Below are 57,671 nucleotides of genomic sequence, written 5' to 3'. Positions count from 1 at the left end.
AGGCAGCCGTGCGGTCGGACCGGCGGAGCGAGACGAGTGTGCGGCGAAGACCCGAGAGGGTTTCCCTGCTGGTCGCCTCGATGGCCCGCAGTGCCTCGCGGGCCTGCGCGGGCTGGGTCTCGATGACCCGGCTGCCCACCCCGGCCTGGATCGCGACGACACCGATGCTGTGGGCGACCATGTCGTGCAACTCCCGGGCTATGCGCAGACGTTCGGCCGTCACCGCCTCGGCCACCTCCCGGGCGCGCAGCGCGGTCGCGTGCTCGCGGCGCTCACGGCTCAGCAGCCCGGCCATACCGCACGCGGCCAGCGCGAGAAACGCGAGCAGCGCGTTGACCGCCAGGCCGTCCCCGTGCGTGAAGACGGCGACCAGCAGGAGTTGCACGGAGCCGGACACTGCCACGGCCGGGATCCAGGTCCGCCGCGCGCAGGTGGCGACGACGTACCCCAGGACGAGGTCCACCGCCAGGTACGACAGGAACTGCCCCTGGTAGGCCGCCGTGCCGCGCTGCTCCCCGGAGCCCGGCGGGCCCGCCACCACGGCCACGGCCCCCAGGAGGGCCAGCCCCAGGGCCGCCAGCGGCCGGTGGCGTACGACGCCGGCGAGCAGGCTCACCGCCAGCAGCGCCCCGGCTCCGTGAACGGCGCCGGAGGCGCGGGGCGCGGCCCCGACCAGCAGGGCGACCGTGAGGACGTAACAGGCGGCGCCTGCCCAGGCGGTGGCCTAGCTTCTCGTCATCGGCGGCCTTCCCTCCCGGCGGCCGCACCGGGACGCGCGGCGCGCGGAAGGAACGAGGGGGACGTCATCCAAAGGGTCACGCAGCGAGACTAACGGGCTGCGGCCGGCCCCACATTGGCCCAGGGACGTACGCCCACGGGCGCACGCGGCCCGGGAGTTTGCCGTCCACGGCCGCATGCCCGGGGCGGGTCGCCGCGGCAGTGTGGACGCCGTGATCGAAGTCAGCGAACTCACCAAGCGCTTCGGCGGCAGGACGGCCGTCGACCATCTGTCCTTCAGCGTCCGGCCGGGCCGGGTCACCGGATTCCTGGGGCCCAACGGAGCCGGAAAGTCCACCACGTTGCGGATGATCCTGGGGCTGGACGAGCCCACCGCGGGCACCGCCACCGTCGGCGGCGTGCCCTTCCGCCGCCGTTCGCGCGGGCTGCGGCATGCCGGCGCCCTCCTCGACGCGGGCCAGGTCCACGGCGGACGCAGCGCTACGGCCCATCTGTCCGCCCTGGCCCGCGGCAACGGCATCCCGCGACGCCGGGTGGGCGAAGTGCTCGGGGAGGTGGGGCTGTCGGAGGCGGCGGGCCGCCGCGTCGGCGGCTTCTCCCTGGGCATGCGGCAGCGGCTGGGCATCGCCGCCGCACTGCTCGGCGACCCCCCCGTCCTGATGTTCGACGAACCGGTCAACGGCATGGACGGCGTTATGTGACCTGTACGGGTGTCTCACACCCAGAGTGTCTCGGTCGGCGCGCCTCCGTGGACGAGAGGCGCGGATGCCCGCCCGGCCCGCCACCGAACGCGACGAAGACGCGATCCCCGCATGGCGGGACGTGAACTGGCAGGAGGTAAACCCTCCGGGCGGCGACCGGCGCGTTCATCTGCTTCGAAGACGAAGCGGGCGTGACCGGCCATCCGCCCAAGGGCCGCACCTGGGGCCGACGCGGCAACTTCCCATGGGTGGGGCGCCCTTCGCCCACGAGCTCGGACGAGCCCTTCGTTCCCGATGCCACGGCCGGGTGACGGTGTGGAGCGGAGGGCCGTCACCCGTTCGCGGACGCCCTTCGGGCGCCGCCCTCACGCCCCGCCTGGTTCGCGGCGTGCCGGTGCGGCATCGCAGGGTCACGCCGTGCCGCCGGCGGGGCGGTGGAGTTGCGCACCACGAGTTCGGTGCCCACCTCCATGTGCTCCATGAGTAGCCTCTGCCCGTCGATGAGGGACAGCAGCGCGCGGGCCGCCTTCTGGCCCATCTCGTGCAGCGGCTGACGCACGGTGGTCAGGCCGGGGAAGCTCTGCGCCGCCTGCGGGAGGTCGTCGAAGCCGACGACCGAGAAGTCGGCGGGCACGCTGAGGCCGCGCGCCCGGGCGGCGTCGACGGCGCCGAGAGCCATCAGGTCGGCGCCGGCGACGATCGCCGTCGGACTGTGCTCGTCGATCAGACGAGCCGTGGTGCGGAAGCCGCAGGCGTAGGAGAAGTCGCACGTGGCGACCAGCCGCTCGTCGACCTCCAGTCCGGCGAGCCGCATCGCGTCCTCGTAGCCCTGGAAGCGGATGGACGTGCTTTCCAGGTCCTCCTCACCGCGGAGGTAGGCGATGCGGGTGTGCCCGAGGTCGATGAGGTGCTGCGTGCCCTGACGCATGCCGTGGTAGTTGTCGACGCTCAGGCGGGGCAGCGGTACGTCCAGCCGCCGGGGGTCGATGATGACGCAGGGCAGCTTCTGACGGCGCAGCAGTTCGACGGTCTCGTCCTCGAGGACCGGCGCGATCATGAGCACACCGTCGACGAGGCCACGGGCCAGGAACTCGATGCGGTCCTTTTCCCGCACCGCGTCGTGGTAGGTGGCGTTGACGAGCAGTTCCTGCTCGGCACTGGCCAGTTCGTCGGCGACGCCGCGCAGAATCTCCAGGCCGTACTGACTGGTCAGGTCCAGCGCTATGAGGCCGACGAGCCCGCTACGGCCGGCCTTGAGGTTGCGGGCCGAGACGTTCGGCCGGTAGCCGAGTCGCCCGGCCACCTCCATGACACGGCGTCGGGTCTCATCGGAGGCCCCCGGCTTGCCGTTGATGACATTGGACACGGTCATCGCGGAGACGCCGGCCTCCTCGGCCACCTGCGCGATGGTCGCCCGTCCTGCCACCCGAACTCCTTCTGTCCGCCGACTTCGGCGAAGCGGCTCCGTTCGTCCATGCGCGAAGCCGGAAGGGCTTCCCCTCACCCATGAACACACACTGGAAACTGTAACGATAAGGCGGCGGGACCGTCAACGACACCCCTCATCGACGCAGGGTTCAAACCTGGAAAGAGCGGTCTTAACTGGTCACTTGACTTTCCCTTCAGGGCTTGGCGACCACGTCGACCGCGCCGATCGGCAACAGAAAGTTACGTATAGATGTCGCCTAAGTTTTGCGTTACAGTCCCCGCAATCGGCATGAATGATCGCCGCAAAGGCGGGTCGAACGGTCCCTTTCCGCACGTGTCAGCACTTCCCCGGCACGGAAACCGACCAACCCGTTCAAACCCCTTCAGAGATGACAAGTCGGTCCGTACCGACGATGGGTGAGGTGTGCAATGAAGCGCTCTGGGAGACGTCTCGCGGTCGCCACCACGGTCGCCGCCATGGCGATGTCGCTGGCAGCGTGCGGAGGCGGGTCGTCCGGTGCCTCCAAGGACGGCAAGGTGACCCTCCACGTACAGGCGTGGAAGGGCGGCGGCGCGGAGCCCGCCAATGTCGCCGAGATCAACAAGGCGTTCGAGAAGGCCCACCCCGACGTCAAGGTCGACTTCGAGTACATCACCGCGAACGACACCTACGTGCAGAAGCTCCAGCCCGAGCTGCTCGGTGGCAAGGCCGGCGACGTGATCATGGTCGACACGGACAAGATGAAGAAGTGGGGCGCCTCCGGCTACCTCGCCGACCTGTCCGGGGAGTCGTGGGCGAGCCGGATAGCCCCCGATGCCAAGCCCTACGCGCAGGTCGACGGCAAGACCCTCGCGATGCCGATGGAGCTGATCGGCATCGGTCTGTACGCCAACATGGACCTGCTGAAGAAGGCGGGCATCACCGAGGTCCCCGCCGACTGGCCGACGTTCCTCGCAGACCTCGCCAAGGTCAAGAAGGCCGGCATCGACCCCATCGCGCTGCCCGACAAGAGCGGCTGGACCGGCAGTTCCGTCTTCCAGGCGAGCGGTTCGACCACCGTCTACCAGAAGAACAAGCAGTGGGACGCCGACTTCCTCGACGGCAAGGCGTCGTTCGACCCGGACTGGAAGTCGTCGCTGGAGCAGTTGAAGACCCTGGAGGACAAGGGGTACGTCAGCTGGAAGAACGAACTCGGCGTCGACGAGTGGGCACAGGGCCCGCAGGACTTCAGCGCCGGCAAGAGCGCCTTCTGGTACCAGGGCGCGTGGCAGGTCTCCAACATCAAGAAGGCCGGCTTCCCGGTCTCCTTCGCACCCTGGCCGGGCGGCGCCGACGGCACCAAGCCCAACAGCATGCTGTTCGCCGGCACGATGTGGGGCGTCAACTCCCAGTCGCAGCAAGGTGACGCGGCCCGCGAGTACGTCAAGTTCTGGTCGCAGAACGAGAACCTCGCCAAGTACCTCGGGGCCGAGAACGCGGAGTCTCCGTTCACGGACGGCATCACGCCGGAATCCGCCGAGACCACGACCTTCACCACGGCCTTCAGGGAGGGCCGTTACCGAATACTCCCGTCCAACTCCTGGTACGCCGCGGCGGCCGAGACCGAGACCGGCTCCCGGATCCAGGCCTACCTGCTGGGCAAGGAGTCCGCCGCGCAGACCCTCAAGGACATCCAGACCGCGGCGTCCGCCAAGTAACCGGCCACCCCTGGTCAGCCGTGGTGGGAGCGCGATCGGCGGCTCCCCACCGCCCCCACCACGGCTCGTCCGGGCAAGAGGAGGACCCCCGTGTTCCACCGACGGCGTGCCACCATGGCCGCCTTCCTGCTTCCGGCGATCGTCATATACGGCGTGTTCATGCTGTACCCACTGGCCCGCGGCGTGTATCTGAGCATGACCGACAGCCTCGGCGGACCGATCGCCAACTTCGTCGGCACGGAGCAGTACCGTGCCATGGCCGACGACCCGAAGGTCACCGCCGCCCTGTGGCACACCGTGCTGTACGCGGCGGTGGTCGTGGTCACACAGAACGGACTCGGTCTGCTCTTCGCGAGCCTGCTCTTCCGCCGACCCAAGGTGCGCAAGACGCTCAGCGTGGTGCTGCTGACCCCCACGCTCGTCTCCCCGGTGATGGCGGCTTTCATCTGGTCGTACCTGTTCGCCCCGGAGGGCGGCATCAACGCGCTGCTCGGCGTGTTCGGGCTCGACGCGTTGCAGCACGTCTGGCTCGGGGACACCTCCACCGCCCTGTACGCGGTCGCCGCCGTCAACGTCTGGATGTTCGCGGGCTACTCCTGCGCCATCTTCCTCGCCGGCTACATGAGTGTGCCCACCGAACTGCTCGACGCGGCCGCGGTGGACGGCGCGAGCGGCTGGCAGCGGTTCCGCAGCGTGGAGTGGCCGATGCTGGCTCCCGCGCTGACCGTGAACGTCACGCTCAGCCTCATCGGCTCGCTCAAGGTCTTCGAGTTTCCTCTCGTGCTCACCAACGGCGGCCCGGCCGGTGCCACGGACACCCTGACCATGCTCGTCTACCGCAACGTCTTCGGCGGCGGGAAGTTCGCCTTCGGCATCGCGGTCTCGGTCCTGCTCCTGGTCACCGTGGTCGTCCTGTCCAGCGCCACCTCTTCCCTGCTCCGGCTTCGCGAGCGACGAATCTGACGGACGGCAACCATGATCTCCACCCTCTGGCGCCGGACCTCCGGCACTCTCGGCACCGTGCTGCTGTGCCTCGGCACGCTGACGTTCGTCCTGCCGTTCCTCTTCACCGTCGTCACCTCGCTGCGCACCGCGGCGGATGTGGCGAGGTCCCCGCTGGGCCTCCCCCACTCCCTGACCCTGCACAACTTCACCGAGGCCTTCGGGCAGATCCACTACGGGCGCAGCGCGCTGAACACACTGCTCATCACGGCTCTGTCGTGTCTCGGCATCACCGTGGTCGGCTCCCTGGCCAGCTACCCGCTGGCCCGCATCACCCAGAACTGGTCGACCTGGGTGTACCGGCTGTTCATCCTGGGCACCTCGGTGCCGATCTTCGTGGTGGTGGCGCCCCTGTACCTGCTGATGCGGGACCTGGACCTGCTCGACAGCTACGCGGGAGTGGTCGTCATCTACACGGCCATCAACCTCCCGGTCGCCGTGTTCTTCTACACCAGCTTCGTCCGCTCGATCCCCGTGGACCTGGAGGAGGCCGCCGCCCTGGACGGCTGCGGAGCGTTCCGCACCTTCTTCACCATCATCCTGCCGCTGCTGCGCCCGATCACCAGCACGCTGCTGACCTTCGTCGCCCTCCAGGTCTGGAACGACCTCCTGGTTCCGCTGGTCTTCCTGCAGGACCCCGACAAACGCACCGTGATGGTGAACGCCTACTCCTTCATCGACCCACACACCGTGCAGCCGACGACCCTGTTCCCGGCCGCCCTGCTCGGCGTGCTCCCGCTGCTGCTGATCTTCGTCTTCCTGCAGCGGCACGTGGTCGCCGGGATGTCGGCCGGAGCCGTCAAGTCGTAGAGCCCGGCCCGGCCGCCGAGGCCTGAACACGAACACCTTCACCGTCGAGGGCGACCCCATGCCCCGACGCCCGGCATCCCCTCCGTCCCGAACATTCCGGAAGGACCCTCCACCGATGTACGTGGTCTCCTACTTCACCGACACCGACGAGGCGCTCCACCTCGCCTACAGCCACGACGGTGCGGAGTTCTCGGTGGTGAACGGCGGCAGGCCCGTCCTGCGGGGCACGGTCGGCACCGGCAGACTGCGGGATCCGTTCATCGGGACGGGCCCGGACGGGCTGTTCCATCTGCTGGCCACCGACGGCTGGACGAGCCCGTGCATCGTCCACGCCACCTCGGCCGACCTGCTCACCTGGTCGGAACAGAAACTGGTGCCGGTCATGGCCGAGGTGGACGGCGCCCACAACGCCTGGGCCCCGGAGTTCTTCCTGGACCGCGGGACCGGGCTGTACCACCTCATCTGGTCGTCGGTCGTCGAGTCCGGAAGCACGGCCGAGGGCCGCGACTACGAACATGTCGGCCAGGACCACCGCATCTGGCATTGCACCACCGAGGACTTCCGGACCTTCTCGGCGCCCGAGGTCTTCTTCGACCCGGGGCACTCGGTCATCGACGCGACCGTGCGGGAGGCGGACGGCGGCGGATTCCTCATGGCCTTCAAGGACGAGCGCGGCACCAATGACCTCGCCACCGCCCACAAGGACATCCACCTGACCGCCTTCGAGACCCCCGGCGGTCCGTACACCGCCGGCACCGGACCGGTCACCCCCTCGGTGGTGGAGGGGCCGTCGATCTTCCGGCGCGGAGACGAGCTGGTCATGATCTTCGACCACTACCTCGAAGGGCGATACGGGGCGGCTCGCAGCAAGGACGGCGTGGACTGGAAGCCCGTCTCCCTGGCGCTGCCGCCGGGCATGCGCCACGCCTCCGTCCTCGATACGCCGCTGCCGGTCTCGATCCCGCCGCGCTGAAGCCCTCCGCCCCGCGCCCTCCACAGATTCCGGACGTGCCCGCTTCGGCCGACCCGCCCGGTGCAAGAAGCCCCGCGTCGCATCCCGCGGCGCGCAGGACACACCCACCCAGCAAGGAGCGTCGCAATGAAGCGTCGCAGATCGGACCGCCCAGGCCTCAGGGCGTCCCGCGTCCTCACCCTGCTCGCCACGCTGGCGGGCGCCCTCCTCCTCCCGGCACCTGCCGCCATGGCGGCAGGCAGCACCTACTACGTCAACTGCTCGGCCGCGACGAACGGCAACGGCACCCAGGCCAGCCCCTGGAACTCCGTCGCCGGCGTCAACAACGCCACCTTCGGCGCGGGCGACACCATCCTGTTCGCCGCCGGTACCACGTGTACCGGTCAGCTCAGTCCGCAGGGATCGGGAGCCTCCGGCAGTCCCGTCACCATGGGTGCGTACGGCACCGGCAGCAAGCCGGTCATCAACGCGAACGGCGCCACGGGCCCCGTCATCCACCTGCTCAACCAGCAGTACTGGGAGATCGGCGGCCTGGAACTCACCAACGCGGCCTCCTCACCCGCCTACCGCTCCGGCGTCCTCGCCGAGAACAGCTCCGGCGGCGTCCTGCATCACATCCGGGTGCACGACATGAACATCCACCACATCAGCGGCTACTCGGGCGGCTGGTACGCCACCAACGCGGGCGTCGGCGTCCAGACCGACCACACCACCCCCGTCTCCACCTGGGACGACGTGGTGGTCGACAACAACACCTTCGACCACGTCGACCGCATCGCCGTCGCCGTCACCCCGGACGGGGACGGCCAGGGCACCGGCCAGACCACGGGCACGGTCATCCGTGACAACACGATGACCTACGACGGCGCGGACGACATCCTCGTCGTCAAGAACGACGGCGCCGTCATCGACGGCAACAAGGCCGGCTACGGCGGCGCGAAGCACACCTGCCCGCCCTCCGGGCAGTACTGCAACGGCGCCTCCGCCGGCATCTGGATGTCCGGCAGCAACGACACCGTCGTCCAGAACAACGAGGTCTACTGCCACGTCAACGGCGCCGACGGCACCGGTTACGACGTGGACTGGGGCAACCACAACACCACGTTCCAGTACAACTACAGCCACCAGAACCTCGGCGGCTTCATGCTGATCATGCCGCCGTTCTCGATCGCCAACGAGCCCACCTCGACCGTCCCCAGTGACGGCACGGTGATCCGCTACAACATCAGCGAGAACGACGGCACGAACGCGGGCTGCCCCGCCTCGGGCACCCCGACCCACGGCACGGGCGTCTTCCACTTCGTGGGCAACATCCCGAACAGGAGCGGCAGTCCGGTCGCCGTCCCGCTCGTCTACAACAACAGCATCTACGTCAGCAAGAGCGGCCTGAACACGCCGATCCTGTACTCGCGCCGGGGCACCGGCGTCACCGGCACCCTCTCCTTCCGCAACAACGCGGTGTTCAACTACGGCACCGGCGGCTACTTCACCACCAGCGCCGGATCCGCCTACTCCAACAACCTCTTCTACGGCACCCACCCGTCCTCCGAGCCGGCCGACTCGGCGAAGGTCGTCAGCGACCCCGAGTTCCGCAACCCCGGCAACGCGGACACCTCCTCCTCGTTCACCGGCACGGATGCCTACCAGGTCCACCCCTCGTCCCCGGTGATCCGGGCCGGGGCGGTCATCAGCAACAACGGTGGCAAGGACGCCTTCGGCAACACCGTCTCCGCCACGGCCGCGCCCAACATCGGCGCCTACAACGGCACCGGCGGCAACCTCGTCGCCAACGCCGGTTTCGAGACCGGCGCGATGAGCCCGTGGACCAACAGCGGCGCCGCCCCCTCGGTCACCTCCTCGGACCCCCGCACCGGCGGGTACGCCCTGACGACCCAGGCCAGCGGCAGCGGCGCCAACCAGAACCTGACCGGGCTGACCCCCAACACCACCTACCTGCTCACCGGCTGGGCCAAGGTGGCGAACGCCGGGGAGACTCTCGCCATAGGCGTCAAGAACTACGGCGGCACCGAGACCTTCACCAACATCGCCACAACCTCGTACTCCGAGGCCGCCGTTCTGTTCACCACCGGCTCCACCAACACCACGGCCACGTTGTACTGCTGGAAGAACTCCGGCGGCACCGCTGCAGGGAACTGCGACGACATCGCGGTGGAACGCGTGTCCACCCCCGCAAACCTCCTGACGAACGCCGGCTTCGAGACGGGCTCGCTCAGCCCGTGGACCCTCAGCGGCAGCGGATCCTCCGTGGTCACCTCGAACGCCCGCACCGGCACTCACTCCCTGCAGACCGGAGCCTCCAGCAGCGGCGTGGACCAGGCCACCGGCGGTCTGTCGTCCAGCGCCACCTACCTGCTGACCGGCTGGGCCAAGGCCGCAGGCGGCAGCGAGCAGGTCGCCGTCGGCGTGAAGAACTTCGGCGGCACCGAAAGCTTCTCGAAGACCACCGGTACCGCCTACGCCCAGCAGCCGATCTTCCTCACCACGGGAAGCGGCAACACCTCCGCCACCGTCTACTGCTACAAGAACTCCGGCACCTCCGCCGGATACTGCGACGACTACACGCTGATCAAACTCTCCTGACCGCCACCGGCACACCAGGAAAGAACACCCCCTCCCTCAGGCGGGCCGGCTCGCCCGGCCCGCCCGAGGGCTCCTCGGCCACAGGGCCTCCCAGACGCTGTCGAGGACTGCTTGCTGAAGGGGGAGCACCGCGAGGTTCGCACACACCGCAATACCTTCCGACCTGTCGATTTCCCAGGTCGCCGCATCCGGCGCCCTCCTCGCCCCCAGTGTTCACGGTTCCTCGCGTGACACATGCGATGTAGCGGGAGTTTCAAGCATGAACGAGTTCCCTCTGAGCGGTCGGCCGGTCCCTGAGTGGTTCACCGACGCCAAATTCGGCATCTTCATCCACTGGGGCGCGTACTCGGTGCCGGCCTGGGCCGAGCCCATCGGCGCCCTCGGCGACGTCGACCCCGATGTGTGGTTCAAGCACAACCCGTACGCCGAGTGGTACTGGAGCACCATCCAGATCGAGGGCAGCCCCGCCCAGGAACACCATCGCACCATGCACGGCGGACGCCCCTACGACGAGTTCCTCGACGAGTGGAAGGCCGAGCTCTTCGACCCCGCGGACTGGGTGGAGCTGTTCGCCCGGGCGGGTGCGCGCTACGTCGTCCCCACGACCAAGCACCACGACGGCATAGCCCTGTGGGACGCCCCGGGCACCGGTACCCGCAACACCGTCCATCGCGGTCCACGCCGAGACCTGATCGCCGACCTCGCCGACGCCGTCCGGGCCCGCGACCTGCGGTTCGGCGTGTACTACTCCGGCGGCATCGACTGGTACGCCGGACGCCGGGACCCCGTTCTCCACGAGGACCGGATGGACGAGGGGAGGCCCCATGAGGCCGCCTACGCCGCCTACGCGCACCGGCAGGTCCTCGACCTGATCGAGCGGTATCACCCCGCGGTGCTGTGGAACGACATGGGCTGGCCCCGAGCGGGCCGGGCCGAACTGCCGGAGCTGTTCTCGCACTACTACGCCACCGTGCCGGAAGGAGTGGTGAACGACCGCTGGGACAGCGCCCACGCCGACTACCTCACCAGCGAGTACGAGCTGGACCGGGCCAACGAGCGGGCAGCCTGCTGGGAGAACACCCGGGGAATCGGATTCTCCTTCGGCTACAACCAAGTGGAAAGCGCCGAGCACATGCTGGATCCGGCATGCGCCGTCCGCCTGCTGGTCGACGTCGTCTCACGCGGCGGGAACCTGCTGCTCAACGTCGGCCCGAAGGCCGACGGCACCCTCCCGCAGGAGCAATGCGCCGTTCTGGAGGGCATGGCGTCCTGGATGGCCTGCCACTCCGAGGCCGTGCACGCCACCAGGCCACTTGAACCAGGTTCCGCCGACCCGCAGGACGGCGGCCCCTGGGTGCGTTGGACCCGCGACGAGCGCCACGTCTACGCCTTCGTGGCCGACGTTCCTGACGGGGCCGGCGGGCATATGGTGCTGAAGGTGCGTCCGGGCCTGCTGGATCCGCATACGGCAGAACGTCTGGACGGCCAACCCGGCAAGGCCGAATCGGGACCGGAGGGCGTCCACGTCACGTCCGGCGGTCTCGACACGCCGCTGCCCACCGCGATCCGCTTCGCCGCGCGGTGACCGACCGCTGACCCGGTCGTTCGCCGGGCGTGGGCCACTTCTGGCTGGACGCCCGCGAACCCGACCTGAGCCCGGAGGCCGCCGAACGCGCCGTCTACGCGGCCGGCCCGGCAGCCGCGAGGTCGCGAACCTCTACCCCCTGCTGCGTGACCGGCCTCCCCGCGGAGCGCAACGGGGCGATCGCCTTCGACAACCGGATCCGCGTCGACGAACTCACCTCTCGCACCCCCCCGTTGGAAGACGCGTTCATGCAACTTCGGTCAAGCCCCGCTCTCGACCTCGGTCCCCCGGGCCTGTGGCTCATGGGCCTCGGGCTCATGGGCCTCGGGCTCATGGGACTCGGGCTCATGGGACTCGGGCTCATGGGACTCGGGCTCATGGGACTCGGGCTCGTCGGCGTCCGTGTCCGCGAGTGCGGCGGGGCGTCTCACGACGAGGCTCTGGACCTCGTACGACATCTCCTTGACGTGGGGCGCCGGCGGCGGATGGTAACGGCCCGCGCAGACCGACAGGTTGACGATGAGATAGGCGTGCCAGGACCGTCCGACGCCCTGGCGGTCGGCGAACACCTGGCGGCCGTTCACCCACCAGACCACGGACCGCGAGCCGAACCGGACGCGCAGATCGACCTGCCCGCCCGGACGGACGGACGGGTCGCGGTAGTAGGAGTTGCCGCCGCGGACGTGGTTGGTCAGCTCCAGCAGGTCGGGGTTGTCGGGGTGGTACTCGAAGACGTCGATCTCCTGGCCGCCGTCCCGCCAGGTCCAGATGGCCGGCCACGCCCCGGCCTCGCGGGGTAGGCGCACCCGCGCCTCCAGCACGTCTCCCGTGCGGACCGTGAACCCCTCCTCGCTGCCTTCCGTGGTGAGCAGGCCCGTGTCCCACAGGCCGTCCTTGCGCAGAGTGGCGCGGAAGGTTCCCGCGCGGCTGTAGGCGGGGTCCGCCGTCAGGTGATCCAGTTTGTTGTCGCCGGGGTTGACGGGTCCGCCGTCGGGATAGGCCCACGAACGCCCCGCCACCCACTGCCGGGTGGACGCGAAGTCCGCTGTGAAGACGACCTCGGGACCGGGTCCGATCCCCTCTGCCGACGGTGTTCCGTCGTGTACGGGATTGTCCATGAGCGGAGGCTGCTCCGCATATGACCTCGGCATGCGGAGGCCGGGGGAACCGGAGGGAAGGACAACTCTCACGGGTGAACGAACGGCGGGGAAAGGCCCGTTGGACCCCGGCGCGCACGGCCCGTGGCCCCGGTACACGGCTCACGAGCTGGGCGCACGGCCCGTGGACCGGTGCGCCGTCCCGGCCGTCCTCACCCACGGACGGGTCCCCGTCACCCGGCGGGAGCGGGGCGCGGGAGGCTCGGGGCGTGAGAGAGGCGGGCGGGCGAGGGGCCGGGAGGTCACAGGCCGGCGAACAGGTCCTCCAGCGGGGCGGGCGCCCGGCCGGGGGCGAGGGCCTCCACCAGGACCCGTCCGTACCGGATCTTGCGCCCCTTCTTCGTGCCCATGAAGCGTCGCAACTGCTGCTCCCGCGGCCTGCCGTGCTGGGCCGGCTGCCGTACGAAGGTCCGCCAGGCGCGCAGTTCGTCCTCCGCCTCGACGATCCCCTCGACGCGTGCGGCGCCCAGCGCGCGGATGAGTTCGTCCTCCAGGTCCGCCGTGCACACGTGCACCCGCGGCCGCGGCGTCCAGGACGGGTCGAGGGCCCGGTCGAAGAAGGGCTTCTCACGCTCGTCGCACAGGCCGATCAGCCGCAGCCCGAGGCCGGGCGGTCCCAGGATGCGGGCGTGGCGGCCGACGCTCATCGCCCCGCCCATCGGCATCACGCACACCCCTTCGGCCGCCAGATCCCTGCCCCGCACCGCCGCCAGCGCCTCGACGGCCGCGAGGTCGCTGAGCCCTTCCACCAGGACCGCGGTGCGCACTCCCAGCCGTCCGGCCAGCTCCGCCGCCCGCCCGCCGGGACCGCCGCCCGCCCAGGCCGCGACCTCGTCCCGGAACGTACACATGTCGGCCATGCCGCGAGTCTGCTACGTCCACGGGCGGCCGCGCACGCGATATTCGGTAGCGCGGGCGATGTCCGACGGCGCACGCCCGCGGGGCCGCTGCGACGACCGCCCCGGCGGACCGGTCAGGCCGCGGGGCAGAGCGCCGCACGGTCGGTGAGGGCCGCCGCGGTGCGGTCGGCGGGCACGGGCGACGGCGCGTGGGCGGCGGCCGCCTCCTGCGAGCGGCCGCGCGCGAAGACGACCAGCCGCAGGACCGCGAACCGTGCGACCCCGGCGAGCGCGGAGGCGGACAGGTACACGGCCTGTTCGCACAGCGCGCCGGGCGAGTCCACCGAGGCCCGCAGCGTGATCATCGCCATCGAGGTCAGCGCGTACGCGGCCGCCGCGGAACCCGCCGACTGAGTGTGCTGGCGCCAGGTCGCCGGCCCGCCCGCGCCGAAGGTGAAGCGCGCGTGGAGGTCCGTGGCGACGAGGGTCGAACCGGCGGTGACGACGGCGTTGGCCAGGGTCCAGGGAACCTGGGAGGCGAGGGCGGCCACGGCGAAGCTGGAGGCCACTCCCACTCCCCCGCCGCACAGCACGAAGCGGGCAAAGGCCATGAGTCTGCCGGGCGCCGCCCGTCGCCCTTCGCGCACTCCGTGCATGACCCCGCCCCTCCGACCGCCCCCCTTGCGGATCCAGGCCTCCCCCCGCTCGGCGAGGCGCACCGGTCCACAGTTTCCGACGAAGGAAACGCTACGGCCGGTCCGGATCTCCGACAACCGATTTATCACCCGCGACACCCGAAAGCCCGGATACGGATGGCGATTTCGCTGCCCTGACCCGTCGACCGCCGCGACGCCCACCGCATGCAACGTTGCAATGAATGGAGTCGTTCAGGCGGTCCGTCCGCTGAACCCGCGGGCCTACGGCGTTGCCTTCGGCTTCGGCTTCGGCGTCGGTATCCGCGTCGAACTCACCCTGTCCGCGCGGCATTTCAGCCCGCTCGACGGGCATACCCGCGGCCGTGCGACGGTCGCGTCGGCGAGGGGTCCTGCGGACGCCGGACGGCGCGCGGGGGCAGAACACTGGGGGCCGGAACGCGCGTCGGGCCCCGGAGCGCAAGCGACGCAAGCGCTCCGGGGCCCGACAGGGTTCGAGATCAGGCAGGCGTGATGTTCTCCGCCTGCGGGCCCTTCTGGCCCTGCGTGATGTCGAAGGTGACCGCCTGGCCCTCCTGGAGCTCACGGAAGCCGGTGGCGTTGATGTTGGAGTAGTGGGCGAAGACGTCCGGTCCGCCGCCGTCCTGGGCGATGAAGCCGAAGCCCTTTTCGGCGTTGAACCACTTCACGGTTCCGCTGGCCATGCTGGTGCCTCCCAGTTGTTAGTCGGGAACCGCACCGCGCGGCCCCGGAGGTGATCGCCCTGGTCCGGCACTGCACAGCAAAACGCCCACGCGAGGGCGCGGGCAGGTACTGCGAACCACGACAGCTGACGACGACGCTACACGGCGAGAGCGGCCCCCACCAGAGAGCAACGGGCATGATCCGCCGCCTGTGCGACACGGGAGTGCCCGGGAGGACCAGACATGCACGGTTCCGCCCGCTCGCGGGCACATGGGAGGTGGCTCCGTTACGGAGGGATATGTCCGGCCGACGGGACGGACGCGCGCTCCCCGCCCGTCCCGCACATCCCTCCGCCGTCACCCGATCGGCGGCCGCCCGCCCATCACCGGTGCGGGTGACGGGGTTTCCGGCCGGCCTCGGCGGCGGGGATCAGGCGGGTTGCCACAGCTCGACCCGGTTGCCTTCGGGATCCGTGACCCAGCCGAACCGGCCGACCCCCTCCAGCTCCTGTGTCTCCTCCTCCACCGCCGCGCCCTTGCCGCGCAGCTGGGCGAGCATCGCGTCGAGATCGCGGACGCGGAAGTTGAGCATGGTCCCCTGGGCGCGGTCTCCGAAGTAGTCGGTCCCGGACTCGAACGTCGCGAACACCGTCGGTCCGGGTTCCTGGGTCCACACGCCGTTGTCGTCGGCGTCCAGACCGAGGCAGTCGCGGTACCACGCGCCGAGCGCGGCGGGGTCCGCCGCCCGCAGGAAATGTCCACCGATTCCCAGCACTCGTTCCATGCCGTCATCCTGCCAGGACGGCGGCCGGGCCGGGGTCAGGAGACGGCGGGGCTCGTGCGGGGCGGGGCGGCCAGTCGCAGGCCGACCTCGACGAGGGTCCAGCCGAGCCGGGTCCGCACGGCCCCGGAGGTGCGGAGGGCGTCGGCGCGCCGGGCGGCGGCGGCGAGACGGTGGGCGTCGGCTTCCGCCCGGAGTGCGGCGGCGCGGACGTGGTGCAGGGCGAGATGGGTCTCGGGGTGCATCGGACGAAGGCCTCTCATTCCGTGGGCAGGGGAAACGTACGGGTCTGGATGCGCACCCGGGCGGCGCCGGGGTCGTCCTCGTCGAGCGCGCGGTCGCGGTAGGTCTCGACGAGCGCGTGCATCTTCTCGACCAGTTCCTCGGTGAGTTCGGGCGTCAGCCTGAGCGTCGCGCTGCTCATGTCCCAGGTGCGGTGCCATTCCCGCGGCCAGGCGTGCCGGTTGCCGAGCCAGGTCGACAGGTCGCGGGCCTGGGTGGTCGCAACCTCGTGGAGGTAGGTGTCGGCGGCGCCGCGCACCTCCGGGTTGACGTCGGTCAGCAGGGCGTCGTCGAAGCGCAGCCCCTGGTGGGCGGCCCGCCACCAGCGCTCCCTGCCCTTGCCCCGCTCCGGGGCGTCCTCGATGAAGCCGTGGGCGGCGAGCTGGCGCAGGTGGTAGCTGGTCGCCCCGCTCGACTCGCCCAGTTTCTCCGCCAGTCGGGAGGCGGTGGCCGGGCCGTCGAAGCGCAGGGCGTCCAGCAGCCGCATGCGCAGCGGGTGGGCGAGCCCGCGCAACGAGCGGGCGTCGAGACTGCGGACATCCGGGTCCTGGGGCTCGTTCATGGCGATGACGCTACTCATGCAAAGAACCCGTTGCAACCTCTTCTTTGCAACGGGTTCTTTGCATGATTCGGATCAGGCGGGCTCAGGCGGCGAGGTCAGGCGGCGGGGTCCAGGAGACGGAGCAGGACGGCGGCCTCGGCGCGCAGCCGTGCGGCTCGCTCGGCGTGCGCCGGGGCGGTCAACCGGGCCGCGGCGTCCAGCCGTTCGGCGATCTCGGCGCGCACGATGTCCCGCACCTCACCCTCGCTCAGCTCACGCCGGGCCGCCTCGGTGGCGCCCACGCCGAGCGGCGACAGTTCCAGGGCAGTACCGGCCTGCTTCGCTTCGTCCACGGGCACGGCCTCCGCGTTGTCCAGCGCCGCGAGGGTCGTGCGGAGCGCGCTCACCGCGCTCCTGTCACGCGCGCGCATCGCTTCGGGCAGGGCTTGTCGCATGAGGACGTGTAGGGACATGCCGGGACCCTACGGTCGCGCCCCCGGCCCCACAACGGGATATCCGCGCACCCGGGAAGCGCACACTGCGGCATACCCGCGACGGGACATCACCGCGGGGGGCGGGCCCCGTCGTCGGTGCGGAGCCTGTCGTCAGGGCTGCGGGGCGAGCGGCGTCAGGGCGGGCGGCCGCATCGCCGCGGCGGCGGCCGAACCCCGCAGCAGCGCGGACAGGTCGTGGGAGGACGCCCGTTCACCGGTGGGGGCCGCCGCCGTGATCCGGTCCAGCCGGAAGCCGCGCCCCGCGCGACGGGTCCGGCACCACGCGATGAGGTACCAGCGGCCGTCGGCGGTCAGCAGCCCCGCCGGTTCCACGACGCGCTCGCTCTCCCGTCCCGCCGCGTCGGTGTACGACAGACGCAGGGCCGTGTTGCCGTCGAGCGCCTTTTCCACCGCGGTGCGGATCGCGTCGTCGTCCGGCGCGGGGACGGCGACGATCCGTGCGGCGAGTTCCCTGGCCGCCGCGGCGGCGGGGCCGGCCATCGCGGCCGTGATCTTCTGGGCGGCCGTCCGGGCCGCGCCCGCGTACGGAGTGCGGACGTCGGCCGCGGCGAGCGCGGCGGTCAGGGCGGCGGCCTCCTCGACGGTCAGGCGGACCGGGGGCAGGGTCATCGCCGGGTCGATCGTCCAGCCGCCGCCCCGGCCCGGCTGAACGCGCAGCGGGGCCCCGCTCTCCATCAGCGCCTGGAGGTCACGTTGCACGGTACGGGCGGCGACCTCGAACCGCGCGGCGAGCGCCGCGACCGTCAGCGGACGCGGCGCCGCGGCGCGCAGCTCCTCCACCAGCGCGTACAGCCGGGCAGTGCGGTTCATGCGCCCGACGCTACCCTCACGCCGTGGCCAAGAAGGTTTCCTGGCGGCGCAGTTCCCGCCGGGTGACGGTCAGGGGGAACAGGGTGAAGCCGTGCATCGCGCCCGCCACGACACCGAGCCGGACGGGGGCCCCGGCCGCCTGCCAGCGTTGCGCGAGGAAGAGCGAGTCGTCGAGCAGCGGGTCCTCGGTGCCCACCACGATCCGGGCGGGCGGCAGGCCGCGCAGGTCCGCGAACAGCGGCGAGACGTCCGGCGAGCGGCGCTCCTCCGCCGTCGTCCCCGGTGTGAACCGCTCGTAGCTGACGCGCAGGCTCTCGGTGTCGGTCAGCGTGGGTCTGGAGCCGAACAAGCGCTGGCTGGGCGTCATCGACAGGTCGTAGGGCCCGAAGAGCAGGTGGGCCGCCCGGAACGCGCCGGTCATGGCGTGCCGGTCGCGCAGGCGCAGCAGGGTGACGACGCTCAGGTGCGCCCCGGCCGATTCGCCGCCGATCAGCAGCCGCCGGGTGCCGAACTCGGCCTCGGCGTGCGTCACGAGCCAGCGGGCGGCCGCTTCGCAGTCGTCGGGGCCCGCGGGGTAGGGGTGTTCCGGCGCGAGCCGGTAGTCGACGCTCACCACGGCCAGGTTCGCCTGCTCGGCGAGCCGCCACAGTCTCTCGTCCTGTCCGTCGGCGGAGCCGAACGCCCAGCCGCCTCCGTGCAGGTGGAGGTAGACGCCGTCGACGCGTCCGGGGACGAACACCCGCACGGGCACGCCGTCGACGACGCGGGTGCGCCCCTGGGGGAGTCGCACCGGCGGGGTGCCGCCGCCGAGCCGGTTGCGCCGCAGCAGGGCCAGTGCGGCGGCGTCGGGCGCGGGTCCGCGTGGGGGGCGGTTCGCGGCGGCGGCCGCGAACTCCTCGTTGAAGGCCAGGGTTTCGGTCAGACAGTCCTCGTCGGTGATCGTCATGCGGCGACCCTCGCAGCCGTCCGCGACACCGTCCTGTCACCCTTTTCCTGTGAGCCACCCCACACCCGCGTCTCCCCGCCGTCAGACGGCCGCGGTCAGGGAGTCGCCTAGTCAGGGAACCGTGGCCAGAGGGCCTTGGTCAGGGGGCTGTGGTCACGGGGTTCAGGAAGGTCAGCACGGAGGCGTCCTCCTCGATCAGCGGGCCGAGGGCGGCGTTGAACGGAGCGCCGTACGGAGCGTTCAGATGTGCCTGGAAGGCGTCCTCGTCCCGGTACACCTCGAAGACCCAGAAGGCGCGGGGGGCGGCCTGCCTGGTGTAGACGTCGAAGACGACGTTGCCCTCCTCCTCGCGCACCTTCTCGGCGTACTCGCCGATGAGACGGGCGACCTCGTCCCGTGCTCCCTCGCGGGCGGTAAACTCGGCGAGCAGGGTCTTGTTCATGGTGTCGTGTCCTTGCTGGTGGAGGGCGGGTCCGCGGGGGACGCGGACCGCAGGCCGGGCAGGTGACGCGTCGCGGCCGGCGATGTCGTCGCCGACGTGTGTCATCGATGACATCGACGGGCCCCGATCATGAGCGCAGTGCCGCGCAGGAGTCAACGGTGCGCGGGAGCCGACGGTGCGCGGGAGCCGACGGTGCGCGGGCCCCTCGGTGCGGTCCGCGCGGGCCGTCAGACGCCGGCGGCGGGCTCGAGCTGTTCCAGCTGGTCCGGCCAGGGCGGGTTGGGGCCGGCGACCGAGCAGGTCAGGGCCGCGACCCGGGCGCCGAACCGGCAGGCCGCCTCGACGTCGTCGGGACCGAGGCCGTCCAGCCGGCCGCCGAGGTGGCCGTGGGCGCCGAGGTGGTGGAGCAGTCCCGCGGTGAAGGAGTCCCCCGCGCCGACCGTGTCGACGACTCGCGCGGGCACGGCGGGCACCCGCACCCGTGCGCCGTCGAGCGAGGCCAGGGCGCCGCCGGAGCCCAGGGTGATCACGACGAGCCGTGCCCCCGCGGCATGCCACAGGTCGCACGCCTTCTCGGGTGCGACGCCGGGCAGCAGGAGCTCCAGGTCGTCGGCGCTCAGGCGCAGCACGTCGGCGAGGGCGCACCAGCGGGCCAGCCGGGCGCGATAGGCGTCGGGGCGCACCAGCAGCGGCCGGACGTTGGGGTCGATGCTGACGGTGGCGCTCGGGGCCGCCGCCGCCAGGAACTCCTCCACCGCCGCCCCGCCGGGCTCGCGGATCAGGGCCAGCGAGCCGGTGTGCACGCAGGCCGTGCCGGACAGTTCGGCCCGCGCCAGTTCCGCCGGGGTCCACTGCCAGTCGGCCGTGTTCTGCGCGTGGAAGGAGTAGGCGGCCTGCCCGGCGGGGTCCAGTTCGGCCACGGCCAGCGTGCTGGGCTCCTCCGCGTCGACGGCGTACGACAGGTCGACGCCGGACGCCTCCAGGTGGGCCCGGAACAGGCGGCCGAAGACGTCCCCGGACAGCCGCGCCAGGAAGCGGGCCGGCGTGCCGAGCCGGGCCAGGGCCACTGCCGTGTTCGCGGGTCCGCCGCCGGGCAGCACCCGCAGGGCGAGTTCGTTCGCGGCGGGCGCCGCTTCGGTGAAGGCGTCCGCGACGCACTCTCCCACCACGGTGATCTGACGCGGGTTCATGGGCTGCTCTCTCTCGAAAGGGCTCGGAAAGACCGGGCGGGAGGCGGTGCGGAGACGACGCCCCTGACCGGCTGCGCGGAGGCGGCGGCTCGGACGTTGCCGATTCGTGACGAGTGGAAGGCATTGACGTTGCCGGGATCCGGAGTCCATCATCCTCGCCAGGCAGTGTCAACGATGACATAAGTCAACGATGACACCCGCTGACGGCACGCACCCCTTTCCAGCCCCGTGCCGCCCGCTATCCCACAGGAGTCGATCATGTCTCGCACCACTCGCCTGTCCTCCTCCCTCCTCAGAGCAGCCGCGGTCACGGGCGTCGCGGCCCTCACCCTCACGGCCTGCGGGTCCGGCTCCGGCTCGGGCTCCTCCGGTTCCGGCTCGGGCAGCGTGAAGGTCGGTCTGATCACCAAGACCGACACCAACCCGTTCTTCGTGAAGATGAAGGAGGGCGCGGAGAAGGCCGCCAAGGAGAACGGGGCGGAACTGTCCACCGCCGCGGGCAAGTTCGACGGGGACAACGCCGGTCAGGTCACCGCCATCGAGAACATGGTCGCCGCCGGGGTCAAGGGCATCCTGATCACCCCGAGCGACTCGAAGGCGATCGTGCCGGCGATCCAGAAGGCCCGCGCCAAGGGCGTCCTGGTCATCGCGCTGGACACCCCGACCGAGCCGCAGAGCGCCGTCGACGCCCTGTTCGCCACCGACAACCTCAAGGCCGGCGAACTGATCGGCGAGTACGCCAAGGCCGCCATGAAGGGCAAGGCGGCGAAGATAGCCGCCCTCGACCTGGCCCCCGGCGTCTCCGTCGGCGTCCAGCGGCACGACGGCTTCCTCAAGGGCTTCGGCGCCACCGACAAGGACGTGGTGTGCGCCCAGGACACCGGCGGCGACCAGGCCAAGGGCCAGACCGCGATGGAGAACTGTCTGCAGAAGTCGCCCGGCATCAACGTCGTCTACACCATCAACGAGCCGGCGGCGCTCGGCGCGTACACCGCGCTGAAGGCCAAGGGCCGGGAGAAGGACGTGCTGATCGTCTCCGTGGACGGCGGCTGCACCGGCACCCAAGCCGTCAAGGACGGCAAGATCGCCGCGACCTCGCAGCAGTACCCGCTGAAGATGGCGGCCGAGGGCGTCAAGGCCGTCGTGACGTACGCCAAGGACGGCACGAAGGCGTCCGGCTACACCGACACCGGCGTCACGCTGATCACCGACAAGGCACAGGCCGGGGTCACCTCGAAGGACACCGGCTACGGCCTGGAGAACTGCTGGGGCTGAGCCCCGCCAGGACCGCACGACACCGTCACTCCCCCGGGCGGGACGGCCGGCCCGCCTCGCCGGGCGGGGACGGCCGCCGCTCCTGTCCCGGCGGCGGGGGCCCCGGCCCCCGTCCTTCGCCCAGGACATCTGTCTTCCGACAAGGACTTCGCATGACAGCCACGACCACGCCGTACTCGGAGCTCAAAGCGCCGACCGCGGCCCGCAGACTGCTCACGGCGCCGACCACCGGACCCCTGGCCGCCCTCCTGCTGGCCTGCGCCTTCTTCTCCTTCTCGACCGACCAGTTCCTGACCGGCGGGAACTTCTCACTGATCGTGCAGCAGGTCATGGTCGTGGGCACCCTCGCCATCGGGCAGACCCTGATCATCCTCACGGCGGGGATCGACCTGTCGTGCGGGGCGGTGATGGCCTTCGGCAGCATCGTGATCGCCAAGGCGGCGGCCGAGGGATCCGTCCCCCCGCTCGTGGCGATCGCGCTCGGCCTCGGCGTCTGCGGCGGATTCGGACTGCTCAACGGGCTGCTCGTGCAGAAGATCCCGCTGCCGCCGTTCATCGTGACCCTCGGCATGCTCAACGTCGCGTTCGCGCTGACCCACATCTACTCCGCCGAGCAGACGGTCACCAGCCTGCCCGGCCCGCTGACCGCGCTCGGCGAGACCTTCCCGATGGGGCACACGGACATCACCTACGGGTCCCTGGTCACCATCGCCCTCTTCCTCCTCCTCGCCTACGCGCTGAGCAGCACCGGCTGGGGCCGGCACGTCTACGCCCTCGGCAACAGCGCCGAGGCCGCCCGGCTCAACGGCATCCGCACCTCCCGCCTCACCATCGGCGTCTACACCGTGGCCGGCCTCCTGTACGGCGTCGCCGCCCTGCTGCTCATCTCCCGCACCGGGGTCGGCGACCCGCAGGCCGGGCAGACCGACAACCTCGACAGCATCACCGCCGTCGTGCTCGGCGGCACCAGCCTCTTCGGCGGGCGGGGCTCGGTCCTGGGCACCTTCATAGGCGTCCTCATCGTGGGCGTGTTCCGCAACGGCCTGCAACTGATGGGCGTCGCCTCCATCTACCAGACCCTGATCACCGGCATCCTGGTCATCCTCGCGGTGACCGTCGACCAGATCTCCCGGAAGAAGTCCCGATGAGCGCCCCCTCCTCCCCCACGCCCGTGCTCCAGGCCCGCGGCCTGGTCAAGCGGTACGGACACGTCACCGCGATCGACGGCGCCGACTTCGACCTGATGCCCGGCGAGGTCCTCGCCGTCATCGGCGACAACGGCGCCGGCAAGACCAGCCTCATCAAGGCCCTCACCGGCGCGGTGACCCCCGACGCCGGCGAGATACGCCTCAACGGCGAGCCCATCTCCTTCTCCGGCCCGCAGAGCGCCCGCGCGCACGGCATCGAGACGGTCTACCAGGACCTCGCCGTCGCCGCCTCCATGGACATCGCCTCGAACATGTTCCTCGGACGCGAACTGCGCCGGCCGGGCGTCCTCGGCACCGTCTTCCGCATGCTCGACAAGAAGCGCATGCGCCAGGAGGCGGCGGAGCACATGGCCGACCTCAAGATCGGCCTGCGCTCGCTGACCCAGTCCGTGGAGACGCTCTCCGGCGGACAGCGCCAGGCCGTCGCGGTCGCCCGCTCCGTCGCCTGGGCGCGCTCCGTCGTCGTGATGGACGAACCCACCGCGGCCCTCGGCGTGAAGGAGTCCGGCCAGGTCCTGGACCTCATCCGCCGCGTCCGCGACAAGGGCATGCCGGTGGTGCTCATCAGCCACAACATGCCGCACGTCTTCGAGATCGCGGACCGGATCCACGTCCACCGGCTGGGCCGGCGCGCCGCCGTCATCAAGCCGTCGGACCACTCCATGGCCGAGGTCGTCGCCATCATGACCGGCGCTCTCACCGTCGACGCGGCCGGAGATACTGTCGTAGCGGATTCCGAGGCCGCCAAGGCCGCCGGAGTCCAGGCCACCTGACAGCTCGACCCGCTCTCGCAGTTTCCGGCCGAGGCCGCGGCCGGAACCGAGAGCCCTCAGGAGACGGTTTCCTCCATGGCAGCGAACCGCCGCCCCACCCTGGCCGACGTCGCCCGTGAAGTGGGCGTCAGCGCCAAGACGGTCTCCCGGGTCCTCAACGAGGACGGACCCGCCTCCGCCCGGACCAGGGAGCAGGTACTGGCCGCCGTGGCCAAGCTCGGCTTCCAGCCGAACCTCATGGCCCGCAACATCCGCGTCGGCGGCCCGGACACCACGATCGGCCTGGTCATCCCCGACCTCGCCAACCCCTTCTTCGGGGCCGTCGCGCGTTCCATCGAGGACACCGTCCGCGAACGCGGACTGACCCTGCTCATGGGCTCCTCCGCGGACGAGCCCGACCGTGAACGCGCCCTCACCGACAAGTTCCTGGCCCGGCGCGTCAGCATCCTCCTCGTGGTGCCGTCCGTCGGCGCCGACCACTCCCACCTCAAGTCCCACCGCACGGCGGGCCTGCCCGTCGTCTTCCTCGACCGGCCCGGCGTCGGATTCGCCACCGACAGCATCGTCAGCTCCAACCGCGCCGGAGCCCACGACGGCGTCGCCCACCTCGTCGCACACGGCCACCGGCGCATCGGCTTCGTCGGCGACCTGCCCCCGAAGCTGTACACCCGCCGGGAACGCCTCGCCGGCTACCGCTCGGCACTCCAGGCAGCCGGCCTCCCCCACGACAGGGCGCTCGTCACCAACGCCCACGACCAGCGCGGCGCCGAGGACGCGACCGCCCGGCTCCTCTCCCTGGCCGATCCGCCGACGGCCCTCTTCGCCGGCAACAACATCATGGCGCTCGGCATAGTGGCCGAACTCGCCCGCAGCGGACGCAAGGACGTCGCCGTCGTCGCCTTCGACGACGTCGCACTCGCCGAGGCCCTCGAACCGGCGCTCACCGTCGTCGCACAGGACCCGGAGGAACTCGGCACAGCGGCGGCGACCATCGCGCTGGCCCGGCTGGACGGCGACCGCTCCCGGGCCCGCACCGTCACCGTCCCCACCCGGCTGATCGTCCGCGGATCGGGCGAACTCCCGGCCCCGATCATGCAGTTGGCCTGACAGACCAGGGGGGGCCGGGCTCTCCGGGTCCGGTCCCGAATCCCGGTCCCGGTCCCGCTCCGGGTCCGGGTCCGGGTCCGGGTCCGAGCGCACGGCCGGCGCCGACCGGGACCCCCCGCGTGCCGGGGAAGCCTGCCGTCTCAGCGCGTGTGCAGGACCCGAAACGGTCGGGGCGCGCCGGATCCCGGTCGACGAGGGCGAGGAGCAGTAGGAGGCCGTCACACCGCCGTTGTCGAGCAGGGGAGGTGTTGCCCCGGCCCGTGACGGTCATTAAGGTCGGCCGGGTGACTGCCGGGTCGGCCATGTGCCACGCACGAGTGAGGTTCCCGGCCTCGGCGTGAGCGCGAGGCGGGCGAGGAGCCCGCCGCCGTCTTCGTGTCCTTGCTCCCGGCGCCCGTGCGCGGCGCCCCGTCCAGCAAATCCACGACCGGAGACACCCCACCGATGCCACACGCCCAAGCCCAGCCCCACGCCACGCCGTCCGTCGCCGTCCAGTTGAACCACACCGCCGTGTACGCCCGCGACCGGCGGCTGTCCGCCGAGTTCATCGCCGTTGTCCTGGGCCTCGAAGTCGGAGCCCCCTTCGGGCCGTTCCTGCCCGTCGACCTCGGCAACGGCGTCACGCTCGACTACTACGAGAAGCGCGACGAGCCGATCCAGTCGCAGCACTACGCCTTCCTGGTCCCCGACGAGCGGTTCGACGCCGTGATCGCGCGGCTGGAAGCGGTCGGAGTCACCTACCACGCGGATCCCGGCCACACCGAACCGGGCCGGATCAACCGGCTGTTCGGCGGCCGCGGCGCCTACTTCGCCGATCCCTCCGGCCACAACATGGAGGTCATCACCCGGCCCTACGCCCGCCCGTGAGCGCGGTCGTCGTCGAGCGCCGACGCACGACGCTCGAAGGCGCTCGACGGCGACTCCGGTCAGCCGGTCCGCGGGTCCGCGGGTCCGCCGCACGACGCGAGGCCGGCGACATCGTCGTCGCGTCGCCGGGATCAGACGACGATGAATCCGAGGCCCGCGAGCCGGCCGGCCAGGCTGCCGACCGTGTCCGGGTCGTCGAAGGCGCCCGTCTCGGCGAGGCCGTTCGCCGACTGGAACTCCCTCACCTTGCCCTGGGTGCGGGGACCGTCGAAGCCGTCCTGGCTCAGGGGCCTGAACCCCAGCGCGAGAAGCGCGCCCTGGACGCCGAAGACGTCGGAGAGGCTCAGGGCGAGCTGCTCGACGGGCAGCCCCTGGGTCTCCACCGTGTCGGCCAGCAGGAAGTGCGCGCGGTCGAGCTTGTTGCGGATGACGATCGTGCCGACGTCCGGGGTGAAGTGGCTTTCGTCGGCGGCGCCGACCCAGTTGCGCTCGGCAACGTGCCCCTGGAACTTGGGGAAGTGGAATGCCGGGCCGAGTGCCCAGCACATGCTCAGGGTGGCGAGCTGCGCGTTGGCCGGCCACGAGCCGAAGTCGGCGAACTCCGGGCGCGACGTCAGCACGGCCTCCATCTCGTCCAGTTTCTCGAAGACGTGCCGGTCGATCTCCTCGTCCTCGACATGAAGGCTCGTCAGGGGCGGTTGGAAGGCGAGGTGTCCGGAGGCCGCCAGCTCCAGATGCGACTTCACGGTGTCCCATTCGGCGGCGATCTCGTCGGGGCCGGCCTCGGTGTCCGTGCCGTTGACCAGCCAGCGCAGCCGGCCCGCGGAGGCGAGCGAGGCGGCCCGTTCCTCCGCGGTGGGGGCGGAGTTGTCCCTTCGCGTCTCGTCGATCTTGTTGCCGATGCCGGTGCTCACGTACCCCTTGGTGTCCTGGTACATGAAGTGGACGCGCCCCTCGAGCGGGTCGTTGAAGCTGATCCAGTAGTCGCGAATGCTCTGGTGCATGGTGGCGTCTTCCGCGTGGCGGCGAGAGTGGGGGGAGCGCGGGGCGCCGTCCGGCGTGGCGCGGCCCGACGCGCTCGGCTTCGCAGGATCCGCAGCCTCCGAGAGACCCTGCCCGCACCAGTCTCCGACGGGCACACCCGCCGTGCAACTCCCCACTCCCCCGCCCCTGGGCGGCTCCCCGCCCATACGCGAACGCCACCGCCCGGCGCGCCGGGCGCGCCGGACGGATGGCCGCTGACGGCCGACGACGCGACGCTGACGGCCGATGACGGCACGGTGACGCGGCGCTGACGGCGCATCCCTAACGTCGGTGGAGGCGGGCGCCGGCATCGGTCGCCGCTGTCCCTCCGAGAGGACAGCCCCGAGGAAGGACGGTTCCCCTCCGTCTCAGCCCGTCCCACGGATTCCCGGGCCCCCCGGTCCGGATCGACTAGGAGGCAGCGATGACCTGGCGAGTCGCGAACAGTCTGGAGACGCTGCGGCACCAGATCGACGCGCGTTTCCCGGAGCGCAGCCGCGCGGCCGACGGCGCCATCGGCGACGCGGCCCACCAGACGCGCGACAGCGACCACAACCCCTGGTACGGGCCGGGGATCGTCACCGCGCGGGACTTCACCCACGATCCGTCGCACGGGCTCGACATCCAGACGGTCGCCGACCAGTTGCTCGGCAGCCGCGATCCTCGGATCAAGTACGTCATCGCCAACCGGCGGATCGCCACCAGCGGCACCTGGCAGTGGGGGCCGTACACGGGTCCCAACCCCCACGAGGCGCACTTCCACCTGTCCGTGGTGGCCGACCCGCGCTGCGACGAGGCCCAGGCCTGGAGCCTGCCCATCCTGGTCGACGCGCCCGACGTGCCCGACGTGCCGGTCGTGCCCGACCTGGTGCCGGGCGCCTTCGTCACCTGGGGCACCGGCGTCAACGTGCGGGCGGCGCCGCGTCTCGACGCTCCCGTCGTGGCCGTGCTGCCGGGACCGACGCAGGTGACGGTGTCCTGCCAGACCAGGGGCGACACCGTCAGCACCGCGGGGCATGTCAACGACGCCTGGGCGTTCGTCCCGGCGCTCGGCGGCTACGTGTCCAACATCTTCATCGACGACCCGGCCGCCTGGCTGCCGGGCGTCGGCGAGTGCTGAGTCCCTGAGTCCGCGCCGGGATCCGTCCGCGCACGGCCGGGCTCCGGCTCCGGTCCTGCCGGACGGCCGCCCATGGCGCCCGAGGGCGCCCGCGGGCCGGGAACCAGGCCGGGAGCCGGGAGCCCACCACCCTGCGGTCACCGGGTGTCGTCAGTGGGCACGGGCTCGCGGTGAACCGTCCCGCCCGGCGGCGGAGCGGGCGGCTCGGCTCCGGCGGATCAGCTCTGCGCGCGGGTGGGCAGCCGCCATCCCGGGCGAGGGAAGTGGCAGGTGTATCCGTCGGGGTAGCGCTCCAGGTAGTCCTGGTGCTCGGGCTCGGCCTCCCAGAAGGGCCCGACCGGCTCGACCTCGGTGACGACCTTGCCCGGCCACAGTCCGGAGGCGTCCACGTCCGCGATGGTGTCCTCGGCGATCCGCTTCTGCTCGTCGTCCACGTAGTAGATCGCGGAGCGGTAGCTGAGGCCGATGTCGTTGCCCTGGCGGTTGCGGGTGCTCGGGTCGTGGATCTGGAAGAAGAACTCCAGGATCGCGCGGTAGTCGGTGAGGCCGGCGTCGAAGTGGATCTCGATGGCCTCCGCGTGCGTGCCGTGGTTACGGTACGTCGCGTTCGGCACGTCGCCCCCGGTGTATCCGACCCGGGTCTCCGTGACGCCCGGGAGCTTGCGGATCAGGTCCTGCATCCCCCAGAAGCATCCCCCCGCGAGCACGGCCCTCTGCGTCTGCGCTGCCATGTCGGCTCCTTCCCTCCGGTGGCCGCGGCCACCTCGTGCCGGTGGCCCGGGCCGCCCCGTGCTCCCGCGCACACCCTCGGCCTGTCGGCCACTGTCGCTACAGCGCGTACAACGGGCACGGCCCCCGAACAATTCCGCGCCCCCGCCGTTCGTCCGCCGCCGTCGGCGCGAGCCGGGGCCCGGTCCGAGCGCACACCTGCCTCGGGGGCCGACGATTTCCTCATTAAACGTGCTCAATCCCGTATGTACGGCGACGAGTTGGCAGTACCGTGGCCGGGTGTCCGAGACCCGCGCCACCGCACTCGTCCTCACAGCCCTCCCGGTGGAGTACGACGCCGTGCGCACCCACCTCGCACACCCCGAGGAACGCGTCCACGAGGACGGCACCCGGGTCGAGTGCGGCCCGCTCGACGACTCGTCCTGGAACCTGGCGATCGCGGAGCTCGGCGAGGGGGCCGTGACGGCCGCCGCGCTCACCACACAGCTGGTCGGTTGGCTCCGCCCGGAGGCGGTGCTCTTCGTGGGAGTCGCGGGAGGGCTCAGGGACGACATCGGCATCGGCGACGTCGTGGTGGGCACGAAGGTGTACGCGGTCCAGGGCGGCAAGCGGACCCCTCAGGGATTCCTCGCCCGGCCGCAGACCTGGCACGGCTCGCACCGGCTGGTGCAGGCGGCGCGGTCCGCGTTGCGGCAGATGCGGGACGTGCCGGTGCACTTCAAGCCGATCGCCTGCGGAGACGTGGTCCTGGCCGACGACAGGTCGGAGTACGCCGCACACATCCGCGAGCACTACAACGGCGCCTGCGCCATCGAGATGGAGGGCTCCGGCGCGGCCCACGCGGCCCATCTGAACGGCCAGTTGGACGCCCTCGTGATCCGCGGCGTCAGCGATCACGCCGACGCGGACAAGCACAGGGCGGACGCCTCGGGCTCCCAGCAGCGGGCCGCCGAGCAGGCCGCCCGGGTGGCGGTGGCGGTCCTGCGCAGGCACCGGCCGCGCGCCGGCTCGTCCGGCGGCGGCGCCGTGCGGGATCCCGGCCGTCCCGGCTCGCACCACGACACCGCCCGCGCCCAGGACGGAAGCCCTCCGGTCTTCCGGGACGCCGCGTTCGGCAGGCCCGCCGCAGGGCGCAGCGGGGAGCCGGAGCGGTGAGCCGGAAGTCCGCGGGCCGCGGACGGGCGACAAGCACGGCGCGCGAGCGGCCGGGGCCGGCGTCATGACCGCTCACCTCGAAAAGCTCCTGCGCGCGTGCACGGTCCTGATCTGCGACGAGCGGGGCGACCCGGCAGGATCGGGGTTCTTCGCGGCCCCCGGGCTGGTGGTGACGGCGGCCCATGTGGTCGGCGCGGCGGGCGAGGGCGTCACGGTCCGCTGGAACGACTCCCCGGTCGCCGTGCTCGGCGTCGAGTGGCAGGACCCGCGCGAGCCGCTCGACGACGGGCTGTGGGACCTTCCCGACCTCGCCCTGCTGCGGGTGGACGCGGACGCGGCGCACGGGCATCCCTGTGTGCTGCTCGGCGAGGGCAGACCCGGAGCGAGGGTCCTCGGAGAGGGCTACACCCGGGGCCTGAGCGGCGGCTGCGCGCGCGACAGCGTGCGGCTGGAGCTGGAGTCGGACCGCCCGATCGGCCGGGTCACGGTGTTCAAGTGCAAGGACTCCGTCGTCGACGAGGGGTTCGGCGGCGGCGCCCTCCTCGACGTGGACGAAGGCCGGGTCGTCGCGGTGATCAAGGGGCAGCGCACCGGTCCCGTCGCCCTCGGCGGGGTGGCGGTGGGCGTCACGGTCCTGCGCGAGCGGCACCCGGCCCTGTGGGCGGCGAACGAGCGCTTCCACTACACCGACCGGCGGTGGGAGTTCGCCCGTCTCGACGACTCGCGCACGACCGATCCCGCGAGGGCGACGGAGGCGTTCCTGCGGCTGGTGCGGGAAGCGGTCGGCCGGCGTCCCGCCATCCTTCCCCCGGGCGGGAGCAGGCCCGACATCCACCAGATCCCCTCCGTGCGGGTGCTGCCGCTCGACGCGCGCGACGCTGCGGCGGGGCGCCACGACGGCTCCCTCGACGAGATGGGGCCGCGCGACGTGGGATTCGACGGGGTCATCCGCTGGTCGCCGCTGAGGGCGAGCTGGCGGGCGGTCGTCCTGCGGGGCATGCCCGGACACGGCAAGTCGTGGTTGCTGAACACTCATGCCGAGACGATCGCCGGCGACGCGCTGAAGCGGCTCGCCGACGACGCGGGCGCCTGGACGTCTGTCCCGGTGCCGGTCCTGGTGGACTGTGCGGCGCTGGGCAGGCTGCTGCCCGCCCGGGTCACCCGCGACGGCGTCCTGGACGCGCTGGTCGCGGCAGTCCGGCAGGAGGCGGACCCGCTCGACGGCACGGCCCCGGACGCGGTGGTGCGCATCGCCCACGCGGACGGGCGGCTGGTGGCGTGCCTGGACGCGCTGGACGAGGTCGGCACCGCCGACTGGGAGAAGGTGCGGCAGGCGCTGCCCGTCCTCGTCGAGCACGGGAACCGGCTGCTGGTCACGTCCCGGCCCTACGGCCAGCTGCGCACCCACACCTCCGGCCTCGGAGGATGCCTGCACGCGGAGGTCATCGGGTTCTCCGCCGGGCAGGTGTTCGCGTTCGCCCGCGGCTGGTTCTCCGACGACCCGGCGCGCGGCGAGGAGCTGGAGGCCGAGCTGCTCGACCGTCCCGAGCTGCGGGATCTGGCCAGGGTTCCCCTGCTGGCGGCGTTCCTGTGCAGCCTGGCCGCCGAGGGCGACCAGGTGCGGGTGCTGCCGACGACCCGGGCGCAGATCTACCGATCGGTCATCCTGGGCGCGCTCTCCGGACGGTGGCGCGCCCCGGGCCGGCAGGCGGTGGACCCGGACGAACCGCCCGAACCGAAACTCCGGCTGGACATCCTCGCCGACGCGGTCGGACGGCTGGGCCGGCCCTGGCGTTCGAGGGTCGACCGCTTCCCCCGCGCGGAACTCGCCGCCGCCCTGCGCGAGCACCCGCGGTACGCGCTCGCCGAGTCCGAGGCACAGGCCCGCTGGTGGGCGTGGCGCAGCCTGCGCCCCACCGCGGCCGACCGGATCAGGCCGCCCGGCCGGGACCCGCTGATCTGGGAGTACATGTTCGACGGCCTGCTCGCCCACGACGTCTCGGACAGCGGTGAGCCGGCGCTGCGGTTCGTCCACCCGGTGCTCGGCGAGTTCTGCGCGGCGGCCCATGTGGCGGCGCTGGGCGAGGACGGGCTGCGGGAGGCAGTGGAGGCGCATCGCTGGTTCGACGCGTCCTGGCAGGAGGTGTGGCCGCTGACCGCCGACCTGATGGCGGAGCCGGACACGCTCGTCGCCCTGCTCGTCGACTCGCCGTCGGACGCGTGGTTCGAGCAGACGTTCCTGGCGAGCCGGTGCGTCGCGGCCGCCGGCCCGCGGGTACGTCCTGAGCTGCGCGAACGCGTGGTGTCCAGGGTGCTCGCCGCCGCGCGGCGCTGGCGGGCGTTCGACCGGGACCGTGCCCTGATCCACCTCGGCGACCTCGTGCGCGCGCGGCTGCCGGAGGCCGTGGCGGCCGCGCACGCCCTGCTCGCGGACGATCCGGGAGTGGCCGCCCGGATGAAGACCGCCGCCGCCCTCGCCGAGACCGGTGACGACGTCGGCCTGGAGATCGTGCGGGCGTCGCTCACGGACCAGGGCATTCCGGCCGCGTACCGGGCCTGGTGCGCGAGGGCCGCGGTCGTCGTCGAGGACCCGGCCGGACTGGCCGCCCTGCTCGCCGCCGTCAAGGGCGCCCGCCGGGTCGGGGAGCTGAAGCTGCTGGTCGGCGCGGTGCCCGTCGAGAGCAGGGTGGGCGGCGCGCTGGCGCTGCAGATCCTGCGCGACCAGCGCGTGCACGGCACCATCCGGGCCGCCGTCGGTTCGGCGGTGGTGCACGCGGGCGGGGAGGAGCGGATCCGGCTGGCGAAGGAGCTGGCCGGGACGCCGCTGACGTCCTGGGGCGTGCGGGCCGCGCTGATCGCCGAGCTGCTCTCCGTGGGCGAGGACGACGTCCTTCCCCTGGGGCTGGATCTGTTCGACGACCCCAATCTGTCGGCGACGCAGCGCGTCACGCTGGTGGAGGCGCTCATCCGCCGCGGTCAGACGACCGTCGTCCCGCGCGCCGTGGCCATGCTGGAACGGAGCGACGTGTACTGGGACCAGCGGCGGCGGCTGGCCGGGTCCATCGCCGAGGTGGGCGGAGCCGGTGTGCGGGAGCTGCTGCGGCAGGTCCGTTCCCCGCTGTCGCTCGAACTGAAGATGCGGCCCATCATCGCGCTGGTCGAGGTGGGCGAGTGTCTGGAGCTGGCCGCCGAACTGGTCGCCGACACCGGGGCGCCCTCGTGGGTGCGCAGCCGGGTCGCGACGAGCCTCCTGCACCGCGGCTATCCGTCGACGTCGCACGACGTGCTGAGGGCGCTCGCCGCCGAAGCCGTTCCCGGGCACCCGTTCCAGGGCGAGCTGATCACCGCCATGCTGGCGCGCAGGATCCCCGGCGCCGGGGACGCGGCGTGTGCGCTGCTGGCCCGCAGCGCCGCCTCGAAGGACCCCGAACAGGTGCAGAACCAGTTCATCGCCGACCTCACTACCGCCGGACCGGAGGGCCGTGCGGCGCTCGTCCGCATCGCGCGCGACGACGGGCTGTCCGAGGAGGACAGGGCGCTGGCCGTGATCGCGCTGGGCGACACGGCGCCCGACGAGGCGGCACGGCTGGCCCTGACCCTGTCGGGCCGCGTCTCGCGGTTCACCGACTCCCGGATGACCCTGCTGCTCGGCGACAAGGGCGTCGTGGAGCTGGCCGACCGGCTGGAGGGACTCCTGGACGAGGAGCCGGCCGTCTACGGCACGTTGTTCCGGCTGCTGGGCAGTTCGCGGGCGGACCGGGAGCTGGTCGAGCGCCTGCTGCCGACCGGTCACCGGGCGGCGGGGCACTCCGCTCCCGAGCCGCGCCCCACAACGAAGATCGGCCCGGAGTATCTGGAGGGGGCCGGTCTGACCTGGTCGTCCGAGGCGGAGCGCGACTCCCTCGTCGGCTGGATCATGGGCCAGTTGGAGGAGCGGGTCGGGCGCAGGATCAGCGTGTTCCTCACCCCGGACCAGCTGAACGAGTTCGGACAGCTGGAGAGCGCGGAGCAGGGGGTCGACTTCCTGGCCACCCGCTCCGCGGGCTACCCCGAGCTGGTCCTCAGTCAGATGAAGGCCCTGCAGGAGGAGATCCGACAGGACCCCGGCCGGGTCCCGCACTTCGAGGCCCGGGACGTTCCGCCGTTGCGCCGGCTGTCGTTCGTCGCCGACACGCTCAACGAGTGGGTCAACGTCACGAGGACCCGGGGAGAGGCCGCCGGAACCGGCTTCTTCGAACGCAACGCGCGCACCATCATCAGCGAGGACGCCCGGGACCTGCTCGTCCTCGCCTGCCGGATGACGCCGGCTCTCAACCCCTACCGAGGGCATCTGTACCTGGTGCAGATGGCGTTGCGGGACGGCGGGAAGACGACCCTGCGCCGGATGACCGAGCCCGCGCGGATGTACGACCTGATGCGCGACTTCCTCAGCGAGGGCGACGGCAGCGGCCTTCTGGACACCGCGCTGGCGCGGCTCGCGCTCTCCCCCCGGTCCGAAGTGGCCTACTTCTACGGTGCGTTGGGCGCGGCACTGACGGAACATCCGGACCTCAGCGTGCGGCTGATGCAGGAGAGCGGGCGTCTGGCCGCTCCGGGCCAGCGGGCGGACGGCCTGGCGACCCTCAATGAGCAGGCACTCCGGTTCGGTTGGCCGGACGACCTGGTCCGCCGTCTGCGCGAGGCACTCGGCGGCGACGACGACGGCGACGGGGACGGGGACGGGGAAAGCACGAGCCGCGACAGCGACAGCGGCGACAGCGAGGACGAGGATGACAGCAACAGCCGTGAAGAGGGGGCGACATGACGGCCCGACGGCGGGGCGTCGCGGCGGTGGCGCGCCGTCTCCCGTGCGGGTGACCGCGGGGCCCGCGTGTCCCCGCCGTCGCGACGGTCAGGGCTGCGCGCCCCTCAACGAGGTCGTCGTCGGCGCGGGCCCGGGCGCGGCGCCGGAGAGTTACGCGGCCTGTTCCTGCGGCCGTCGGTTCCCGCTGCCGAACGCCGCGAGGCGCCGGCTGGACGAGGCGGTCGCCGGCTGGCGTGGGGTGCCGCCGGCGGCCGGGGAACCGGCCGCGGCGCGTGCGCTGGACTCGCTGCTGGAACGGGTCGTCTGGCCCGCCGAGCGGGCGAGCCGGCTCTCCCGGCAGGGCGTCGTCCCGGTCGGCACGCCGGTCCTGCACCGGCCGGCCGAGCCGGTGACCGTGATCAGCCCCGGTCTCGTGCGGTTCGCCCTGCACATGGTGGCGGTGATGCGGCGGGCCGGTGGCGTCGGGCTGGCCGCCAACCAGGCGGGCGCTCCCGTCCGGGTACTCGCGCACAACCTGGGCCGGGTCGTTCCCCAGATGCTGGTCAACCCGAGGATCGTCGGGTCGCACGGGACGTGGACGTACGGCGAGGGCTGTCTGTCGCTGCGCGTCGAGGGGGCGGCAGCCGACGTCGTGCGCCCCAGGGTCGTCACCGTGGTCGCCACCCTGCTCGACGGCAGGGTGCTCGCCGTCCGGGCCGACGAGGTCCTCGCCCGCGTCCTCCAGCACGAGGTGGACCACCTCGACGGCATCGTGTACGTGCAGCGCCTCGACGACGCGGAACTGGCGGCGGTGCACGCCCTGGTCGAGCGGGCGGGCGGCGACCCGGCCCGCCTGCCTTCCCGCCCGTACGGCAGCTGACCGCAGCGGACCGGATCCGTCGGGAGGCGTGACAGGACGCCCGGCGATGGCGTGGACGGTCACGCGGCTCCCTTTCCCGGGCGCGGCAGACAGGGGATGTCCGGAGCGCGGATCCGTCAACACCGCGGTTTCGACAGGTGCAGGGCGTTTCGGGATTTCGCTGGGCTTTCGGATCGTGGCCCTCGCGCCATCGCCGTCGAAGCGGTGTGAATCCCGAAAGATTTCGATGTGAATGGCGAATCATGCGGAGCATATTGACGGGAGCTGTCGGCCTCCTATGATCCTGATTGCTCGGCAATTCGATTGATGTTCGCACTATCGAACCTTCAAGGATCGCCCCCGACACCCGGCACCGCACCCTCCTCACAGAGAGATCGATCCATGACCATGTCATGTCCTGATCAACCCGTGGGACGTCGCCGGGTGCTGGCCGCCGCCACCGGCCTCGCCGCGGGCGCCCTGCTCCCCCACGAGGCGGCCCGCGCCGCCGCCTCGGCGTCCTTCACCAATCCCGTGATCTGGCAGGACTTCGCGGACATCGACGTGATCCGGGTCGGCGCCGTCTACTACGCGTCCGCCTCGACGATGCACTACTCGCCCGGGGCCCCCGTGCTGCGCTCCTACGACCTGGTGAACTGGGAGATCGCCGGACACTCGGTGCCCCGGCTCGACTTCGGCGCCAAGTACGACCTCAACGGCGCTCGCGGCTACGTCCGGGGCGTCTGGGCGTCGTCGCTGGCCTACCGGCCGGGCAACAGGACCTTCTACTGGCTCGGCCAGATCGACTTCGCCCGGACCTACGTCTACACGTCCCCCGCCGCCGAGGGGCCCTGGAGCCGGCTGACGACGATCGGCACGCCGTACTACGACGCCGGCCTCCTCGTGGACACCGACGACACCCTGTACGTGGCGTACGGAAACACCACCATCAGCGTGGCCCAGTTGTCCCCCGACGGACGTCAACAGGTGCGCTCCCAGCAGGTGTTCACGACGCCCTCCGGCATCGGCACCCTCGAGGGCTCCCGTTTCTACAAGATCAACGGGCAGTACTACATCTTCCTGACCCGCCCGGCGAACGGCCAGTACGTTCTCAAGTCGTCGGGCGGCCCGTTCGGTCCGTACACCCTGCGCCAGGTCCTTCTCGACCTGCGCGGCCCGGTCCCCGGCGGCGGCGTGCCGCACCAGGGCGGGCTGGTGCAGACGCAGAACGGCGCCTGGTACTACATGGCCTTCGTGGACGCCTACCCGGGCGGCCGGATGCCGGTCCTCGCACCCGTCACCTGGACCTCGGACGGCTGGCCCGTCGTCCAGCTGGTGAACGGCGCGTGGGGCGCCTCGTACCCCCTTCCCTCACTGCCCGCGCCGCCCCGCCAGGTCACCCCCATGACGGGCGTCGACACCTTCGACGGGACGACGCTCAAGCCGAGGTGGGAATGGAACCACAACCCGGACGACACCCGGTGGTCGGTGAACGACGGACTGACCCTGCGCACCGCGACCGTCACCGACGACCTCTACTGGGCCCGCAACACGCTCACCCACCGCATCCAGGGCCCCTCCTCCACCGCCACGGCCGACCTCGACCTCTCCGGCATGCGGGACGGCGACCGGACCGGACTCGCGCTGCTGCGCGACTCCTCCGCCTGGATCGGCGTCCGGCGCGACGGCGGCGTGAACCGGCTCGTGATGGTCAACGGGCTGACCATGGACGGCAGCTGGAACACCACCGGCACCGGGAGGGAGGTGGCCTCCGCGCCCCTGGCCGGCAACCGCGTCCGACTGCGCGCCGCCGCCGACATCCGCCCCGGCGCGGCCCGGTCCGCGGTCTTCTCCTACAGCACCGACGGCGCCGCCTTCGTCCGCCTCGGCCCCGCCTTCTCCCTCGGCAACGACTGGCGGTTCTTCATGGGCTACCGCTTCGCCCTCTTCAACCACGCCACCCGAGCGCTCGGCGGAGCGGTCCGCGCCACCCGCTTCGAGGTGTCCGTGCCCTGAACCGGCCCCGTCCCCCTGCCCCGTCCGGCCGAACCTTCTGCCGGACGTCCGCCCGAAGTCCCCCCGAACCTCCACCCGCACCATCCACCGCACCATCCACCCGCACCCGACCGCACGAGGAGAGACATGAACCCGCTCAAACGGCTCGGCGCACGCCGAGCCTCGGTGTTACCCCTGCTGGCCGTGGCCGCCCTGGCCGCACCGGGGGCCGCGAACGCCGCGTCCGACGGACACGACGCCGTCCGGGCCTCCACACTCGGCGCGCAGGCCGCCCAGTCCGGACGCTACTTCGGGGCCGCGGTGGCCGCCGGCAGGCTCGGCGACGGCACGTACGTCGGGATCCTGGACCGCGAGTTCAACTCGATCACCCCCGAGAACGAGATGAAGTGGGACACGACCGAACGCTCCCGCGGCTCGTTCAACTTCGGGCCCGGCGACCAGATCGTCAACCACGCTGCGGCCCACGGCCAGCGCGTGCGCGGCCACACGCTCGTGTGGCACTCCCAACTGCCCGGCTGGGTCGGCTCCATCCGGGACGCCAACACCCTGCGCGGCGTCATGAACAACCACATCACCACCGTGGCCAACCACTACAAGGGCCGCGTCTACGCCTGGGACGTGGTCAACGAGGCCTTCGCCGACGACGGCAGCGGCCGGCACCGCTCCTCGGTGTTCCAGAACCTGCTGGGCGACGGATTCATCGAGCAGGCCTTCCGCACCGCCCGCTCGGCCGACCCGGCGGCCAAGCTCTGCTACAACGACTACAGCATCGAGGACTGGAACTCCGCCAAGACCCAGGGCGTCTACCGCATGGTCCGCGACTTCAAGTCGCGCGGCGTGCCCATCGACTGCGTCGGCTTCCAGTCCCACTTCGGCGCCGGCGGACCTCCCGGCAGCTTCCAGACGACGCTGTCGAACTTCGCCGCGCTCGGTGTGGACGTGCAGATCACCGAACTGGACATCGCGCAGGCGCCGGCGAACGCGTACGCCAACACGGTGCGCGCATGCCTGAACGTCGCGCGCTGCAAGGGCATCACCGTCTGGGGCATCCGGGACAGCGACTCCTGGCGCTCGGGGGAGAACCCGCTGCTGTTCGACCGCAACGGCAACAAGAAGGCCGCCTACCGGTCGGCGCTCAGCACGATGGGCGGCACGCCCACGGCACGGCAGGTCGGGGCACAGTAGGTCGGGGCACAGCAGGTCGCGGCGCCGACAGCCCTCCAGGACCGGGACATCATCCACGGTCACATGATCCGCGCCGGATGGTCACGGCGGTCCCCCGGCCGGTGCCGGGGGACCGCACCCGTGCGCAGGTCCACGAGCCGCGGGGCCGGTGGGCCGGTGGGCCGGCAGGAGTGGGTTCCGCGCAACCCGTGGGTCAGCAGGGCGACAGCGAGGCGCCGGGAACGGAGAGCGACACCTCGGTGTCGTCGCTCCACGAGCAGACCTCCAGCCATGACAGGTAGCCGTCCTGCGTGAAGACGAGGACCTCGCCCGGGTACTCGCCCGCCTCGGTGAGGAACTGCGCCGACGCCGCCACGACGGTGCCGGGACCGGTGGGCGCGGCCTCCACCTCGTCGGTGCGCACGGCGAAGAACGCGGTGCCGCACCCGCAGGAACAGCGCGACAGGACACTCAGATGCGGAAGCTGGCGCCGCAGCGCGACATGTACGGGACGCGCGGGGTCGAGCATCGTCTCCAGCGCGGCGGCCACGTCGGCGGGCAGGCGGGTGGCTGCGTCGGCCGACGGGTCGGCGGGCGGATCGGCGGGCAGGTCGGCGGCCAGGGGCTCGGTCATCGCCTCACCGTATCCGGCCGGGCGGCTCCGGGCCCGGCCCCCGCTGCGCCCCGGCCCCCTCCCTCGGAGGTGTCCGGACCGCTCAGGGCCAGGGCTCCGTGGGACGCACCGTGTCGAAGGCGAGACCGCTGGAACTCTCGCCCGTGCCGGGGGACTTCTCCCGGCGCACCCAGCTGTGCCAGGAGCCGTCGACCCAGCGGGCCAGCACCGGGCGCCGGGTGACCTGCACCCCCTCGCGCGGCACCTCCTCCTCGTGCACCCACAGACCGGGCGTGAGCAGACGGCCCTGGGGGCCCGGCCGGGGGCCGGGACCGGGACCGGCGAGATCGGCCAGCCGGAAGCGGATCCGCGCGGTGCGCACCGCCTCCGGCACGAGCGGATACCAGTAGCCGGGGACGTCGGTCTGGAGGGCGTAGGCGGGCGGGGCACCGGCCGCGAGCGGTTCGGCGGACGGGCCGGCCGGCTCGCGGTCGCGGCGGTCGACCTGTTCGCCCCGGCCGTCGGTGTAGTGGTGCTGCACGGCCCAGGCCAGGTTGGCCAGTTCGTCGCGGCTCAGCGCCACGCGCTCCGCCGGCCGCCCCGCCTGGCCGCTCTCGGTGGGGAGCATCAGCAGTCCGGACGCCGCCGGATGATCCGGGTCGGGGCTGTGCAGGGTGAACATCGACCAGGCCGGGTCGTCCCGGCCGGCCCGGCCGATCAGGTGGTGGCGGCCGAAGACGTCGCGGACCACGAGCCGGTCCAGGACGGTGAGGGAGGCCGCCGGCACCTCCAGCGGCGTCAGGAACCAGTCGTTTCCGTAGACCGTGGCGAACGAGATCAGCAGCAGCCGGCCGGTGTCCAGCGTGGACACGTCCGCCGCGCCGAGGTCGACCCGTGCGTCCTCCATCTCCCAGAACCGGTCCGCGGGCAGCCCGCCGTAGCGGACCGTCGAGGGCAGGCCCTCCTCGGTGAAGGCCTGCCGCGGTCCCGGCTGCGCCGCCGGGGTGTCCGGGTCGGGCTCGACATCCAGGCAGTACCAGTCGAGCCCGTCGCCCTGGTACTCCTCGGCGCGCAACACCGTTCCGCCGGTGGAGAGTTCGGCCGCGTACTCGAAGCGGTGCGGGTCGAAGCAGTCCGGGCCGCGCCCGGCGAGCCGCTCCGCCCACCAGGCCCGCCACCGTGCCGCCGTCTCACCGATCCGCGGATCCGCCGTGCCGTCGAAGGAGCCCGCGTCCAGCGCCGCCGCGACCGCCGCCGCGTCGGGCATCCTGCCGTCGAGCAGTCCGATCAGGCTCGCGTCCGCCTCGTCGGCCGCGTCCGCCGGGAGCCGGTGGGGGGCGAGTGCCGGGCGGGCGGCGTCGAGCAGTCCCGCGTCGTCGAGCATCCTCACCAGCGCGGCGCCACCCTCGGCGCGCAGCCGCTCGTCCACCCGGACGGGCTCGTCCTCGATCTGGCAGTCCAGCGGGCCGAGGCCGGGGTCGTAGGGCACCCAGTCCGCGGCGCCGTCCGGCCGCCAGGCGTCGACGGGCGTGCTGCCGCCGCTCATCCGGGCGACGGCCGGGGATCCGGCGTCCTGCGCGGCGAACTCCCCGAACTGCCACTGCCGGGTGAGCAGCCACAGCGGGTCGTGCACCCGCGCGGCCAGCCCGGACTCGACGTCGGAGGTGCGGTGGCGGGGCTCCAGCCGGAAGGGCCCGTCCGGGTCGGTGTTCGGCCTGCGGGTCTCGATGCGGGCGAGGGCCCGGCCGGTCGCGCCGTGCTGCGAGATCCGGATGCCCGGCAGCAGGTCGTCCAGCTGCGGCAGGTCGGACAGGTCGACGGCGCGCAGCTTCGCCAGTTCGAGCGTCTCGCGCAGCACCTGCACCAGGCCGTCGGAGGTCCAGCCGCGTTCGAGGTCCGGCGGCACCGCGACGAGCAGGCTGTGCGGGGCCTTGGCGTCCGGCCGGTCGTAGTGGAAGGCGACGCCGGTCAGTTCGGTCTGCGCGACGCCGCCGTCCGCGGCCGCCGGGCCGTCCGGCGGGGGCGGCTGGTCGGATCCGGGCAGCAGCTCGATCCATTCGTCCAGGACGACGCCGACGACGGCCGCGCCGGGTGTGAGGCCAGCCGGTGCGTGCCATACGAGGTGGACGGTGGCGGGTGGACGCCGTCCGGCCGGGAAGGCGCCGCCGATCCAGGCGTCGGCCTCGGCGGTCGGATGCTGCGCCGCGCGCAGCGGTTCGGTGCGGTCTGCCCGGGCTCCGGCGAGCAGCAGCGTCTCGTGCAGGGTGCGCACGGTCGGTCGCACGGCCGCGTTGCGCCGCAGCCAGTCCTCGACGTCGGCGCCCGGCAGGCCGGTGCGGCCGGCCGGCGGCCCGCTCGGCGCGGTGACGTCGGGCAGGAGCGGCAGGTCCGCGCCGAGCACCTCGGTCAGCGCCGCGCGGGCCTTGGCGAGCCAGGATTCGGCCGAGTCCGGCGTGACCTGCGCGGCGGCCAGCTCGCGCAGACCCGGCAGGGCGGGGTGCCCGGCCGTCGCGGGGCTCGCGGCGAAGGCGGCGAGCCGCGTCCGCAGCGCGGTCGTGTCGGCCGCGGCCGTGCCGGGTTCGGCGGGCAGATGGGCCGGGAGCAGGGGCTGGGCGGTGGACAGCAGCGACCGGATCCTGACCGCCCGCCCGTGCAGGGCGTTCCAGCCCGGGCCGGCGAAGGTCACCGCCGTGCCGGGCGGGACGCCGAGGACGGCCTGGACGGCGCCGCGCAGCCCGGCCGGTTCGGCGGCGGCCACCTCCAGGACGGTGCGCAGCGCTCCCGCCCCCAGCCGGTCGGCCGTCACGGCGAACGTCCGCGCCCCGTCGTTGCCGTCGCCGACCGGGCCCGAGCCGCCGGCGGCCTGTCCGTCGCCCCGGCTTTCGGTGCCCGGCCCGTCGCCGCCCTCTCCGACGCTGCTCTCGCCGGCACCCGGGTTCCCGCCAGCCTGACCGTCGCCGTCCTGTCGGTCGCCGTCCTGTCGGTCGCCGTCGTGTCCGTCGCCGTCGTGTCCGTCGTCGGAAGGCGTGCCGAGTGTTCCGGTCAGTGTCCAGTCGGACGCCGGGCCCAGCAGGTGGGCGACCCACGACTCCAGCGCGGGTTGCAGCGCGGCGAGCGGGTCGCCGGGCCACTGGGTGGGGGTGCCCGGCTCGGCCGGCAGCAGCGCGGCCAACCGGTGGGTGAGCGCGCGGGCGCGGTGCGGGGTGCGCAGGACGCGGAACGTGTCGGGGACGTCCTCGCCGCGGCCCAGCGTGTCGGCGGTGAGTCCCGCGCGGACGGGGTTGCCTCCCACCAGTTGGTGCACGCTCTCGGCCAGCACCACGTCGCCCACGGCGTCCAGGGCGTCGGCGAGGTCGTCGAGCAGCGGGGCGACGACGGCCCGGTCGCCCGGCGGGACCACCGGCGCCCCGTCGATGACGCTGGGCAGGTCGGGCGCGCCGGCCCCGGCCCGCACGAGCGCCATACCGTCGACGACGTTGCGCGCGGAGACGGCCTCCGCGCTGCGCGCCCACAGCTGTGCCGCGGACGCCTCGGCGGGTGGGTCGGGCACGACCGGAAGGGGGAACTGGCGGCGGAAGCGTTCGACGAGGTGGTCCGCCTCGGCGTCGTGCAGGGTCCGTTCGAACCGGTAGCCCAGCAGGGAGCCCAGGTTCTGTCCCTGGCGCACACCGCCCAGCAGCCGGCGGGCGACGCGGGCACGGCGGGAGGTGAGGGCGACGGCGTAGGTCTGCTCGTCGGGGTCGCTGAGGAAGCCCGACCGCAGGACGGCCGCGGTGGCCGCGTGCTGGAGCGAGGGGGCGTGGATGTAGCCGTCCGCGGCGGAGACCTCGACGGTGGTGTCGACGTCGTCCAGCCGGATGTCGACCTCTTCCCGTTCGCCGGGCGGGAGCAGGTTCTCCACCCAGCCGTAACAGGCGAACCGGACGCCGTCGACGCCCGACGCCCGCAGGTCGGCCAGCCGCCGTGAGGCCAGTGAGGTGATCCACGCGTCCAGTCGGTGCGCGTGGACGTCCACGACCTCCAGGAGCAGTTCGGGCAGCCGGGCCACCGGGACGGCCGCCAGGGTCCGCAGCGCCTGCTCCAGGCGGGGCAGCGCGGCGGCGGCGCGGGCGGCGTCCGCGATGCGCCGGGGGCGTTCCCGCTCGCCCAGTCCCTCCAGCGTGTCGGCCACGAGTGCGTCCGTGTCGGCGGTGGCGGCCAGCGCCCGGCGCAGGGGGTCGTCGTCGCCGGCACCGCCGTCGCCGCCGCTCGTGAAGGCCGACCAGTTGGGCAGGAACAGCAGGGCGTCGAGCACTCCGCTCGCGTCCGGTGGGGCCTCGGGCGTCACGTCCGGCGGCTGCTCGCCCTCCGGCGGCGCCTCTCCCCCGCCGCCGGTCCCGTCTCCCTCGGTCCCCTCTCCGCCGGTGCCCTCTCCGCCGGACGCCTCGTCCGTCCCGGCGGCCTCGTCCGTCCCGGTCGTCTCCCCCGGCTCCTCAGTCTCCGTCTCCCCCTTCCCCGTCTCCTCCGTGTCCTGCGGAAGGTCGAAGAACGTGCTGCGGCGGGGCGGGGTCTCGCGGCCCGAGGAGAGGTCGACCGGCCATGCGCGGTCATAGCTCCCGGCGTCCAGTTCGCCCGCCAGGAAGGCGCGGACCGCGCCGAGGTAGTCCGCGGTGGCTGCGGCGCGGGCCGGGAAGCCGACCGGGTCCGGGGTGAGCCTGGCGACGAACTCCGGGACGCCGGTCCTTTCGTCCCGGTCCCAGCCCAGGGAGGTCCAGCCGTCGCCGGACGCCGTCCACCGCAGCAGGCTGTCGGGCGGCAGGCCGGGCAGGCCCGGCCGGGCGGGGGGCTCGTCGCGGGGCGTCGCGGGCACGGCGAACGCGGGACCGGACATGCGGCGCATCGCCAGACCCGTCGCCACGGGCAGCCGTTGCAACGCCTCCACCGCGACCTGGTCGACCGGCTCTCCGGGCCGCACCCGCGGGATCGGGTCGATGGCCTCCTCGTCGTCCACCGCCGCGCGCCAGCGTCGTCGCAGCCGCTGGAGCCACGGCGCGAGCAGGGCGTCGACGTCGTCGGCGCGTTGCGCGCGCCAGTCGTCCAGCGCGGTGACGGGGAGCACGCCGTACGGCTGGCGGCCGACCCGGAGCGTCGGCAGCGGCCCGCGGCTGCGGACGTGCTCGGCCAGGTGGTCGCGGACCGCGCGCCACGGCCGTTCCGGCGCGACGACGCGGTCCTGCCGGGTGCCCAGGTCCACGAGGCTCATCGCGGCCTCGGCGAAGCCCTGGCCGAGCGTCGGCCAGGTGAGGAGGGTGAGGGCGGCGACGGCGTCGGCGTCGGCGTCGTCCGCGCCGGAACAGCCGCGCAGGAAGCCGGGGTCGGGCAGCGCGAGCGCGGTCGCCAGCGTGTCGGCGGCGGGGCGCTCGCCCTGCGCCGGGTCGGGTTCGGGGCCCGGGTAGGCGGGGGCCGAGGACCAGCCGGAGCGGGCGCGCGGGGTGTTGTTGGTGGGGGTGCCGGGCGGCAGCAGACCGAGTCCGTCGCTGAACCGGTGGCCGTGCAGCAGGTCGCGCAGCCGGGCCGCGCCGTCCGCCGGGGAGTCGTCGCGCACCCCGGTGACGAGCAGTTCGTCCAGGCTCTCGGGGGCGCCCGGCGGGAGGATCAGCTCGACGCCCATGCCCGCCTTGACCGCCTCGAACCAGTCGGTCTCCCAGCCCTCCTCCTCGTCGCGCAGGAGACCGATCGGCAGCGGGTCGGGCACCGGGCGGCCGAGCTTGTCCACCACCACCTCGCCGTCCCGCAGGCCGAGGAAGCGCCACCGCCGGGGCATCGGGACCGTCCGGCGCGGCCGTTGCAGGGGGTCGTCGGGGCGCGGAGCGGCCGGCGGGGCGCCGGGGCGGGCGGCGCGCACCGCCCAGGAGGCGCGTGCCGGGCGCAGCGCGGTGAGGGTCTCCTGCCAGGCCTGCGGCGAGGGGTCGCTCCAGTACGCGTCGGCGGCGGCCTTCTCGGCCGGGGTCAGCCCGGGGTCGAACGGGGAGAGCAGGACGTCGTCCGGATAGATCCGCACCCGTAGCGTGCTCGGCTCCCACCAGATCGTCTCCACCCGCACCGGTACGCACGCGATCGGCGCGCTGTTGTCGGCGGCGAACAGCGGGGCCTCCTCCCCCAGGGCGCGTCGGAGGTCGTCTTCCGCCGCGGGGATCAGGGAGTTCAGCCCGTCGGCCGTGCGCCGCAGTTCCGCGTGGGCCGCCTCGGCTTCGGCGAGCAGTTCGACACCGGGGCGTTGGCCGAGTTGGACGGGGTCCGGGAGGCCGGCCCGCACGGCGTCCTGGAGGCGGCGCACCACGGCGAGTTGTTCGTCGGCGAGGGCCTGTGCGGCATCCGCTTCTCTGCGTGCGCGCGTCAACTGGGCGCGGGCGGCGAAGGTGTCGGTCATGACCGCGGTGCTCCTGTCGTCGGCGCGGGGTGGCGCGGTGGGGGGCGGTGGTCACTGGTTCAGCAACGTGGCTGCCTTGAAGGCGAGTTGGAACGGCCGCTGGAAGGCGATGCGAGCCATGTCGGCGGCGTCGCGGCCCCATTGCGCGGCGTCGGGCGGTGGTGGGTCGGGGGCGGGCGGTGCGGGGTCCAGGCGCACGCACGCGAGGGGGGCCGTGCCCACGGCGGACCAGGCGAGGTCGGCCCAGGACGTCATCGGGGCGGGCTGCTTGCCGGAGTCGAATCCGAACCGGGTGCCGTGCATCGGCTCGCGGAACACGAAGAACCAGTCCTCGGCGCGGGCCCGTGTCTCGTCGAGGCCGGGGAAGAGGTAGAGCACGGTGGACTCGTCCAGCGCCAGGGGGGTGGCCGGCACCCCGTCGAAGTCGGCGGGCAGTCTGCCGCCCACCCCGCGTACGGCGTGCAGGGCGGTGCCGGGGAAGCGGCGCAGCAGTTCCGCGCGCACGAGCATCACCAGGTCGCCCGTGCCGCCGGTGCGCAGACCGCTGCCGAGCGGGCTCTCCGGGGGCCACAGCGCGATCTCCTCGACGTCCGCGCCGTCGCCGGGCCAGAACCGGGCGAAGGGGGTGCCGCGCTGGTCGGTGGGGAACTCCCGCCACAGCAGCTCGCGGTTGAACTCGTGGTTGAGGCCGACGAGCAGCGCGGCGATGAACTCGGGGTTCGTCTCCAGGAGGGTCACCGAGTCGGGCGGCAGGGAGCCGATGCCGGGCAGCGCCCATTCCGGCCAGCGGGCCAGGATCTCCTCGGCGATCGGCACGGTGAACCTCGGGTGGGCCATGATCGGCCGCAGCGGGCGGTCGTCGGTCTCCGCGCGGTCCGTCCAGAAGTCGGCGGGGATGCGGTCGGCCAGGCGCAGCAGGTGCAGGCGGGTGGGGCTGATCCGGTCGCGCAGTTCGCCGGGCAGGCCGGCGTCGGGGGCGTCGTCGCCCATCACGCCCATCCTGCGCAGTCCCTGGACGAGGACGGGTTCGGGCGCCGGTGCGTCCTGCGGGGCGCCGCCGGCGGTGCGCCGGGCGCGGCGGGCCGGTGCGCCGTTGCGGCGGGTCAGCCGGGTGAAGGAGGTGCCCGCCGTGCCCGCGGGCACCTCGTCGTGCGCCGAGGCCAGCAGTGCGGCCAGGGTGGTCGTGGGGGCGGCGGCCGCGTCGCCGGCGGACAGTCTGACGCGTCCGCCGGCCGGCGCCATGAGGGTGACGAGGTCGGCCGGGGACAGCCGGTCGAGGTGTTTGCGCTGGGCCCGTTCGGCCGCGGCGGCGGCCAGTTCCCCGGCCGCCAGCAGCCGGTTGGCCCGGCGGATCTCCCCGACCTGCTCCCAGGCGCGGGCCATCAGGAACTCCTGTTCCAGTTGCACGTAGCGCGCGCCGAGCGCGGCGGCCACCCGGCGGCGCACCTCCAGGTTCAGCGTGGTCAGCCAGCTGTCCGCCTCGGCGGGCACGGTCTGGCGGCCCGTGTGGTGGCTGCCGTACAGCGGCGGGGCGACGGCGGTGACGTCCCGGTCGGCGGGCGGTCCCTCGGCGGGTTCCGCGGGCCGCCCCTCGTCCCCGGTCCCGCCGCCGTCGGTGGCCACGGCGTCCGCCTCGGCCTCGCGCGTGGTGGCGACGTCGGTGCGGCGGTGTGCCGGTGCGTCGAGGCGTGCGCGGACGACGGCGCGGAACAGGTCGCGGACGGCGGGGTCGGTCCACGCCTCGGGCGCGGCCGTGCCGGGCGCCCGCAGTGCGCCGTCCAGGGTCACCTCGGCCGGTCCGACGGCCATCTCGGGGGGCCGGCGCCGGCCGACGTCGATGGTGCGCCCGCCGATTCCGGCCTCGGCGGCGGGCCGGAAGCGCAGTCGTTGGGCCAGTTCCGGGAAGGTGCCCGCGGCGCCGGTGCGGAAGGTCCACCAGTGGTAGACGGGCAGGTCGACGGTGTCCCGGCCGGCGATGGGCCAGGCGTCCGCGGTGGCCGCCGCGCCGGACGCCGCCTCCAGGCCCGCGTCCCGCCCGGCGGCGGTGGCGGGCACCACGGCGGCGATCCAGCCGCGGCCGGGGGTCAGCCGGCGCGGGCACAGCAGTCGTGCCACGACGTCGGCCGAGTGGGCGCGCAGCCCTTGTTCGACGAGCCGCCGGGCGTCGGCGGCGTCGACGACGGTGTCGGGCAGGCGTGCCTCGACGTGGGCCCAGGCCCACCGTTCGCCGGGCGGGGGCAGGGCGGCGGCCGGGGCGGTGAGGACGGGCAGGGGGCGCGCGTCGCGGGGCGGGGCCGCCTCGTCGTCGGCCAGCACGACCAGTGCGATCCACGGCTGCGGGACGGGTCCGTCACGCGTGGCCGCCGTGCCCGAGGACAGCAGCCAGGGCAGGTCCGCGTGGGCCAGTTCGACTCCGGCGAGCACGTTCTCGGGGGCGTCGGGCGTGCCGGGCGGCGGTTCCTCCCGCAGCACCGTCGAGCGGTCGAAGCCGTACACGTCGCCCGGCCCGGCCAGCGACAGCGTGGGTCCCGTCACCGACGGCTCCTCGTGGCGGCCGTCGACGTCCCGGCCGAACCGCACCGAGGTGGGCAGCGCCTGCCCGGTGGCCGTGGCGCCGGCGCCGATCCGCGCCGAGGAGAAGAACCATCGCGTGCTCATGCGTCGCTCCGGACCGGGTCGTCGGGTCGTGGCGCGCGACGCGCGTGGGGCGCGCTCACGGGTGCAGTTCCCAGCGCTCGACGAGCCGCAGCGGCTCCTGCGGTCGGGCGAGCCGCCCGCGGGCGGTCTGCCAGGCGTCGGCGGTGGCGTCGACCAGGGTGACGTCGTCGAGCAGCGGCTCCAGGGTGTCGGCGGCGGCCAGGCTCCGCGTGGGCGGGCGTATCCGGACGGCCGCTTCACGCGTGCGCCAGCGGTGCAGCCGTTCGGCGGCGCTGACGCCGTAGACCGCCTCGCGGTGCAGGAGTCCGGGCCAGCGCGAGAACTCCCGCTTGTGCAGCGGCGGTTCGTACGCCGTCTCGTACCCGTCCTCGGCCCGGCGTCCGGGTGCGACGCGGATGCCGTCGGCGTGTGCGACGACCCCGCCGGCGTGGTCGGCGAACGCGGGCCGGGTGAACTGCTCCTCCTCGGTGAGGTCGAAGAACTCGCCGGGCACGAACTGCTCGGGAAGCGAGTCGAGTTCGGCGGCGGTGCGGGTGCCGCCGAGGGTGATCTCCCTGATCGTCCACGTCTGGGCCGGCACCGGCCGTCGTTCGAACCGGGAGATCGGCACGCCGAGCGGGACCACCCGCTGGGTGACGCGCAGGGTGGCGTCCGGATGGACGAGACTCCCCTGGTTCAGTTTCTCGTTCGCCGCGCGGGTGAAGACGAGCGCGGTGCGTTCGGCGGCCGGCCGCTGCGCCGCCCAGGCCTTCGACTGCGCCAGCTCGACCGTCAGCGCCTCGGTCGGATCGCGTCCGGGCCGGGCCGCGACCGCCGGCGGCGACCCCCAGCGGACGTCGAAGTCCAGGTCGACGTCCCAGAACAGCACCGAGATGCTGCCGGTGCCGAACGCGTGCCAGGGCGCCGGGCCCTCCAGGGTGAAGTCCAGGGCGATTCCCGCCAGTCGGCGGCCGAACGCGCGCACCGCGACCCCGGCCCGCGCGTGCACGGTGAACGAGAACACTGGGTCGAAGACGAACAGGGCGTCCAGGCCGAGCCAGCCCTGCACCCCGCAGCCGGCGATCATGGCCTCCAACTGCACCTGGCCGCCGAACATCACCGCGTTCGAGGTGACGGCGAAGTAGGCCTCCATGCGCAGTCCGAAGCCGTTGCCGGGGGCCAGGTCGACCTGGAGGCGGCTCAGCGCGGGCACTCCGGCGGGCCGGGTGTAGCGGGGGTGGAAGCCGCCCGCGGACAGCACGAACTCGGGTCGCCGGCCGCCGCGCACCAGCAGGTACAGCTCGCCGCGCACGGTCAGCCCGGCGATCCACGAACCGGACAGCGACACCAGCAGTTCGACGAGGGGGACGGACGGCTCGATCCGGCCGAGCACGCTCGCCTGGAGGCGGACCACCGGCACCTCGGGGTCGGGCAGCCCGACGAGGAGGCGGCCGAGGATGATCGCCCGGACGGGGGCGGGCAGTTCGAGGATGACCGCGCCGGACAGCGACACCCGGCCCGCGCTCCAGGTGAGGCGGACCATCGGCCCGACCAGGAACCGCCCGGCGGCCACCGGGAACGCCGCGCCGAGGGACGCGATGATCTCCTTCGCGCGTTCCACCGCGTGTTCCGGGAACAGCACGTGGTCGGCGTTTCCGGCGCCGACGAGCTGCTGGAGCGCGGTGGCGTCGGCACGCCGGTTGACGCCGACCAGCCCGCCGACCGCGTCCAGCGCGAACCCCAGCCCCACCTGGATCCCGGGCGGCGGGAACTGGGCCGACAGCAGCACCAGGAAGCTGGTGGGGACGTCCTTGTCGGGCGGCCGGAACAGGGCGACGGCCTGGACGCTCAGCACGCCGAGGTCGATCGAGATCAGCCCCGCGTACCCGTTGTCGCCGGTGCGCCGCACCACTCCCCCGCCGGACACCGGCGGCAGCTTCAGCTCGGTGCCCACGCTCTCCGGGAACAGCTCGCGCGGGCGCGGTTCGAGACCGGGGCGGGAGCCCGGGGCCAGCGACACGGGCAGGGCGATGCCCGCACCGTCGAGGAAGACCCGCAGCGGCAGTCCGGGCAGCGCGGCGGTGAGCGAGACGGACAGTCCCAGCTCCGGGCGGCCCCCGTCGGAGGTCAGCTGGAGGGCGGCGTCGCGGGTGGACACGCCCGGCGCGTTCAGTCGCAGCGGCAGCGGGACGCGCAGGCCGCCGTTCCCGGCGAAGCGCAGGCCGTCGACCCGGTCCGCCCTGAGGGTGACGTCGACCGCGTCGGATCCGCCGCTCATCGGGCTCGACCCGCCTAGGCCGACGAGGTCGGCGAGGGCGGCGGGCAGGACGGCGGCGGTGAGGTGGCGCAGCCCGACCTCCACGCCCGTGGGGGCCCCCGGCGCGGCGGTCACCTGGAGGGACACGCCCTCCACGGCCATCCCCGGCCCGTCGCTCATGCCGACGGCGAGCCGTCCGGTGCGCCGCAGTCCGATCGTGGCCGCGCCGGTGGGCGGCGGGGCCGCGCCGGGCGGCGGGGCGGGCGCTCCGGGTCCGAAGGAGGCGCCCCAGCCCTGGGGAGCCGTGACGGCGGCCTCCAGGGTCCACTCCCGCGCGGTCGTGGGCGGCAGGGACAGCGTCGTCCCGGGGGTGACGACCACGTCGAACACCGGGCCGCCCGGGGTCACCCCGAGGACGGCGCGGCCGGCCGCCGCTCCGGCCGGGTCGGTCAGCACCAGCGCCACTCCCACGGGCGCGCCGGGCTCCCGCCGCCAGCCGTGCAGTCTCAGCGGCTCCGGGGAGTCGCCGGCCAGGTCGCCCGCCATCTCCCGCACCAGCTCCACCAGGGAGTTCCCCGCGGGCAGGCGGTCGTGCACGCCGAGGAGGCGGCCGGCGAGCACGGTGCCGGCGGCGGACGGTTCGTCGGCCGGCTCGGGGAGGACGCGGGCCAGGCCTTCCACGGCGTCCTCGGTCAGCGTGGACAGCAGGCCGGTGACCTGGTGCAGGAGTTCCCGGGCGTCCATGGCGCGTCACCCTCCGTCGGACGTGCCGTTGTCGATGACCAGCGCGCGGTCGAAGCATCCGACGCCGAGCCGGTGTCCGTCGGGACTGAACGTCATCGTGAGCACCTCGCGCTCATCGGTGGTGACGGCGTACAGCTCCTTGCCGTCGAGGTCGAAGAGCCGCACGACGGCGTCGATGGAGGCGCTGGCCGCGAGCCGGCCGTTGGGGCTGAACGCCACATGGGTGACGGCCCCGAAGCCAGGGTCCGGCGCGCCCGGGGTGAGCTTGGGGGCCCGGCACTTCTCCACTCCGGTCTCGGCGTCCAGGACGCGGGCGAACCCGTCGGACCCGCCGACGACGGTCCACCGTCCCCTGGGGTCGAAGGCCACGCAGCTCGGGGCGGTGACCTGGTCGTCGATCTCGTCCGGGGCGGGCCACAGCTGTGCGCCGCCCTGCGCCTCGAACATCCGGGTGGTGTCGTCGGCGGCGCAGCACACCACCGTCGACCCGTCGGGGGCGAACGCGACCGCGAGCACGGCGTCGTCGGGCGTCAGCCGTCCGAGTTCCGCGCCGGTGGCGAGGTCCACGACCCGTGCGGATCCCGCCCGGCGGTGGTCTCCGCCGTGGCGTTCGTCGACGGCCAGCGCGATGCGGGCGCCGTCCCGGCTCAGGTCGACGTCGGCGATCAGCGGCGGGTCCACGGTGATCCGGCGGCCGATCGCGCCGGTGGCCTGGTCGAGGACGGCGATCAGCGTGTCGGTGGCGGCGATCACCCGCCCGTCCGGGGTGAACCGCACGCTGTTGACCGAGTGGCCGGGATCCAGGGGCCCCTGCCACAGGGCCGGGCCGCCGGAGGCGTCCAGCAGGAGCACCTGCTCGAAGTCGGCCAGGGCGATCCGGGCGCCGTCCGGACTGAACGCGACGCCGGTCACGAACCCGTCGACGCTCATGTCGACGGGGACGCCGATGCCGACCGGGCGCACCCGCAGGACGGTGTCCTCGCCGCCGGAGGCGAACCGGGCGCCGTCCGGGCTGAAGGCGATCGCCCGGACCGAACCCGCGTGCTCGACGGTGAGTGCCACGGTTCCCGGCTCGCTCATGACCGGTTCCTCCTCGTGCCTGGCCGGCCGGACCGCCCACGGGGCAGACGTCCCTCCGGGGCGCGTGCCGTCAGGGCTTGTGCGCGGTACGGGGCCCGGCAGGCGCGTCGCTCGGGCGGGGCGTTCCGCGGGGGCGGCGCGGGCTGCGCGGGGATGCGGCGTCACCGTCGGCGGGTGCAGCCGCTGCGGGGCCGGTGGGTGCTCGCGTGGACCGCTTGCACCACGTCCGACGCGTCTCCCGAGGGCCGCGTCCGACCCAACTCATCAGCGTAGTCGCTATGTCGACATGCGCCACCCGTCGACGGATGGCGTGGCCGGACCGGCGGTGCGAGCATGGAACGTGGTGCCGGACACCACTGTGCGCTCGCCAGGAGGTGGTCATGGCCAAGCGCCTCGTCGTCTGCTGCGACGGCACATGGAACTTCGCCGACCAGCCGAGCAGAACCAACGTCGCCAAGGTCGCGCTGTCCGTACGCCCGGGGTTCGCCGCCGGCAAGGAGCAACGCGTCTACTACCACAGCGGGGTCGGCACCCGGCGGCGGGACCGGCTGCGCGGCGGCGCCTTCGGCGCGGGCCTGTCGCAGAACGTCGTCGACGCCTACCGGTTCCTCGTCGAGACGTACGAGCCCGACGACGAGCTGTTCCTCTTCGGCTTCAGCCGGGGCGCGTTCACCGCCCGCAGTCTGGCGGGCCTCCTGCGCAACAGCGGCATCCTGCGCCGGGACCACGCCGACCGGATCCCCGAGGCCTGGGCCCTGTACCGGGACCGCGTCGAGCGGCCCAACGGCGCGGCGGCCACGCTGTTCCGCCGCTCCTACGCGCGCGAGACGGAGATCCGCTTCATCGGGGTGTGGGACACGGTCGGCGCGCTCGGCATCCCGGTCCCGGACGCCCCGTCGCTGCGGCCGGCGGTGAACCGGTTCAACCGCCGATGGGCTTTCCACAACACCGAGTTGAGCAGTTGGGTCAGGGCCGCGTTCCACGCGCTGGCCGTCGACGAGCAGCGTTCGGCGTTCCGGCCGGCCCTGTGGCACCGGCAGCCGGGGGCCGTCGGGGAGGGCCAGGAACTCCAGCAGGTCTGGTTCGCCGGGGTGCACTGCGACGTGGGCGGCAGCTATCGGCAGACCGGGTTGTCCGACATCGCCCTGCTGTGGATGGTCGATCAGGCCCGCCGGCACGGGCTGGAGTTCGAGGCCGAGGTGCTCGGCGAGGTGGGCCCCGAGGTGATGAGACCCGAGGAGAGCACCGACTTCCGGGTACGGCCCGACGCCCTCGGCGAACTGCACACCTCGCGCAACGGCTGGTACCGGCTGGCCAAGCCGCTGCACCGGCCCATCGGAGAGGCCGCGAACGCCGGGGGCGAGCCGGACGGCAACGAGTTCCTGGCGGTGCCCGCCAAGGAGCGCCGCGACCGCGACCCGCGCTACCGGCCGCCGGCACTGGAGCGGTACCTCGCCGTCCAGGAGCGGATACGGCTGGAGCCGGTGCTGCTCCCGGACCTCGCCGCGGGCCTGCCGCCCCTGCCACCGGCCCCGCCGGCCGACCGGCCGCCGTCCCCCGCGGACCGGGCCGACGCGTCCGACGCGGCCGGCGCGAGCCGGCCCTCCGGGGCGTCACCGTCCAGGGGCCCTCGGCGCGACGGACCGCACGGGTAGGGCCCGTACCGCGCGGGGGCGGGAAACGTGCGACAGCGGGACGCCGCCCGGCCGGCGGGCCGGGTCACAGCGCGGCGCGGGGGGTCACGGCGCGGCCCGGCGGGGCGGGTCAGCGGTGGGACCTCTCCCGGCCGACCCGGTACAACTCATGCGAGGTGGCGATCAGTTCGCGCCGTTCCTTCTTGGATCCCACCATCGGCTGGGAGCCGCGCAGGGAGACCTGGGCGCTCTCCGGCAGGAAACGGACCGTGATCAGTCCGATGACGCCGGCCGCCATGAGGTAGTACGCGGGCACCATGTCGTTTCCGGTGACGCTCACCAGCGCCTCCGTGACGAGCGGGGTGGTGCCGCCGAACGCGGCCACCGCGAAGTTGAAGCCGATGCCCATCGCGGCGTACCGCACGGCGGTCGGGAACAGCGCGGGCAGCGTCGCGGCGCTCGGCGCGGCGAAGCAGGCCAGCAGGGTGGAGAGGATCAGCACGCCGAACACGGGCGGCCACGTCCCGTCCATCTTGATGAGCAGGAACGCGGGGACGGCGAGCACGATCATGGCCGCCGCCGAGTAGCCGTACAGGGGGCGGCGGCCGACGCGGTCGCTGAGCCGGCCCAGGAAGGTGATCAGCAGCACGATCCACACCATGCCGATCAGCACGAGCACGTCCGCGGAACTGCTGGAACGGCCCAGGGTCTCGGTCTGGTAGGTCGGCAGGAAGCCCGTGACCATGTAGTTGGTGACGTTGTAGAGCAGCACCAGCCCCATGCAGATGAGCAGGGCCCGCCAGTGGTCCTTGACGATGGCCTTGAACTCGGTGCCCGCCGACTCCTTGGCGAGGCTCTGCTCGTGCTCGTCGAGCTGCTGCTGGAAGGCGGGCGACTCCTCCAGCTTGAGCCGCATGTAGAGGCCGATGACACCGAGCGGGCCCGCGATCAGGAACGGGATCCGCCAGCCCCAGGACAGCATCTGCGCGTCGGTGAGGGCGAAGTTCAACGTGGTGACCAGGGCGGATCCCAGTGCGTAGCCGACGAAGGTGCCGAAGTCGAGCCAGCTGGAGAGGAATCCGCGCCGCCGGTCGGGCGAGTACTCGGCGACGAAGGTGGTGGCGCCCCCGTACTCGCCGCCGGTGGAGAAGCCCTGCACCATCCGCGACAGCAGCAGCAGGATCGGCGCGGCGATGCCGATGGTGGCGTAACCGGGGATGATGCCGATGGCGAACGTGCCGGCCGCCATCATGATCATGGTGGTGGCGAGCACCTTCTGGCGGCCGAGGCGGTCTCCGAGGGGCCCGAAGACGAGTCCGCCGAGCGGGCGCACGACGAAGGCCGCGGCGAAGGTGGCGAAGGACGAGATCACCTGCGCGGCAGGGGACGCCCCGGGGAAGAAGACCTTGCCGATGGTGGCGGCGAGGTAGCTGTAGACGCCGAAGTCGAACCACTCCATGCAGTTGCCGAGCGCGGAGGCGCCGACGGCTCGCCGGAGCAGCGGAGGCTCGACGACCTGCACGTCCTCGTCGCGGAAGGGACGCTTGTTCCGCCTCAGTCTGTGCGTCAGGTCCTGGCGGACCTGGGTGGGTAGTCCGGTGATCTCGACCTGCCCGGACCGAGGTGGTTCGGGCTGCCCGTCGGTGAGTACGTCAGCCACTGCAGTTCCTTACCTGTCTTGCGTGAGACGCCCTGCGCGCAGAGTGAGGCGGCAGGTGCTTTCCGTGCGTAAAGACTCTGCTGCCCGCTTTAGGGGGACTCACGCAGTGATGGGGGACACGCCGCCGCTCCCACGTCCGGCGCAAGGGTCGTGACCGCGTTCACGTGCGGACCTGCGAGAACGGGGCCGCGGAGACGGGGCGGGCCAGGTGGCGGGTGAGAGTTCCGGCGGTCGTCGGCGGCGGAGGCGCGGGAGCCGGAGGCCGGGGCCGCGCGCGCCGTCGCCGGGCGGCCGGCGGTCACGATCGTGAACTACCTGGCGCGGATGCGGCGGAAGGGCCAGGGGCCGCCCGGGGCCGGCTCGCAGCCGACTCGCAGCCGGCTCGGGGCCGGTGAGCGGGATCCGGATGCCGTCCCGTTCGACCTCGACGGACCGCGGCCGCGCGTTCCCCGGTTCCGCGCCGGGGGTGTGGCCCCGCGAGCGGGGCGGGTCAGCCGGCCGCGCGCTCGCGGTCCCACGGCCGCGGGCCACCGCCCTCCTGCCAGCGCAGGAGTTCCGCGCCGTCCACGCACACGATGCCGCACTGCTCGGCGTACTCGACCGCGGGGGCGGTGAAGTCGCTGGTGGTGACCACGACGGCGACGTCCGCCCCGTGCACGGTGAAACAGGTGCCGCCGAACCGCTGCATGTCCTGGGATCCGACCCGGTTGGTGTCGCAGTACCTCTTGCACTGGATCACGACCAGCCGGCCGTCCGGCGTCCTGGCCAGGACGTCGGCGCCCAGATCGCCCGCCCCGCCCACGACGTCCACGTCCGGGCAGCCGTCGCGCCGGCACAGCTCGGCTATCGCCTCCTCGAACTCGTAGGGGTCCAGTTCCTCGTAGCCGATCTCCCCGGCGTCGGCGCAGGGCTGCGCCGCGGGTCCGACGAGGGCGACGGTGCGCTCGGCGCCGGAATGCCCCTCGTACGCCGGCGCCCCGGCCGCCGCGGGAACGGGGGCCGGGGCGGGTGCGGGCGCGTCGAGGGCGTCGACCGCCGTCATCGTGGCCTCGTCCAGGGCCTTCGCGGCGCGGCGCGCCAGCCTCGCCGCCGATATCCGGCGCCCCCCGCGGCGGCCGGCCGCGACGCTGCCGACGCCGACGAGGACGAGGGCGGCGATCCAGGCGGGACGGTGCTCGACGGCGGCCGCCGCGGTGCGCGCGACCGTGCCCACCAGTGCCAGGAGGACGGCGGCAAGGGCGAAGTACAGCGCTGTGGCCCGCAGTTCGAACCGACGGGGGCGGCGCGCGGAACGCGAAGCACGGACGGGTACGGCCATGGTGATGCTTCCTCCCGAGGACGCCAACGAAGATCAACAGGCGTCTTCCCGGGTACGGGCGGTTCTATCGAACCGGCGCGATCATCTCCGACGGCCGTCCGCCCGCCCGCCACGCAGCCACACCGGATCGCCGCCACGCCGGATCGCCGGATCGCCGGCCCATGCCGCTCGGGGTCGGGTGGCGGCGGGTGATGCCGGGTGGCGACAGGGTCGTGCGGGACAGCAGGCCTGCGTCGCGGGCCGGCGCAGGCCCGCCGCACCCCGCGAGGAGCCGGCCGGGCTCCGGGTACGTCATGATCGACCCGGGGGCTGCCCCGGCCGGACGGGCGTCGTCCGGCGGCTTCGTTCGCGGAGTCGTGGGCAGTCGGGAAAGCGGACGTCGCCCACCGGTGATGCGCCAGTCGAGCAGGGAGATCATGGGCATGGCAGGATCGGAGCAATCGGAGACCCGCGCGACGCGGCGTCCGGGGGCGCCTGCCACCCCGCTCACCGACGTGCTGGAGGCCGTCAGGGCCGGGGCGTACGTGGTGGACGAGCAGGGCCGCGTCCTGGCGATGAACTCGCGGACGGAAAAGCTCCTGGACTGGTCCCCCGAGGACCTCGTCGGCCATGACGCGCACGACCTGCTGCACCGCGACGCCCACGGTCAGCCCCTGCCGAGAACCCAGTGCAGCATGCGGCAGGCCTTCCACGCCGGACGGCCCGCCCAGGCCGACGAGGACCACTTCGCCCGCGCGGACGGATCCGTGCTGCCCATCTCCTGGCTGATAACCCCCCTCGACTTCACCGGCCTCGAAAACTGCACCCTCGTCATCTTCCACCCGCGCCACCTGGAAGAGACGGACACGGCGCCCGCGCCCGCGGC

At 73.0% G+C, this 57,671-nt stretch carries 41 protein-coding genes and 3 pseudogenes (2 of these 44 only partly in view); 21 read left to right on the top strand and 23 right to left on the bottom strand.

The annotated features are described in order from the left end of the window. Nucleotides 1–616 carry the 5' portion of a sensor histidine kinase gene (locus tag OG802_RS32580; RefSeq protein ID WP_329416382.1) on the bottom strand. Its footprint begins 437 nt before the window's first position, so only the first 616 of its 1,053 coding nucleotides appear in the window; it begins with the start codon at nucleotides 614–616; its stop codon lies off the left edge, out of view. Nucleotides 617–950: 334 nt separating this feature from the next. Between OG802_RS32580 and OG802_RS32575 the strand changes: the two are divergent. Both OG802_RS32575 and OG802_RS36055 read left to right on the top strand, forming a co-directional pair. After that, nucleotides 951–1,427 (top strand): annotated as a pseudogene (locus OG802_RS32575) (ATP-binding cassette domain-containing protein); the annotation flags it as partial. A gap of 70 nt (nucleotides 1,428–1,497) precedes the next feature. After that, nucleotides 1,498–1,669 (top strand): annotated as a pseudogene (locus tag OG802_RS36055) (IS630 family transposase); the annotation flags it as partial. A gap of 101 nt (nucleotides 1,670–1,770) precedes the next feature. Here the strand turns inward: OG802_RS36055 and OG802_RS32570 are convergent. Continuing rightward, a complete protein-coding gene (locus tag OG802_RS32570; protein WP_329416380.1) occupies nucleotides 1,771–2,865 on the bottom strand; it encodes a LacI family DNA-binding transcriptional regulator in 1,095 nt (364 codons plus the stop codon). A 431-nt stretch (nucleotides 2,866–3,296) separates the two neighbouring features. Here OG802_RS32570 and OG802_RS32565 point away from each other — a divergent pair, with 431 nt between their 5' ends. The 6 genes from OG802_RS32565 (at nucleotide 3,297) to OG802_RS32540 (ending at nucleotide 11,536) form a co-directional block, all read left to right on the top strand. Then, nucleotides 3,297–4,565, top strand: a complete 1,269-nt coding sequence (locus OG802_RS32565) for an ABC transporter substrate-binding protein (protein WP_329416379.1) — start codon at nucleotides 3,297–3,299, stop codon at nucleotides 4,563–4,565. Between the two features lie 90 nt (nucleotides 4,566–4,655). Further along, on the top strand, nucleotides 4,656–5,528 hold the full coding sequence (locus tag OG802_RS32560; protein WP_329416378.1) for a carbohydrate ABC transporter permease: 873 nt from the start codon (nucleotides 4,656–4,658) through the stop codon (nucleotides 5,526–5,528). A 12-nt stretch (nucleotides 5,529–5,540) separates the two neighbouring features. Continuing rightward, a complete protein-coding gene (locus tag OG802_RS32555) occupies nucleotides 5,541–6,377 on the top strand; it encodes a carbohydrate ABC transporter permease (RefSeq protein WP_329416376.1) in 837 nt (278 codons plus the stop codon). A gap of 115 nt (nucleotides 6,378–6,492) precedes the next feature. Next, the gene (locus OG802_RS32550) at nucleotides 6,493–7,350 is read left to right on the top strand and encodes a glycoside hydrolase family 43 protein (protein ID WP_329416375.1); all 858 of its coding nucleotides are present in this window, start codon (nucleotides 6,493–6,495) and stop codon (nucleotides 7,348–7,350) included. A gap of 126 nt (nucleotides 7,351–7,476) precedes the next feature. Further along, entirely contained in the window at nucleotides 7,477–9,951 is a 2,475-nt protein-coding gene (locus OG802_RS32545) for a carbohydrate binding domain-containing protein (RefSeq protein WP_329416374.1), read from the top strand. A gap of 259 nt (nucleotides 9,952–10,210) precedes the next feature. Then, a complete protein-coding gene (locus tag OG802_RS32540; protein WP_329416373.1) occupies nucleotides 10,211–11,536 on the top strand; it encodes an alpha-L-fucosidase in 1,326 nt (441 codons plus the stop codon). A gap of 260 nt (nucleotides 11,537–11,796) precedes the next feature. Here OG802_RS32540 and OG802_RS32535 read toward each other — a convergent pair whose 3' ends face one another. The 12 genes from OG802_RS32535 to OG802_RS32480 all read right to left on the bottom strand — a co-directional run bounded on the left by OG802_RS32535 (nucleotide 11,797) and on the right by OG802_RS32480 (nucleotide 20,375). Further along, a complete protein-coding gene (locus OG802_RS32535; protein WP_329416372.1) occupies nucleotides 11,797–12,654 on the bottom strand; it encodes a beta-glucanase in 858 nt (285 codons plus the stop codon). Between the two features lie 281 nt (nucleotides 12,655–12,935). Then, nucleotides 12,936–13,553: a TOPRIM nucleotidyl transferase/hydrolase domain-containing protein gene (locus tag OG802_RS32530; protein WP_329416371.1), complete on the bottom strand. Its 618-nt coding sequence runs from the start codon at nucleotides 13,551–13,553 to the stop codon at nucleotides 12,936–12,938. A gap of 113 nt (nucleotides 13,554–13,666) precedes the next feature. Further along, nucleotides 13,667–14,188 (bottom strand): GtrA family protein, encoded by a 522-nt coding sequence (locus OG802_RS32525; RefSeq protein ID WP_329416370.1) that lies wholly within the window; start codon nucleotides 14,186–14,188, stop codon nucleotides 13,667–13,669. Nucleotides 14,189–14,685: 497 nt separating this feature from the next. Further along, on the bottom strand, nucleotides 14,686–14,889 hold the full coding sequence (locus tag OG802_RS32520; protein WP_037622929.1) for a cold-shock protein: 204 nt from the start codon (nucleotides 14,887–14,889) through the stop codon (nucleotides 14,686–14,688). 409 nt (nucleotides 14,890–15,298) lie between these two features. Then, entirely contained in the window at nucleotides 15,299–15,652 is a 354-nt protein-coding gene (locus OG802_RS32515; RefSeq protein ID WP_329416369.1) for a VOC family protein, read from the bottom strand. Nucleotides 15,653–15,687: 35 nt separating this feature from the next. After that, nucleotides 15,688–15,894 (bottom strand): hypothetical protein, encoded by a 207-nt coding sequence (locus OG802_RS32510; protein ID WP_329416368.1) that lies wholly within the window; start codon nucleotides 15,892–15,894, stop codon nucleotides 15,688–15,690. Nucleotides 15,895–15,908: 14 nt separating this feature from the next. Beyond that, nucleotides 15,909–16,493: an ArsR/SmtB family transcription factor gene (locus tag OG802_RS32505; RefSeq protein ID WP_329416367.1), complete on the bottom strand. Its 585-nt coding sequence runs from the start codon at nucleotides 16,491–16,493 to the stop codon at nucleotides 15,909–15,911. Between the two features lie 95 nt (nucleotides 16,494–16,588). Next, nucleotides 16,589–16,903: a hypothetical protein gene (locus tag OG802_RS32500; RefSeq protein ID WP_329417585.1), complete on the bottom strand. Its 315-nt coding sequence runs from the start codon at nucleotides 16,901–16,903 to the stop codon at nucleotides 16,589–16,591. A gap of 174 nt (nucleotides 16,904–17,077) precedes the next feature. Beyond that, entirely contained in the window at nucleotides 17,078–17,797 is a 720-nt protein-coding gene (locus OG802_RS32495; protein WP_329416365.1) for a helix-turn-helix transcriptional regulator, read from the bottom strand. A gap of 16 nt (nucleotides 17,798–17,813) precedes the next feature. Next, nucleotides 17,814–18,743 carry an alpha/beta hydrolase gene (locus tag OG802_RS32490; RefSeq protein ID WP_329416363.1) on the bottom strand — a complete coding sequence of 310 codons (930 nt, stop codon included), beginning with the start codon at nucleotides 18,741–18,743 and terminating at the stop codon, nucleotides 17,814–17,816. Between the two features lie 139 nt (nucleotides 18,744–18,882). Further along, nucleotides 18,883–19,185 (bottom strand): putative quinol monooxygenase, encoded by a 303-nt coding sequence (locus OG802_RS32485; protein ID WP_329416361.1) that lies wholly within the window; start codon nucleotides 19,183–19,185, stop codon nucleotides 18,883–18,885. A gap of 227 nt (nucleotides 19,186–19,412) precedes the next feature. After that, a complete protein-coding gene (locus tag OG802_RS32480; protein WP_329416360.1) occupies nucleotides 19,413–20,375 on the bottom strand; it encodes a carbohydrate kinase family protein in 963 nt (320 codons plus the stop codon). A gap of 258 nt (nucleotides 20,376–20,633) precedes the next feature. Here OG802_RS32480 and OG802_RS32475 point away from each other — a divergent pair, with 258 nt between their 5' ends. The 5 genes from OG802_RS32475 to OG802_RS32455 all read left to right on the top strand — a co-directional run bounded on the left by OG802_RS32475 (nucleotide 20,634) and on the right by OG802_RS32455 (nucleotide 25,605). Continuing rightward, nucleotides 20,634–21,650 carry a sugar ABC transporter substrate-binding protein gene (locus tag OG802_RS32475; protein WP_329416359.1) on the top strand — a complete coding sequence of 339 codons (1,017 nt, stop codon included), beginning with the start codon at nucleotides 20,634–20,636 and terminating at the stop codon, nucleotides 21,648–21,650. 152 nt (nucleotides 21,651–21,802) lie between these two features. Then, on the top strand, nucleotides 21,803–22,798 hold the full coding sequence (locus tag OG802_RS32470) for an ABC transporter permease (protein ID WP_329416357.1): 996 nt from the start codon (nucleotides 21,803–21,805) through the stop codon (nucleotides 22,796–22,798). Next, nucleotides 22,795–23,631: an ATP-binding cassette domain-containing protein gene (locus tag OG802_RS32465; protein WP_329416355.1), complete on the top strand. Its 837-nt coding sequence runs from the start codon at nucleotides 22,795–22,797 to the stop codon at nucleotides 23,629–23,631. The genes OG802_RS32470 and OG802_RS32465 overlap by 4 nt, the downstream gene beginning before the upstream one ends. 75 nt (nucleotides 23,632–23,706) lie before the next feature. Further along, a complete protein-coding gene (locus OG802_RS32460; RefSeq protein WP_329416353.1) occupies nucleotides 23,707–24,738 on the top strand; it encodes a LacI family DNA-binding transcriptional regulator in 1,032 nt (343 codons plus the stop codon). 444 nt (nucleotides 24,739–25,182) lie between these two features. Then, on the top strand, nucleotides 25,183–25,605 hold the full coding sequence (locus OG802_RS32455) for a VOC family protein (protein WP_329416350.1): 423 nt from the start codon (nucleotides 25,183–25,185) through the stop codon (nucleotides 25,603–25,605). A 131-nt stretch (nucleotides 25,606–25,736) separates the two neighbouring features. On the opposite strand, the gene OG802_RS32450 is transcribed toward OG802_RS32455, so the two are convergent. Beyond that, nucleotides 25,737–26,609: a peptidoglycan-binding domain-containing protein gene (locus OG802_RS32450; RefSeq protein WP_329416348.1), complete on the bottom strand. Its 873-nt coding sequence runs from the start codon at nucleotides 26,607–26,609 to the stop codon at nucleotides 25,737–25,739. Between the two features lie 443 nt (nucleotides 26,610–27,052). On the opposite strand from OG802_RS32450, the gene OG802_RS32445 reads away from it, so the two are divergent. Further along, nucleotides 27,053–27,748 (top strand): SH3 domain-containing protein, encoded by a 696-nt coding sequence (locus OG802_RS32445; RefSeq protein WP_329416345.1) that lies wholly within the window; start codon nucleotides 27,053–27,055, stop codon nucleotides 27,746–27,748. A 218-nt stretch (nucleotides 27,749–27,966) separates the two neighbouring features. Here the strand turns inward: OG802_RS32445 and msrA are convergent, their stop codons facing one another. Beyond that, a complete protein-coding gene (msrA, locus tag OG802_RS32440) occupies nucleotides 27,967–28,479 on the bottom strand; it encodes a peptide-methionine (S)-S-oxide reductase MsrA (RefSeq protein ID WP_329416342.1) in 513 nt (170 codons plus the stop codon). A 277-nt stretch (nucleotides 28,480–28,756) separates the two neighbouring features. On the opposite strand from msrA, the gene OG802_RS32435 reads away from it, so the two are divergent. The 5 genes and pseudogenes from OG802_RS32435 to OG802_RS32415 form a co-directional block, all read left to right on the top strand. Further along, nucleotides 28,757–29,632, top strand: coding sequence for a 5'-methylthioadenosine/S-adenosylhomocysteine nucleosidase (locus OG802_RS32435; RefSeq protein ID WP_329416339.1), 876 nt, complete (start codon nucleotides 28,757–28,759; stop codon nucleotides 29,630–29,632). Nucleotides 29,633–29,696: 64 nt separating this feature from the next. Next, nucleotides 29,697–34,436 (top strand): trypsin-like peptidase domain-containing protein, encoded by a 4,740-nt coding sequence (locus OG802_RS32430; protein WP_329416337.1) that lies wholly within the window; start codon nucleotides 29,697–29,699, stop codon nucleotides 34,434–34,436. A gap of 49 nt (nucleotides 34,437–34,485) precedes the next feature. Continuing rightward, entirely contained in the window at nucleotides 34,486–35,295 is an 810-nt protein-coding gene (locus OG802_RS32425) for a peptide deformylase (protein WP_329416335.1), read from the top strand. 387 nt (nucleotides 35,296–35,682) lie between these two features. Continuing rightward, nucleotides 35,683–37,290, top strand: a complete 1,608-nt coding sequence (locus OG802_RS32420; protein WP_329417583.1) for a glycoside hydrolase family 43 protein — start codon at nucleotides 35,683–35,685, stop codon at nucleotides 37,288–37,290. A 126-nt stretch (nucleotides 37,291–37,416) separates the two neighbouring features. Further along, a pseudogene (locus tag OG802_RS32415) lies at nucleotides 37,417–38,454 on the top strand (endo-1,4-beta-xylanase); the annotation flags it as partial. Between the two features lie 214 nt (nucleotides 38,455–38,668). Here the strand turns inward: OG802_RS32415 and OG802_RS32410 are convergent. The 5 genes from OG802_RS32410 to OG802_RS32390 form a co-directional block, all read right to left on the bottom strand. Next, a complete protein-coding gene (locus OG802_RS32410) occupies nucleotides 38,669–39,088 on the bottom strand; it encodes a hypothetical protein (protein WP_329416332.1) in 420 nt (139 codons plus the stop codon). Between the two features lie 82 nt (nucleotides 39,089–39,170). Beyond that, a complete protein-coding gene (locus tag OG802_RS32405) occupies nucleotides 39,171–45,476 on the bottom strand; it encodes a hypothetical protein (protein WP_329416330.1) in 6,306 nt (2,101 codons plus the stop codon). 51 nt (nucleotides 45,477–45,527) lie between these two features. Further along, nucleotides 45,528–48,134, bottom strand: coding sequence for a hypothetical protein (locus OG802_RS32400; protein ID WP_329416328.1), 2,607 nt, complete (start codon nucleotides 48,132–48,134; stop codon nucleotides 45,528–45,530). Between the two features lie 55 nt (nucleotides 48,135–48,189). Next, on the bottom strand, nucleotides 48,190–51,114 hold the full coding sequence (locus tag OG802_RS32395; RefSeq protein ID WP_329416326.1) for a DUF6603 domain-containing protein: 2,925 nt from the start codon (nucleotides 51,112–51,114) through the stop codon (nucleotides 48,190–48,192). Between the two features lie 6 nt (nucleotides 51,115–51,120). After that, entirely contained in the window at nucleotides 51,121–52,194 is a 1,074-nt protein-coding gene (locus tag OG802_RS32390; protein ID WP_329416324.1) for a WD40 repeat domain-containing protein, read from the bottom strand. A 380-nt stretch (nucleotides 52,195–52,574) separates the two neighbouring features. Here OG802_RS32390 and OG802_RS32385 point away from each other — a divergent pair, with 380 nt between their 5' ends. Continuing rightward, nucleotides 52,575–53,849, top strand: coding sequence for a DUF2235 domain-containing protein (locus tag OG802_RS32385; protein ID WP_329416322.1), 1,275 nt, complete (start codon nucleotides 52,575–52,577; stop codon nucleotides 53,847–53,849). Between the two features lie 109 nt (nucleotides 53,850–53,958). Here the strand turns inward: OG802_RS32385 and OG802_RS32380 are convergent, their stop codons facing one another. Both OG802_RS32380 and OG802_RS32375 read right to left on the bottom strand, forming a co-directional pair. Next, nucleotides 53,959–55,488, bottom strand: coding sequence for an MFS transporter (locus tag OG802_RS32380; RefSeq protein ID WP_443055412.1), 1,530 nt, complete (start codon nucleotides 55,486–55,488; stop codon nucleotides 53,959–53,961). A 490-nt stretch (nucleotides 55,489–55,978) separates the two neighbouring features. After that, nucleotides 55,979–56,806, bottom strand: a complete 828-nt coding sequence (locus tag OG802_RS32375) for a restriction endonuclease (protein WP_329416320.1) — start codon at nucleotides 56,804–56,806, stop codon at nucleotides 55,979–55,981. A 422-nt stretch (nucleotides 56,807–57,228) separates the two neighbouring features. Here OG802_RS32375 and OG802_RS32370 point away from each other — a divergent pair, with 422 nt between their 5' ends. Further along, nucleotides 57,229–57,671, top strand: partial view of a SpoIIE family protein phosphatase gene (locus OG802_RS32370; protein WP_329416318.1) — the start only. 1,276 nt of this gene lie beyond the right edge of the window; 443 of the gene's 1,719 nt are visible here — the first part of the coding sequence; its start codon is at nucleotides 57,229–57,231; its stop codon lies off the right edge, out of view.

Source organism: Streptomyces sp. NBC_00704 (assembly GCF_036226605.1).
In the GTDB taxonomy this organism is placed as follows: domain Bacteria; phylum Actinomycetota; class Actinomycetes; order Streptomycetales; family Streptomycetaceae; genus Streptomyces.
This window is presented reverse-complemented; position numbering and strand designations above follow the sequence as displayed.

Coding starts and splice junctions, on each gene's coding strand:
- OG802_RS32565 (WP_329416379.1), top strand. CDS start 3,297: ATGAAGCGCTCTGGGAGACGTCTCGCGGTCGCCACCACGGTCGCCGCC.
- OG802_RS32555 (WP_329416376.1), top strand. CDS start 5,541: ATGATCTCCACCCTCTGGCGCCGGACCTCCGGCACTCTCGGCACCGTG.
- OG802_RS32550 (WP_329416375.1), top strand. CDS start 6,493: ATGTACGTGGTCTCCTACTTCACCGACACCGACGAGGCGCTCCACCTC.
- OG802_RS32545 (WP_329416374.1), top strand. CDS start 7,477: ATGAAGCGTCGCAGATCGGACCGCCCAGGCCTCAGGGCGTCCCGCGTC.
- OG802_RS32540 (WP_329416373.1), top strand. CDS start 10,211: ATGAACGAGTTCCCTCTGAGCGGTCGGCCGGTCCCTGAGTGGTTCACC.
- OG802_RS32535 (WP_329416372.1), bottom strand. CDS start 12,654: ATGGACAATCCCGTACACGACGGAACACCGTCGGCAGAGGGGATCGGA.
- OG802_RS32530 (WP_329416371.1), bottom strand. CDS start 13,553: ATGGCCGACATGTGTACGTTCCGGGACGAGGTCGCGGCCTGGGCGGGC.
- OG802_RS32525 (WP_329416370.1), bottom strand. CDS start 14,188: ATGCACGGAGTGCGCGAAGGGCGACGGGCGGCGCCCGGCAGACTCATG.
- OG802_RS32520 (WP_037622929.1), bottom strand. CDS start 14,889: ATGGCCAGCGGAACCGTGAAGTGGTTCAACGCCGAAAAGGGCTTCGGC.
- OG802_RS32515 (WP_329416369.1), bottom strand. CDS start 15,652: ATGGAACGAGTGCTGGGAATCGGTGGACATTTCCTGCGGGCGGCGGAC.
- OG802_RS32510 (WP_329416368.1), bottom strand. CDS start 15,894: ATGCACCCCGAGACCCATCTCGCCCTGCACCACGTCCGCGCCGCCGCA.
- OG802_RS32505 (WP_329416367.1), bottom strand. CDS start 16,493: ATGAACGAGCCCCAGGACCCGGATGTCCGCAGTCTCGACGCCCGCTCG.
- OG802_RS32500 (WP_329417585.1), bottom strand. CDS start 16,903: ATGCGCGCGCGTGACAGGAGCGCGGTGAGCGCGCTCCGCACGACCCTC.
- OG802_RS32495 (WP_329416365.1), bottom strand. CDS start 17,797: ATGAACCGCACTGCCCGGCTGTACGCGCTGGTGGAGGAGCTGCGCGCC.
- OG802_RS32490 (WP_329416363.1), bottom strand. CDS start 18,743: ATGACGATCACCGACGAGGACTGTCTGACCGAAACCCTGGCCTTCAAC.
- OG802_RS32485 (WP_329416361.1), bottom strand. CDS start 19,185: ATGAACAAGACCCTGCTCGCCGAGTTTACCGCCCGCGAGGGAGCACGG.
- OG802_RS32480 (WP_329416360.1), bottom strand. CDS start 20,375: ATGAACCCGCGTCAGATCACCGTGGTGGGAGAGTGCGTCGCGGACGCC.
- OG802_RS32475 (WP_329416359.1), top strand. CDS start 20,634: ATGTCTCGCACCACTCGCCTGTCCTCCTCCCTCCTCAGAGCAGCCGCG.
- OG802_RS32470 (WP_329416357.1), top strand. CDS start 21,803: ATGACAGCCACGACCACGCCGTACTCGGAGCTCAAAGCGCCGACCGCG.
- OG802_RS32465 (WP_329416355.1), top strand. CDS start 22,795: ATGAGCGCCCCCTCCTCCCCCACGCCCGTGCTCCAGGCCCGCGGCCTG.
- OG802_RS32460 (WP_329416353.1), top strand. CDS start 23,707: ATGGCAGCGAACCGCCGCCCCACCCTGGCCGACGTCGCCCGTGAAGTG.
- OG802_RS32455 (WP_329416350.1), top strand. CDS start 25,183: ATGCCACACGCCCAAGCCCAGCCCCACGCCACGCCGTCCGTCGCCGTC.
- OG802_RS32450 (WP_329416348.1), bottom strand. CDS start 26,609: ATGCACCAGAGCATTCGCGACTACTGGATCAGCTTCAACGACCCGCTC.
- OG802_RS32445 (WP_329416345.1), top strand. CDS start 27,053: ATGACCTGGCGAGTCGCGAACAGTCTGGAGACGCTGCGGCACCAGATC.
- msrA (WP_329416342.1), bottom strand. CDS start 28,479: ATGGCAGCGCAGACGCAGAGGGCCGTGCTCGCGGGGGGATGCTTCTGG.
- OG802_RS32430 (WP_329416337.1), top strand. CDS start 29,697: ATGACCGCTCACCTCGAAAAGCTCCTGCGCGCGTGCACGGTCCTGATC.
- OG802_RS32420 (WP_329417583.1), top strand. CDS start 35,683: ATGTCATGTCCTGATCAACCCGTGGGACGTCGCCGGGTGCTGGCCGCC.
- OG802_RS32410 (WP_329416332.1), bottom strand. CDS start 39,088: ATGACCGAGCCCCTGGCCGCCGACCTGCCCGCCGATCCGCCCGCCGAC.
- OG802_RS32405 (WP_329416330.1), bottom strand. CDS start 45,476: ATGACCGACACCTTCGCCGCCCGCGCCCAGTTGACGCGCGCACGCAGA.
- OG802_RS32400 (WP_329416328.1), bottom strand. CDS start 48,134: ATGAGCACGCGATGGTTCTTCTCCTCGGCGCGGATCGGCGCCGGCGCC.
- OG802_RS32395 (WP_329416326.1), bottom strand. CDS start 51,114: ATGGACGCCCGGGAACTCCTGCACCAGGTCACCGGCCTGCTGTCCACG.
- OG802_RS32390 (WP_329416324.1), bottom strand. CDS start 52,194: ATGAGCGAGCCGGGAACCGTGGCACTCACCGTCGAGCACGCGGGTTCG.
- OG802_RS32385 (WP_329416322.1), top strand. CDS start 52,575: ATGGCCAAGCGCCTCGTCGTCTGCTGCGACGGCACATGGAACTTCGCC.
- OG802_RS32375 (WP_329416320.1), bottom strand. CDS start 56,806: ATGGCCGTACCCGTCCGTGCTTCGCGTTCCGCGCGCCGCCCCCGTCGG.